This window comes from Microbacterium aurugineum (assembly GCF_023101205.1).
In the GTDB taxonomy this organism is placed as follows: Bacteria; Actinomycetota; Actinomycetes; order Actinomycetales; family Microbacteriaceae; genus Microbacterium; species Microbacterium aurugineum.
On record NZ_CP078078.1, the window covers coordinates 2,179,411 to 2,237,081 of the forward strand.

The 57,671-nt window shown below is 69.2% G+C and carries 48 protein-coding genes and 1 tRNA gene (1 of these 49 running past the window's edge); 21 read left to right on the plus strand and 28 right to left on the minus strand.

Annotated features, from left to right (window positions below):
- Positions 1–1,589: LGFP repeat-containing protein (locus tag KV397_RS10580; protein WP_407665260.1), on the minus strand; the 1,589-nt coding region annotated here is incomplete at its 3' end.
- Here KV397_RS10580 and KV397_RS10585 point away from each other — a divergent pair.
- A complete protein-coding gene (locus tag KV397_RS10585; protein ID WP_261811238.1) occupies positions 1,558–1,848 on the plus strand; it encodes a hypothetical protein in 291 nt (96 codons plus the stop codon). The two genes, KV397_RS10580 and KV397_RS10585, sit on opposite strands and share 32 nt — an antisense overlap.
- A 97-nt stretch (positions 1,849–1,945) precedes the next feature.
- Here the strand turns inward: KV397_RS10585 and KV397_RS10590 are convergent, their stop codons facing one another.
- Complete coding sequence (locus KV397_RS10590; protein ID WP_261811239.1) at positions 1,946–3,019, minus strand: glycosyltransferase; 1,074 nt, start codon at positions 3,017–3,019, stop codon at positions 1,946–1,948.
- 122 nt (positions 3,020–3,141) lie between these two features.
- Here KV397_RS10590 and KV397_RS10595 point away from each other — a divergent pair, with 122 nt between their 5' ends.
- Both KV397_RS10595 and KV397_RS10600 read left to right on the plus strand, forming a co-directional pair.
- Positions 3,142–4,905 (plus strand): DUF4012 domain-containing protein, encoded by a 1,764-nt coding sequence (locus KV397_RS10595; RefSeq protein ID WP_261811240.1) that lies wholly within the window; start codon positions 3,142–3,144, stop codon positions 4,903–4,905.
- A gap of 143 nt (positions 4,906–5,048) precedes the next feature.
- Positions 5,049–5,657 (plus strand): hypothetical protein, encoded by a 609-nt coding sequence (locus KV397_RS10600; RefSeq protein ID WP_131491938.1) that lies wholly within the window; start codon positions 5,049–5,051, stop codon positions 5,655–5,657.
- Between the two features lie 209 nt (positions 5,658–5,866).
- Here the strand turns inward: KV397_RS10600 and KV397_RS10605 are convergent, their stop codons facing one another.
- The 6 genes from KV397_RS10605 to KV397_RS10630 all read right to left on the minus strand — a co-directional run bounded on the left by KV397_RS10605 (position 5,867) and on the right by KV397_RS10630 (position 11,819).
- The gene (locus KV397_RS10605) at positions 5,867–7,321 is read right to left on the minus strand and encodes an LCP family protein (RefSeq protein ID WP_153243859.1); all 1,455 of its coding nucleotides are present in this window, start codon (positions 7,319–7,321) and stop codon (positions 5,867–5,869) included.
- Positions 7,318–7,785: a 5-(carboxyamino)imidazole ribonucleotide mutase gene (gene purE / locus KV397_RS10610; RefSeq protein WP_131491993.1), complete on the minus strand. Its 468-nt coding sequence runs from the start codon at positions 7,783–7,785 to the stop codon at positions 7,318–7,320. Before purE ends, KV397_RS10605 begins: the two co-directional genes overlap by 4 nt.
- A 143-nt stretch (positions 7,786–7,928) precedes the next feature.
- Entirely contained in the window at positions 7,929–9,053 is a 1,125-nt protein-coding gene (locus KV397_RS10615) for a 5-(carboxyamino)imidazole ribonucleotide synthase (RefSeq protein ID WP_261811241.1), read from the minus strand.
- Positions 9,054–9,154: 101 nt separating this feature from the next.
- Positions 9,155–9,673, minus strand: coding sequence for a PH domain-containing protein (locus tag KV397_RS10620; RefSeq protein ID WP_208526583.1), 519 nt, complete (start codon positions 9,671–9,673; stop codon positions 9,155–9,157).
- 86 nt (positions 9,674–9,759) lie between these two features.
- Positions 9,760–10,539, minus strand: coding sequence for a biotin--[acetyl-CoA-carboxylase] ligase (locus KV397_RS10625; RefSeq protein WP_261811242.1), 780 nt, complete (start codon positions 10,537–10,539; stop codon positions 9,760–9,762).
- Complete coding sequence (locus KV397_RS10630; RefSeq protein WP_131491933.1) at positions 10,536–11,819, minus strand: CDP-glycerol glycerophosphotransferase family protein; 1,284 nt, start codon at positions 11,817–11,819, stop codon at positions 10,536–10,538. Before KV397_RS10630 ends, KV397_RS10625 begins: the two co-directional genes overlap by 4 nt.
- A 116-nt stretch (positions 11,820–11,935) precedes the next feature.
- On the opposite strand from KV397_RS10630, the gene KV397_RS10635 reads away from it, so the two are divergent.
- The gene (locus KV397_RS10635; RefSeq protein WP_261811243.1) at positions 11,936–13,009 is read left to right on the plus strand and encodes a glycosyltransferase family 2 protein; all 1,074 of its coding nucleotides are present in this window, start codon (positions 11,936–11,938) and stop codon (positions 13,007–13,009) included.
- Positions 13,010–13,027: 18 nt separating this feature from the next.
- On the opposite strand, the gene KV397_RS10640 is transcribed toward KV397_RS10635, so the two are convergent.
- Genes KV397_RS10640 through KV397_RS10650 form a run of 3 tightly spaced genes read right to left on the minus strand, consistent with a single transcriptional unit; the run spans position 13,028 to position 17,340 of the window.
- The gene (locus KV397_RS10640) at positions 13,028–14,464 is read right to left on the minus strand and encodes a CDP-glycerol glycerophosphotransferase family protein (RefSeq protein ID WP_261811244.1); all 1,437 of its coding nucleotides are present in this window, start codon (positions 14,462–14,464) and stop codon (positions 13,028–13,030) included.
- Entirely contained in the window at positions 14,461–15,714 is a 1,254-nt protein-coding gene (locus tag KV397_RS10645) for a CDP-glycerol glycerophosphotransferase family protein (RefSeq protein WP_261811245.1), read from the minus strand. Before KV397_RS10645 ends, KV397_RS10640 begins: the two co-directional genes overlap by 4 nt.
- A gap of 48 nt (positions 15,715–15,762) precedes the next feature.
- Complete coding sequence (locus KV397_RS10650) at positions 15,763–17,340, minus strand: S1C family serine protease (RefSeq protein ID WP_131491930.1); 1,578 nt, start codon at positions 17,338–17,340, stop codon at positions 15,763–15,765.
- A gap of 98 nt (positions 17,341–17,438) precedes the next feature.
- On the opposite strand from KV397_RS10650, the gene KV397_RS10655 reads away from it, so the two are divergent.
- Positions 17,439–18,641, plus strand: coding sequence for an aminotransferase class I/II-fold pyridoxal phosphate-dependent enzyme (locus KV397_RS10655; protein ID WP_261811246.1), 1,203 nt, complete (start codon positions 17,439–17,441; stop codon positions 18,639–18,641).
- Positions 18,642–18,666: 25 nt separating this feature from the next.
- On the opposite strand, the gene KV397_RS10660 is transcribed toward KV397_RS10655, so the two are convergent.
- The gene (locus KV397_RS10660) at positions 18,667–19,476 is read right to left on the minus strand and encodes a carbon-nitrogen hydrolase family protein (protein ID WP_261811247.1); all 810 of its coding nucleotides are present in this window, start codon (positions 19,474–19,476) and stop codon (positions 18,667–18,669) included.
- A gap of 94 nt (positions 19,477–19,570) precedes the next feature.
- On the opposite strand from KV397_RS10660, the gene KV397_RS10665 reads away from it, so the two are divergent.
- Positions 19,571–19,644, plus strand: a tRNA-Met gene (locus KV397_RS10665).
- 108 nt (positions 19,645–19,752) lie between these two features.
- Here the strand turns inward: KV397_RS10665 and KV397_RS10670 are convergent.
- The 3 genes from KV397_RS10670 to KV397_RS10680 form a co-directional block, all read right to left on the minus strand.
- Positions 19,753–20,724: an arsenic resistance protein gene (locus KV397_RS10670; RefSeq protein WP_261811248.1), complete on the minus strand. Its 972-nt coding sequence runs from the start codon at positions 20,722–20,724 to the stop codon at positions 19,753–19,755.
- A gap of 109 nt (positions 20,725–20,833) precedes the next feature.
- Positions 20,834–23,743, minus strand: coding sequence for a UPF0182 family membrane protein (locus KV397_RS10675; RefSeq protein ID WP_261811249.1), 2,910 nt, complete (start codon positions 23,741–23,743; stop codon positions 20,834–20,836).
- A gap of 77 nt (positions 23,744–23,820) precedes the next feature.
- Positions 23,821–24,912 carry a YlbL family protein gene (locus tag KV397_RS10680; RefSeq protein WP_261811250.1) on the minus strand — a complete coding sequence of 364 codons (1,092 nt, stop codon included), beginning with the start codon at positions 24,910–24,912 and terminating at the stop codon, positions 23,821–23,823.
- A 117-nt stretch (positions 24,913–25,029) separates the two neighbouring features.
- Between KV397_RS10680 and KV397_RS10685 the strand changes: the two genes are divergently transcribed.
- Entirely contained in the window at positions 25,030–26,427 is a 1,398-nt protein-coding gene (locus tag KV397_RS10685) for a zinc-dependent metalloprotease (RefSeq protein WP_261811251.1), read from the plus strand.
- A gap of 830 nt (positions 26,428–27,257) precedes the next feature.
- On the opposite strand, the gene KV397_RS10690 is transcribed toward KV397_RS10685, so the two are convergent.
- Positions 27,258–28,979 (minus strand): ATP-dependent helicase, encoded by a 1,722-nt coding sequence (locus KV397_RS10690; protein ID WP_047523049.1) that lies wholly within the window; start codon positions 28,977–28,979, stop codon positions 27,258–27,260.
- Entirely contained in the window at positions 28,976–29,857 is an 882-nt protein-coding gene (nudC, locus tag KV397_RS10695) for an NAD(+) diphosphatase (RefSeq protein ID WP_261811252.1), read from the minus strand. The genes KV397_RS10690 and nudC overlap by 4 nt, the downstream gene beginning before the upstream one ends.
- A 64-nt stretch (positions 29,858–29,921) precedes the next feature.
- Between nudC and KV397_RS10700 the strand changes: the two genes are divergently transcribed.
- Entirely contained in the window at positions 29,922–31,295 is a 1,374-nt protein-coding gene (locus KV397_RS10700) for a protein kinase family protein (protein WP_261811253.1), read from the plus strand.
- Here KV397_RS10700 and KV397_RS10705 read toward each other — a convergent pair.
- Positions 31,241–34,750 (minus strand): ATP-dependent DNA helicase, encoded by a 3,510-nt coding sequence (locus KV397_RS10705; RefSeq protein ID WP_261811254.1) that lies wholly within the window; start codon positions 34,748–34,750, stop codon positions 31,241–31,243. The genes KV397_RS10700 and KV397_RS10705 overlap by 55 nt on opposite strands.
- Positions 34,747–37,968, minus strand: coding sequence for an ATP-dependent helicase (locus tag KV397_RS10710; protein ID WP_261811255.1), 3,222 nt, complete (start codon positions 37,966–37,968; stop codon positions 34,747–34,749). Before KV397_RS10710 ends, KV397_RS10705 begins: the two co-directional genes overlap by 4 nt.
- A gap of 172 nt (positions 37,969–38,140) precedes the next feature.
- Between KV397_RS10710 and KV397_RS10715 the strand changes: the two genes are divergently transcribed.
- Together KV397_RS10715 and KV397_RS10720 are read left to right on the plus strand one after the other, a co-directional pair.
- Positions 38,141–38,365 (plus strand): DUF3107 domain-containing protein, encoded by a 225-nt coding sequence (locus tag KV397_RS10715; protein WP_261811256.1) that lies wholly within the window; start codon positions 38,141–38,143, stop codon positions 38,363–38,365.
- 7 nt (positions 38,366–38,372) lie between these two features.
- Positions 38,373–38,660, plus strand: a complete 288-nt coding sequence (locus KV397_RS10720) for a hypothetical protein (RefSeq protein WP_131491919.1) — start codon at positions 38,373–38,375, stop codon at positions 38,658–38,660.
- 8 nt (positions 38,661–38,668) lie between these two features.
- On the opposite strand, the gene KV397_RS10725 is transcribed toward KV397_RS10720, so the two are convergent.
- Positions 38,669–39,382 (minus strand): ferritin-like fold-containing protein, encoded by a 714-nt coding sequence (locus KV397_RS10725; protein ID WP_047523057.1) that lies wholly within the window; start codon positions 39,380–39,382, stop codon positions 38,669–38,671.
- Between the two features lie 196 nt (positions 39,383–39,578).
- On the opposite strand from KV397_RS10725, the gene KV397_RS10730 reads away from it, so the two are divergent.
- Complete coding sequence (locus KV397_RS10730; RefSeq protein ID WP_131491918.1) at positions 39,579–41,099, plus strand: DEAD/DEAH box helicase; 1,521 nt, start codon at positions 39,579–39,581, stop codon at positions 41,097–41,099.
- A gap of 72 nt (positions 41,100–41,171) precedes the next feature.
- On the opposite strand, the gene KV397_RS10735 is transcribed toward KV397_RS10730, so the two are convergent.
- Both KV397_RS10735 and KV397_RS10740 read right to left on the minus strand, forming a co-directional pair.
- Positions 41,172–42,056 carry a DUF817 domain-containing protein gene (locus KV397_RS10735; RefSeq protein WP_261811257.1) on the minus strand — a complete coding sequence of 295 codons (885 nt, stop codon included), beginning with the start codon at positions 42,054–42,056 and terminating at the stop codon, positions 41,172–41,174.
- Positions 42,057–42,118: 62 nt separating this feature from the next.
- On the minus strand, positions 42,119–42,991 hold the full coding sequence (locus KV397_RS10740; protein WP_261811258.1) for a PHP domain-containing protein: 873 nt from the start codon (positions 42,989–42,991) through the stop codon (positions 42,119–42,121).
- 100 nt (positions 42,992–43,091) lie between these two features.
- On the opposite strand from KV397_RS10740, the gene KV397_RS10745 reads away from it, so the two are divergent.
- The 3 genes from KV397_RS10745 to KV397_RS10755 are packed head-to-tail and all read left to right on the plus strand — an operon-like array spanning position 43,092 to position 46,492.
- The gene (locus tag KV397_RS10745) at positions 43,092–44,114 is read left to right on the plus strand and encodes an endonuclease/exonuclease/phosphatase family protein (RefSeq protein ID WP_047523060.1); all 1,023 of its coding nucleotides are present in this window, start codon (positions 43,092–43,094) and stop codon (positions 44,112–44,114) included.
- 38 nt (positions 44,115–44,152) lie between these two features.
- The gene (locus KV397_RS10750) at positions 44,153–45,574 is read left to right on the plus strand and encodes an aminopeptidase P family protein (RefSeq protein ID WP_153243847.1); all 1,422 of its coding nucleotides are present in this window, start codon (positions 44,153–44,155) and stop codon (positions 45,572–45,574) included.
- Positions 45,575–45,583: 9 nt separating this feature from the next.
- Entirely contained in the window at positions 45,584–46,492 is a 909-nt protein-coding gene (locus tag KV397_RS10755) for a phosphotransferase (protein ID WP_131491913.1), read from the plus strand.
- 3 nt (positions 46,493–46,495) lie between these two features.
- On the opposite strand, the gene KV397_RS10760 is transcribed toward KV397_RS10755, so the two are convergent.
- The gene (locus KV397_RS10760; RefSeq protein WP_407665299.1) at positions 46,496–47,158 is read right to left on the minus strand and encodes an alpha/beta hydrolase family protein; all 663 of its coding nucleotides are present in this window, start codon (positions 47,156–47,158) and stop codon (positions 46,496–46,498) included.
- Positions 47,159–47,183: 25 nt separating this feature from the next.
- A complete protein-coding gene (locus KV397_RS10765) occupies positions 47,184–47,885 on the minus strand; it encodes a general stress protein (RefSeq protein ID WP_261811260.1) in 702 nt (233 codons plus the stop codon).
- An 85-nt stretch (positions 47,886–47,970) separates the two neighbouring features.
- On the opposite strand from KV397_RS10765, the gene KV397_RS10770 reads away from it, so the two are divergent.
- From KV397_RS10770 to KV397_RS10785, 4 genes are read left to right on the plus strand one after another with little or no spacing between them, the layout of a single operon-like run.
- Positions 47,971–49,239, plus strand: coding sequence for a magnesium transporter MgtE N-terminal domain-containing protein (locus KV397_RS10770; RefSeq protein ID WP_047523064.1), 1,269 nt, complete (start codon positions 47,971–47,973; stop codon positions 49,237–49,239).
- Positions 49,239–49,751, plus strand: coding sequence for a DUF1003 domain-containing protein (locus KV397_RS10775; protein WP_047523065.1), 513 nt, complete (start codon positions 49,239–49,241; stop codon positions 49,749–49,751). The genes KV397_RS10770 and KV397_RS10775 overlap by 1 nt, the downstream gene beginning before the upstream one ends.
- The gene (locus KV397_RS10780; RefSeq protein ID WP_047523066.1) at positions 49,748–50,887 is read left to right on the plus strand and encodes an Mrp/NBP35 family ATP-binding protein; all 1,140 of its coding nucleotides are present in this window, start codon (positions 49,748–49,750) and stop codon (positions 50,885–50,887) included. The genes KV397_RS10775 and KV397_RS10780 overlap by 4 nt, the downstream gene beginning before the upstream one ends.
- Before the next feature lie 3 nt (positions 50,888–50,890).
- Positions 50,891–51,385, plus strand: a complete 495-nt coding sequence (locus KV397_RS10785; RefSeq protein WP_153243844.1) for a YcxB family protein — start codon at positions 50,891–50,893, stop codon at positions 51,383–51,385.
- 21 nt (positions 51,386–51,406) lie between these two features.
- On the opposite strand, the gene KV397_RS10790 is transcribed toward KV397_RS10785, so the two are convergent.
- On the minus strand, positions 51,407–51,781 hold the full coding sequence (locus tag KV397_RS10790) for a Sec-independent protein translocase family protein (RefSeq protein ID WP_131491909.1): 375 nt from the start codon (positions 51,779–51,781) through the stop codon (positions 51,407–51,409).
- Positions 51,782–51,870: 89 nt separating this feature from the next.
- On the opposite strand from KV397_RS10790, the gene KV397_RS10795 reads away from it, so the two are divergent.
- On the plus strand, positions 51,871–52,509 hold the full coding sequence (locus tag KV397_RS10795; protein WP_131491908.1) for an O-methyltransferase: 639 nt from the start codon (positions 51,871–51,873) through the stop codon (positions 52,507–52,509).
- Positions 52,510–52,612: 103 nt separating this feature from the next.
- Here KV397_RS10795 and KV397_RS10800 read toward each other — a convergent pair whose 3' ends face one another.
- The 3 genes from KV397_RS10800 to dapE form a co-directional block, all read right to left on the minus strand.
- The gene (locus tag KV397_RS10800; protein ID WP_017203323.1) at positions 52,613–52,786 is read right to left on the minus strand and encodes a DUF3117 domain-containing protein; all 174 of its coding nucleotides are present in this window, start codon (positions 52,784–52,786) and stop codon (positions 52,613–52,615) included.
- 94 nt (positions 52,787–52,880) lie between these two features.
- Complete coding sequence (locus tag KV397_RS10805; RefSeq protein WP_134353372.1) at positions 52,881–54,098, minus strand: hypothetical protein; 1,218 nt, start codon at positions 54,096–54,098, stop codon at positions 52,881–52,883.
- On the minus strand, positions 54,080–55,153 hold the full coding sequence (gene dapE / locus KV397_RS10810) for a succinyl-diaminopimelate desuccinylase (RefSeq protein ID WP_131491906.1): 1,074 nt from the start codon (positions 55,151–55,153) through the stop codon (positions 54,080–54,082). The genes KV397_RS10805 and dapE overlap by 19 nt, the downstream gene beginning before the upstream one ends.
- Positions 55,154–55,218: 65 nt before the next feature.
- Here dapE and dapD point away from each other — a divergent pair, with 65 nt between their 5' ends.
- Together dapD and KV397_RS10820 are read left to right on the plus strand one after the other, a co-directional pair.
- Positions 55,219–56,166, plus strand: coding sequence for a 2,3,4,5-tetrahydropyridine-2,6-dicarboxylate N-succinyltransferase (dapD, locus tag KV397_RS10815; RefSeq protein ID WP_261811261.1), 948 nt, complete (start codon positions 55,219–55,221; stop codon positions 56,164–56,166).
- Between the two features lie 261 nt (positions 56,167–56,427).
- Positions 56,428–57,671 carry the 5' portion of a DEAD/DEAH box helicase gene (locus tag KV397_RS10820; RefSeq protein ID WP_261811262.1) on the plus strand. The gene runs 133 nt beyond the window's last position, so the window shows 1,244 of its 1,377 coding nt (coding positions 1–1,244); it begins with the start codon at positions 56,428–56,430; the stop codon falls past the right edge of the window.

The following is a 57,671-nucleotide window of genomic DNA, read 5'->3' on the forward strand; positions in this document are numbered from 1 at the left end:
CCATTCGTGAAAGCCTGCGCAACACCGCCACCGTTCGCCGAAACCGGAATCGTGTCACTCACCGGATAACCCAACGCACCCGCCGGACCACCATTGGACTGATAGAACGTCGCAACCGGACCCGCGACGAAGAACGCAGTGGCACCGGTCTGAACGACCGAACCCTTTTGGTATGTCTGCACGCAGGCTCCCTTCGGGAGATTGCAGACGCTGTCGCTCGTGACCCAACCGAGTTGGCCGCTCACACCGCCGGCTCTGCTATGAGCGACGCGGATCTCTCCGGTCATGGAGAACACGCCTGCAGATGTCTTGCCGATCGCGCCTCCGACAAAGGCCTGTTCCTGTCCGCCCCCGCTCGCACTGGAGGAAACGAGGTCACTCGTCGGGATCCCCAGACGCCCCTTGGGCCCCCCTTCCGCGATGTACTTGGAAAGCACCGTCGGTTCCGCAACCGCGTAGGCGTGACCCCCGACTTCGGAGATGACGGCTTTCTGAAAGCTCTGAACGCAGTAGTCGGTGTTCTTCGAGCACGTCTTCGCAGAAGTCGGCCATCCAGTGGCCTGACGCACTCCGCCGAGCTCGCCATGGGCTGTGCGGGTGAGGCCGCTGACAGCGAAGATCCCGCTCGGACCCGCGTTCACAAGCACCTTCGTGAACGACTGGGCGACACCACCGCCGTTCTCGGTGACCGAAACGGGAGCTGAATCGGGGTATCCGGTCGTGGCGACCCCCTGCGAGCGCACCCACAGTGCAATGGATCCCGTCGCCAGAATCACCCCTTTCCCGGGTTGCCAGTATGCGATCGCCTTCTCGAAAACATGACCGCACGGTACCGATCCCGAGCACGCGGGCGCGTCGAGGCGATTGCCCCACGATCCGGACTTCCCGCCAGCCGCCGCCCACGCAGCGCTGATCGCCTGAGCCCCCTCTCCGAGAGCATTCGACTGCGTGGAGCCGAACCAGTCGGTGAAGTAGTTGTAGAAGTTGCGGTTGCCGTACGCCGAGCATCCGTCGCCCTCCCCGTAGCCCGCGCGCATCGCGGCGGCATTGGGCTGGTACGGCGTGTAGTAGTAGAGCGCCGAGGTCGCCTTGTTCGCGACGTAGACCGGGGCCGACCCGCAAGACGCCTTCGGGTTGTAGAGGATGTTCCAGGTCTTGCCCGGGGCGTACCACTGGAACCACTTGCCCTCCATGTAGATCTGCATCTGACGCGCCGCGCCGTAGATCTGGTGGAAGAAGCCGATGTAGTTCGGGTCGCACGGGGCTGTATCGGGACATCCCTGCCCCAGCGCGATCCGGTAGCGCCACGCGCTCGGCCAGACGTGGGTGATAAGCCCCTGCTCCTTCTGCAGCATGACGATCAACACCTGTGGGTTGATGTTGCAGGCCTGGGAGACGCGATAGATGATGCGGGCCGCGGACTCGTTCGCGGCGCCGGAGTAGCCGGAGCAGTACGCGTCCGCAGGACGCGTGACGGTGTTCATCCGGAAGTCCTTGAGGCAGACGATCGGCTCGTTGTTCTCATCCCGACCGCCGAGGCATCGTGAGACCTTGCTGTTGAAGAAGGTCTGGATCTGCGCCTCGGTCATCGTGCTCTTGTTCGTGAACACGGCGTCGCTGATGATGTTTCCCGGCGTGAAGCCGACGAGCGTGCTCTTCGCGATTCCCGTCGTCGCCGGATCGGCGACGGCGCTCGAGACGCTGACCTTGGGCGCAGAGACGGAGGCCTGGGCAGCGGCGGCGGGGACCACCGTTCCGATCACCAGGGCGGAGACAGCGAGGAAACAGGTGAGGAGCGGGTGGGTCCTCAGGGTGTTTCGCGAGCGTGGGGCACGTCGAGACATGTGACCAGTGTGACGGAAGTTGCGCGATGATGCCACTGTTGCGCCGTTCACGACACAAGTTTTCGGCGTGTCGCCCTGATGTGCAGTTGACTCTCAGCGGATCACAGGTCGGCGTGCAGACCCCAGAGGCGCTCCCCCGAGCTGGCCCAGGAGAACGCCCTCGATCGGTCGGACGCGAGAATCCGGAGCCGCTCGGCCGCCGGCCCCGCCGCCTGCTCGATCGCACCTGCGATCTCGTCCGCCGCCACGAGCGTGCCGCCGTCCGCGACGACGTCACGATGGGAGCCGGTGTCGATAGCCACGACAGGGACTCCGAGGGCCATCGCCTCGACGGCCCGCCACGGCCAGCCCGCGAAGTCGCCAGTCGCAGCGAAGACCGACGCACCGGCGAGCACGGCCGCACGATCTTCGACTGCCAGCGCACCCCGCACATGGGCGCGACGCTCCGGGAGGCCTGCTGCGGATGCGATCTCGACGTAGCGAGGCTCCGCCCCGTCCGGAGCATCGAGCACGACGGCGTCGACCGCCGCCGCCACGGCCCCGCGGAAACCGTCCCGCAAGGACGACTCCGAGCCGGTGAGCACCACGTACTCGTCCGGCAGCGACAGCGCATTCCGGCGACGACCGGCGTCATCCGGGACGACGAACCCCCGAGGCGGCGCCCCCGCGATCACGCGCACACGATCACCCAGACGTGCGAGTTCGGAGAGCCGCGCAGCGACCGCGTGCGAGGGCACCACGACGGCATCGGCATGTTTGACCGCCCGGCGAAGCATCCCTCGCTGCCAGGAGACCTGGTTCTTCGACAGCAGCTCCGGCGCATCCCACGCGCGCAGGTCCCACAGCGTGACCGTCGTCTGGTCATCGTCGTGGACGCGATCGTGTTTCACGAGAGGAGCGAACAGGCTCGGCGAATGGATCATGCCGCCGCCGACCCCGGGAGCGATGCCGAGCTGCCAGGAGGCCGCCAGCTCACGACGCGCCAGACCGAGGGTGCGCACCTCTCCCACTCCGCGGATCGTCGCCTCGGAGCCCGCCGGAACGATGAGGTCCACCGTGCAACCGGAGGGTGCTGTCGCAATCACTCCGTGGGCCAGATCCACCGCAGCGGAGGCGAGATCGGGGTCGACGATCTGGCCGAGTTGATCCAGAACGAAACGCAGCCGAGCTCCCATGCGCTCAGGCTATCCTCGGGCTGCGACGCCCCCGTGGAGCGCACCACCCGTGGCGCACGAATATCAGCGTTCCCACAGTTTCCGGCCACCACCGGCACCACCGTTCATGCTTGAATGCTCGGGTGAGCGATGGCCGGCTTCCCGTCAGGCGCCGATGGATCGGGTGGACCATCGGCGCGTTCCTCGCGTTTCTCCTCATCGCGATCGGGTGGGTCACCGTTCGGGGGATCGGCGCGGTGAACGACCTCCAGGACGTCGCAGACGGAGCGACGCAGCTGAAGAAGACGATCGCGGCGGGAGACCTCGACGGCGCGGAGCCGGTCGCCCGGAGCGTCGCGCGCAGCGCAGCGTCGGCCGTCGACCTGACCTCGGACCCGGTGTGGCAGGCGTTCGGCCTCGTCCCCTGGCTCGGTCCGAACTTCCGTGCCGTGAGCGAGATCGCCGACATCGCCGACAGCGTCTCAACGGATGCTCTCGCCCCTCTGCTGGAGGTGGCGGACGGCCTCGATCTCGCAAGCCTCGGGTTCGTGGGCGGCACCATCGACCTCGCCCCGTTCGCCGAGATCGAGAAGCCGCTCCGCACGGCCAGCACCGCGCTCGGAGCTGCGGAGCTGCAGGCCAGACGCATCGACGCCGACGCCACCCTCCCACCGCTCGCAGAGGCCATCGATCAGATGCGGTCCGCCGTCACCGAGGCTGCCACGGCGGTCGGTGCGCTCCACGGCGCCGCCGTCCTCCTGCCGACGATGCTCGGAGGGGAAGGCCCCCGCAACTACGTGCTGGCGATGCAGAACAACGCAGAGCAGCGCTCGTCGGGCGGGATCATCGGCTCAGTCGCTCTGCTCCACGCGGAGAACGGGAAGATCACCCTCCAGAAGCAGGCTTCGACACGGGACTTCCCCGCCCTCGACACCCCCCTGCCGCTCAGCGATTCGACGGTCGCCCTGTTCGAGGATCGGCCGGGCCGCTTCCTGCAGAACATCACCAGCATCCCGGACTTCACCGAGGCCGGAGAGACCATCGCCGCGCGGTGGACGGGACGATTCGGCGGAACGGTCGATGGCGTCATCGCCGTCGACGCCATCGTCGCGGAGAACCTGATGGCCGTGACGGGAGACCTCACGTTCGGGCCGTTCACCGCGACCGCCGAGAACATCACCGGCATCCTGCTCTCGGAGATCTACGCGGCCGTCCCCGACCCCGCCGTACAGGATGAGATCTTCGCCCAAGCGGCCGGTGCGCTCTTCAGCGCAGCCTTGTCCGGTGGGGACCCGAAGGCGCTGATCGGAGCCCTGGCCGAATCCGCCGAGGAGGGCCGGATCCGCATCTGGAGTGCGCACGCGGACGAAGAGGAGTTCCTCGCCTCGTCCGCGCTGGGAGGGACGATCCCCGAGGACGATGCGGACGCCACCTACGTGGGCGTGCTGATCAACGACAGCACCGGCGGGAAGATGGACTACTACGCCCGCGGCGCCTTCTCGACTTCCGTGGGCACCTGCAACGGCGCGCCGACGACTCAGGTGCAAGTGACGTGGACCAACGCCGCGCCCGCGGACGCCGCGACGTCCCTCCCCGCCTACGTCACCGGGGACGGCTACTACGGGGTCCCGGCCGGCACGGTGCGCACACTCATCGCGGTCTACGGCCCTGCCGGCGCGACGCCCTCCCACATCGACCGGGACGGCGAAGAAGAGGGCGTGCAGACAGCCATGCTCGATGGCCGCTCCGTGGTGCAGCACGAGGTCTCGCTCGCGCCGGGCGAGTCGACGACGATCACCGTGGAGTACCAGGGAACCGGCGCCGGAGAGCGGCTCACGCAGATCCTGCACACACCGCTGGTCGACGAGCCCGATGCGACACGCAAGCCACTGACCTGCGCATCGTGACATTCCCCGCTCGATAGGGTACTGTCGACTCACTGGGGAATATCTGGGGTCTGCAAACCTGCCGTGGGGGCAGGAAGGCTCCACGCAGTCGGATGCAGGGGTGTATCCGGAGGCGATTCCGCGTGAAATTCTGGGGAGAAATCATGCTGAAGAAACTGGCTGCCATCAGCCTCACCGCTGGCGCGCTCGTACTCGCTGCGCCGGCCGTAGCGACGGCGGCGCCGACGCTCGCTCCGACCGCGTCGTCCAACGACTACCCGACGCCTCCGGGAGTCAAGGTCAGCGACCCGATCATCGACACCTGCGAGGTCTCGACCATCGTTTTCGGAGCAGGATACTTCCTGCCTTCCGAGAACGTGAGCGTCTCCATCTCCGGACTCGAGGCCGCTCGGGCCGCGGGCTCGGGCAGCACCGCTGGCGCAGACGGCGGACTGACCTACACGTTCCGACCCCCGGCCGATGGTGAGGGCTCGTACGCTGTCTCCTTCAACGGATCGCGTTCGTACACCGCCACCATCACGGTGTCGCACGGCCACGACGCGGCCACGTCCTGCGACCACGATCCTGGTGTGGCCCCCGCGGGTACCGAGCTGCCGCTCACGGGCGGAGACAACGCGGCGTCTGCCGGCGGGTTCGAACTCGCCCTCACCGGCGGCAGCGTCTCGCCATGGGTCCTCGGCGGTGGCGCCGCAGCGCTGGTCGCCGGTGGCGCCCTGGTCGCCGTCGGAGCATCTCGCCGCAAGCGCGCCTAGGTCCGGCTGCCGCCTCGCGCGGTGGTCGACTGGACGACGGTGATCCCTCCCCCTCCGATCACCGTCGTCTGGTGCGTCCGGCGGGCGCACCGCCAGCCCACGGCTCCCCCTCCTCGGAGGTGGTGACCGTGGGCTTCGTCGTGCACCTGGTGCCCGGCTCGCCCGTTCCCGCCGTGACGGAGTGCACCCGATGACTGGAAGGCACCGCGTCAGGGAGCGGGGGTCGGCGTCTCCGTCGGGGGGTGCAACGTCTGCCGGATCAGATCGTGGATGTACGCGTAGTCCGGCTGGTGCTCATCCACTCCGGAATCAGGGGTGAGCTCGATCGTCGTGACAGGCTGTTCCTTCGCCTTGAGCATCAGATCGAAGAACTCCGGCAGCTTGTCCGACGGGAGATCCGTGCTGATCAGAGCCGTCCCCGCCGCCGCCACCTCGTTGAACCTCGTGAGCACCGTCTGCGGGGTGAACTGCGCGAGGATCGCCTCCTGCAGCTCCCGCTGACGCTTCATCCGATCCCAGTCACTCGTCGTGTAGCGCGAACGGGCGTACCACTGGGCGGTGTCACCGTCCATCCGCTGCTCCCCCGGCTCGATCCAGCCGATCGCCCACTCGTTCACATCGGTGCCGGTCCAGCCCTCCGGCGGTCCGCCCTTGGGCAGACGCTCGGTGACGTTGATCTGCACTCCACCGAGCGCATCGACGAGCTCGGCGAACCCGTGCATGTCGACGAAGACGTAGTAGGGGATCTCGATTCCGAGAACACCCTCCGCCGCGTCCTTCGTCGCCTCGATACCCGGCTCGGAGCCGTTGGCCTTCGCGTCAGGATAGAGCCCGGTGCCGCCGTCTTCTCGACAGACCTCCGCGGCGTTGCGGATGTGGTTCATCCATCCGTTCCACCCGCAGGTGGAAGAGCCGTGCCCTTCGAAGCCGTTCGGGTAGAGCTCCTGCATCGGGCTCCCCTCGCTGAACGGCGCGCTCGGGAGTTCACGCGGGATGCCGGTGATCGTCACGGCCCCGGTATCGGCGTTCACCGAGACGACCGAGATGCTGTCGAAGCGCATCGAGTCACGCCCGTCGCCGCTGTCCGCACCCAGGAGCAGGATGTTGTAGTAACCGTCGCTCGGCTCGACGCTCGGTCCGCTCTGCCCGAAGATCGCCCCGATCGTGCTGCGCACCGACCCCACCGCGGTCGCGGCATACCCGACGCCACCGCTCACGAGCCCCAGCAGCACCAGCGCGACGACCGGGATGGCGAGGCGAGAGGGTCCGGGGACCTTCACGAGTCGCACCAGCCGCAGGGCATCGAAGGTCAACACGACCCAGAGCACGATGTAGCCGACGAGGAGCACCTGGATGACGGTGAGGATCGCGGCGGAGAACAGCCCGCCTCCGATCGTGAGCCACAGCAGGGCCGGGCGGGCGAAGAGCGCGAGGCCGAGCGCCACCACCGCGAGGAGCCACGCCAGCAGAGTCGCGCCGAGCCCGAAGCGGCCGAGCCTGCGGTTGCCCGCGAGCACCTGCGCAGATCCGGGGACCAGGAGATTGAGGGCGACGAGCCACCACCCGCGCTTGGCCATCATCCCCGAGTCAGCCACATCGGGGTGCCGCAGAGGGCGTGTCTCGATGAGCGGGCGCTGTGTTGCGCGCGGAGGCGCAAGGGTCACAGCGACCCCTTCAACCGTTCGTTCTTCTCCTCGACCTGTGCCTCGAGATCGCGGGCGTACGCGTCCACCCGGTCGGCGAGATCCGTGTCCGCCGTCCCCAGGATGCGGGCCGCCAGGAGCCCCGCGTTGCGGGCGCCGCCGATGGACACGGTCGCGACGGGGATGCCGGCGGGCATCTGCACGATCGAGAGCAGGGAGTCCATGCCGTCGAGGTAGGCGAGCGGCACGGGAACGCCGACCACGGGAAGCGGCGTCATCGAGGCGAGCATGCCCGGAAGGTGGGCCGCTCCCCCGGCGCCGGCGATGATCACGCGGATACCGCGGGAGCGTGCCTCCCGCGCATACGACATGAGCTTGTCCGGTGTGCGGTGGGCCGAGACGACCTCGACCTCATGCGGGATGCCGAAGTCGGTGAGCGCCTGAGACGCATCGCTCATCACGCGCCAATCGGAATCGGATCCCATCACGACGCCGACCAGAGGGACAGCGGAGGAGTGCAGTGGCTCAGTCACCAGATCAGGCTACGGTCTACCGCTGTGAGAAACCCCGAACGGCGCGCGTCTTGTCCCGCATGTCCGACCGTGAGAGGTGCGCCGGCGTGCAGGATTCAGACGAAATGTGCGGCGGCCGCACGCGCGACGTACACGGCATCGTCGAGATCGTCATCCGCGACGTTCACGTGACCGACCTTGCGACCGGGTCGTGGCGCTTTGCCGTACGTGTGGATCTTCGCCTGCGGGTGCTCGACCATCGCCGCGGGGAAGCGCTCCTCGAGCGTGCCCTCCGCCGGACCGCCGAGGATGTTCACCATCACCGACCAGGCTGCACGAGGAGCCGTGCTCCCCAACGGCAGATCGACGACCGCGCGCAGATGCTGCTCGAACTGTCCGGTGACGGCGCCGTCCTGGCTCCAGTGACCGCTGTTGTGCGGTCGCATGGCCAGCTCGTTGACGAGGATCCGCTCATCGTCGGTCTCGAACAGCTCCACGGCGAGCATGCCCGTCACACCGAGTCCCTCCGCGATGGTGCGTCCGATCTCCTCAGCGACCTGCACGAGGCGCTCGGCTGCCGCGGGTGCCGGGGCGATGACCTCTGCGCACACGCCGTCGCGCTGCACCGTCTCCACCACGGGGTACGCGACAGTGTCGCCGCTGGGGCGACGCGCCACCTGCTGGGCGAGCTCGCGGACGAAGGGGACGAGCTCCTCCACGAGGAGTGCATCGCCCTCGGCCAGCGCATCGAGCCAGTCCTGTGCCTCTTCCGCCGCGCGGACGACGCGCACACCCTTGCCGTCGTAGCCGCCCCGAGGCGTCTTCACGACACCGGCGCCCGCGTGGGCATCGAGGAACGCCTGCAGCTCAGCGACGTCGCGCACCGCGGCCCAGTCCGGCTGAGGGACGCCGAGCTCGGCGAGGCGGGCGCGCATGACGAGCTTGTCCTGGGCGAACTGGAGGGCGTCGGGGCCCGGGTGCACGACCACACCATCGGCGACGAGGGCACGCAGCACGGACTGCGGCACGTGCTCGTGGTCGAACGTGACGACGTCGACTCCTGCGGCGAACGCACGCACCACGTCGATATCGCGATAGTCGCCGACCGCCGTCGCGGCGAGTCCGGCGGACATCCCTTCGTCTTCGGCGAGCACCCGGATCTCCAGCCCGAGTTCGACCGCCGGAGCGATCATCATCCGGGCCAGCTGCCCTCCACCGATCACGCCAACACGCAAAGCCATGTGCCGTCTCCCTTCGTCCGACCCCATTCTCCCGCACGTGCACAGGAGGATCGGACACGTCTCACCTACGCGATCGTCGATCGCCGGCAGGACGGGTCTGGTCACGCCGTGTCGAACTCGTCTCCGCCCGCCTGCGCGTCGCGATGCGCCAGGATCTGCCCGACCTCGATCTGGTCGGCGAGAGTCTCATGGACCAGCGTCACGTTCGGTACGTTCGCGAGACGCATCGGCGCGTCGACGCCGTTCGACAGGGTGATCGTGCCCGCACCCCACACGCGCTGCAGCGGCCCGCGTCGGACGGCGATCGTGTAGCCGCGAGCGTGGGACATCTCCCGGCGTCGACGGGCACCGACGCCGTGGTGGGCGATGACACGTCGCGTGGTGACCGTCGTGCTCCGCGAGTACCAGACGATGAACGGCAGCACCACGGCGAGAAGCACCAGCGCGCCCGCCGCGGAGAGCAGCATCCAGTCCTCATACCCCGCCGGGAGGTTGCCGTAGAAGTAGGCCGTCGCGCCGAATGTCGCGATGAGGACGAGTGCAGACCAGAACAGTCGACGGGCATGGCCCCGGAAGCGTGCGATCAGCAACTCCTCCGAAGGCGTGCCGGGCGGCGGCATCAGAGGCCGTCCGCCGAGCGTCACAGGCTGGGTCACCCCACCATTGTGCCTGTGATCCCCGACAAGCCCGTGTGTGCCTCGGCGTGTCAGTTTCCCGCAGGACGCACGTGCACGACGTCACCGGCGGATATCGCGTGCTCCACGCCCTCGGAGACGACCAGCAGCCGTCCTTCCGCATCGAGGCCGATGGCCGTGCCTTCCTGCGTGCGATCGCCCGGCATCGACACCCGGATCGCCTGCCCGACAGTCGCGCATCGTTCGGTGACGGCACCGTGGGCGCCGCTCGCGACGGCGTCTCCGGCGGCGGCGACGAGGTCCGTGAGCCGGGTGTCGAGCGCCGTCACGTAGGTGGCGAGCAGCCGATCCTCGTCGACGTCGACGCCCTGCGCCGCGAACGATGTCGCCGTGGCGACGGGAAGCTGCTCCACCGTCATCGCCGTGTTCACTCCGGCGCCGACGATGATGGCGTCCGACGCCGCCTCAGCGAGGATTCCGCAGATCTTCCGGCCGTCGACGAGCACGTCGTTCGGCCACTTCACCGCGACCTCCTCGTCCGGGAGCTGCGCGGCCACGGCCTCCGCCATCGCCAGTCCCGCGAGCAGCGGTATCCAGCCCCGCGACGCCGGTTCCGCCGGAAGAGCGCGCAACAGCACGGAAACCGCAAGGGCTGAACCATGCGGCGCCACCCAGGTCCGATCGAGCCGCCCGCGACCCGCGGTCTGGTCGTGCGTCGCCAGGACCGAGAGGTGCGGCCAGCCGTCCGCGTCGTGCGCATGCCCGCGAAGGTCGGCGTTGGTCGACCCCGTTCGCGCCACCAGTTCCAGGCGCGGCACGATCGCGGTGGAGCGCGGGAACCCGATGCTCATGCGTCCTCTTCGTCGGCTTCTTCGTCGTCGTCATCCTCGTCTTCGCGGACCGCCCCCACCTCGTGGGCCTGCCACCGTTCCCACTCCTGCATCAGCCCGTCCACGGCGGCATGGAACTTCGCGGTCGCCACCCCCTGTGTGGTGTCGCCGAAGTAGTGCTGCACCCACATCCGCAGTCGGGCGATCGCCGCCTCATCGACCCGCACGCGCTCGATCTCGGCGACGACGTCCGCCGCCGACTCGGCGGTCAGCCACTCGCAGTCGGACAGATAGCCCTGCGTGTCGACAGAGGCCTGGTCGTCCGTGGGGCGCGTGATCATCAGCGGCTTCCCCGCCGCGAGCCGGTCGTAGACCATGGCGGAGATGTCGACGATCGCGACGTCCGCGGCGGTGAGCTGCCATCCGAGCTCGGGGCCGTCGTCGTAGACGTGCTGGGCGCGCGGGTCCGCGGCGTTCGCTGCAGCGATAGCCGCGATGATCCGTCGATGCGCGGCGCCGTAGGCCTCATCGACGACGCCACTGCGGGGATGCGGACGATAGATCACCCGGTGCTGTCCGGTGGCGAGCAGGCGGGCCACGAGGGTTTCGCCGTGCGATGCGATCGATCCGTAGTGCGCGCTGGGCCGGTCGCCCTCCCACGTGGGGGCGTACAGCACGACCGTACGGTCATCGGGGACGAAGGGCAGCGTGCCGGAGTAGTGATCGGCCTGAGGGCGCCCGATCTCGATCGTGCGGCGATCAACGTCGTAGTCCCAGAGCGTCCGCGAGAGGCGGTCCCGCGCGGCCTGACCGGCCACGAACGCATAGTCGTACGCCTTGTACTGGTTCGTGGTCATGTACATCTTGTCGGACTCGCCGTGGTTGATGAACACGTGCCACCGCCGCCCGTAACGGAACATCTGGAAGTTGCGGGTGTTCTGGTTGACGTACAGCACGATGCGGATGTCCTGCGTCGCGATGAAGCGCTCGAGATCGCGGACCTTCGGCACGAACGCGACCGGAGGCGAGGCCTCGTCCAGGAGCTTCTCGGTGCCCGTCGCCTGCCGCGAGAGCACGACGACCGGCCAGCGGCGGGCGAGCTCCGCGAGCGGACGATACCACTGCCGCATCTGGTACATGTTGACCGCACCGTCGGCGAAGTACACCGCCACTTTGAAGTGCCCCGCCGGATACGGCTCGGTTTCGGCGAGGCGACGACGCACCCGCTGGACGGCGGTCCGGGATGCGAGCGCCCGCTTCAGCAGACGGTACGCCTTCTTCGCGTCAGACAGTGCACCCATCCCTCCAGAGTAGTTCGTCCACGCGGGGTGCCCCGGCCTGTGGACGATCCGGGATGCGACGCGCATGACGGCTTCCCCTCAGGCAAAGCCGGAAGCCGCCGTGACATGATCGTCATGTGCCAGCCGATGAGTCAGCCGCTCCCCTGCCCGGGGTGTCCTTCGTGATGCCGGTGCTCAACGAACACGCCTACCTGGAGCACGCGGTCGAGTCCGTGCTCGCTCAAGACGTCGATGTGCCCACGGAGCTCGTGCTGGCTCTCGGTCCCTCCACCGATGGGACGACGGAGCTGGCCCAGCGGCTCGCAGAGACGGACGAGCGCATCCGGCTCGTCGGCAACCCGGCTGCGCACATCCCCGTGGGGCTGAACGCCGCCATCCGCGCCAGCCGCTACGCGACGATCGTCCGCGTCGACGCGCACTCCGAACTCTCCCCCGGCTACGCCGCCCGAGCGCTGGCCACGCTGGAACGCACGGCGTCGGCCAACGTCGGCGGTGTCATGCACGCCGAAGGGCGTACGCCGTTCCAGAAATCCGTCGCACGCCTCTACAACTCCCCCGTCGGACTCGGCGGAGGCGCCTACCACGGAAGCTCGCAGGAGGGCGAGGCCGAGTCGGCCTACCTCGGCGTCATGCGCCGTCAGGTTCTCGATGAGGTGGGTCTCTTCGACGAGACGATCCGGCGCGGCGAGGACTGGGAGCTCAACCTCCGCATCCGACAGGCCGGTCACCGCGTCTGGTTCGATCCCGACCTGTCCGTCACCTACTGGCCCCGGGAGAGCTGGACGCGGCTGGCGCGGCAGTTCCGCGCGACGGGCGCCTGGCGGGGTGAGCTTGTGCGACGCTTCGGGCGACGCAACGGCCTCCGCTATTTCGCTCCCCCCGCGCTCGTGCTCGTGGCCGCGCTCGCCCTCGTCCTGGGGGCGCTCCAGCTGGCAGGAGTCATCACCGTCACGGTCTCCTGGGTCGCCTCGATCCTCGTCTACGGGCCACTCGCCCTGTACGTGTTGCTGGTGATGGGCGTCGCTCTCGCGCCCGGCGGCGGCGGTGCGCGCCAACGGCTGTGGACTCTGCTCGTCCTGCCCACGATGCACCTCTCGTGGGGCATCGGGTTCCTCGGCGGCGTGCTCCGAGGCGCTCGGGACACCGTGGATGCTTCGCGCTTAGGCACCCGGAACACGCCACTCCCCTGAGACGGGTGAGCGGCCGGATCAGGGTGTGACGAAACCGAGGTCCAGGATGCGATCGACCACCCGCTCGGCGGCACGGCCGTCGTCGCGGGAGTTGAACTGTCGTCGCCACGCCGTATAGCGCTCGGCGAACGCGGCTTCGTGTTCCGGGTCTTCGAGCGCCGCGGCCAGTTCCTCCTGGGTACGCACCAGCGGACCCGGGGCCCGCTCCGCGAGGTCGAAGTAGAAACCTCGCAACTGACCGCGATAGTGATCGAGATCCGGTACCAGGAAGTACATCGGCTTGCCCGTGACGCTGAAGTCGAACATCACCGAGGAGTAGTCGGTGATCAGCGCGTCCGCAGCGAGCAGCAGACGCGCGGTCTCCGGGTAGCCCGTCACGTCGATCACGCGCGCTCCGGCACGGTCTCGTCCTTGTTCCAGCGTCCGCGAGTGCCCACGCACGAGCACCACGGCATTCACCTCCCGGGCGAGACGCTCCGCATCCACGAAATCGACCATCTCCGCGCGATCGTCACGCCAGGTCGGGGCATACAGAAGCACCCGCTCCTCGGGCTCGATGCCCAGATCCTTGCGGATCGCGGCGGGATCCCCCGTGATCAGCGCGTCGTTCCGGGGATACCCCTCCACCCAGATCGGTCGTCCGAAGAACGCATATGCCTTGCGGAGTATGCGTTCGGAGTACGTGTTCTGAGCCAGCAGCACGTCCCATCGACGCGATTCCTTCACGACGGCGGCCATCCGACGCGGATCGAAACCGGGACGGTGCAGCGCGAGGCGCTTCAACGGCGTCCCGTGCCAGGTCTGCACGACCTTCTGTCCGGGTTTGCGCGCGAAACGACGGCGCAGCCAGTCGTTCACGACGAGGAGCCGGGCAGCGCCCCGCGCGTGCCACCACTGCGGGCTTCCTTCGACGACCGCGATCGCCCCGTCCGGCACCTCGACGGAGAGGTCGACGACGCTCCAGTAGCGCCGCACACCGGGCGCCCTCGCTGCGAGCTCCCGGTCGATCGCCCGCGGATTGCAGCCCACGCTGCGGCCGTAGAAGCTCTCGAAGAAGACCGCGTTCTCGGTGCCGCCGGACTGCGCGACGTACCGCTCCTCGAGGGTCGATCGTCCCTCGGCGGTCTCGTACACGGGGTCGATCGGCGGTGCGATGCGGACAGCGCTCCCGGTGACGGCGACGCGTACACCGCGGAGGACGACGGGATCGATGTGCAGAGCGTCGAGGTCGGCGTCCGCGATCTGCAGTTCATACGCGCCGGAGGGAAGCGGAAGCGAAGGCCCGCCCCACCGCGAGGCCTCCAAGGCGAACGTGGCCTTCCAGGTCTTGCCTCCTCCGCTGACGCGAGCCTCCACCCGCGCCCGCGGTCCGACGAGCGCCGCCGTGGCCGGACACTGACCGGTCCCTGCGATGACCAGCGTCTCTGCCACGTCATCGATGCGGGCCGTTGTCATACTGCTCCCTTCGGCGCGGGGATCCCCCGTGCGCGGATCACGCGGTACACGCGCTCCGTGTTGCGACCGTCCCGATGCGCATGCATCGTCGCGCTGAGCGTAGCGGAACGTGCCGACGCCGCGTCGTACGAGTCGGCATCGGACAGGAGGTGCTCGAGCTGCGTGAGAAGCGACGGCCAGTCCGCGGCCGTCGCGGAGCCGGCGACCTCCTCGAACCGACCGTAGAAGCCTCGAGTGCGCGCATACTCCGCCGCGTCCGGGGCCAGGAAGAGCACCGGCATCCTCAGCAGTCCGACGTCGTACGCGAGCGAAGAGTAGTCGGTGACCAGCACATCCACGGCGGCGAGCGCAGGCGTCACATCGGCCAGGACGGACGCGCCGAGCGCGCGGACCCTCCGGCTCGGCAGCGGTGGCACATAGCCCCCCGCTCCCAGAGGGTGCGACCTCACGAGCAGCACCACGTTCTGCTCTTCGAGGAGGCGGAGGATCAAGACCCACTCCGTGGCGGACGGCACCGCCGGATCGGGCGCTCCGTCACGCCAGGTCGGCGCATACAGGATCGTCCGCGCCCCCTCCGGGATCTCCCCGACGACGCGGTGGACAAGCCCGGAGGCCGCGTTCCGACGCTCCTCACCCGAGCCGGCGGAGAGCACATCGACGCGCGGCTCACCGGTCACGACCACCCGATCGTCCCCGAGACCGAATGCCGATTCCAATCGCCCCCTGGCACGGGTCGAAGCCGCCGGCAGCACGCGGATCCGCTGGGCGGTCGCACGGTACAGGAGGGCGATCACCCGGCGTAGAAGGGGTGCTCCGGGAACCTTCGGCACCTGCGTCGTGGCCGGCGAATCCAGTCCGATCCTTTTCAGCGGGATCCCGTGCCAGAGCTGGACGACGAAAGCGCCGCCGACGGCGTAGCGGTTGACGTCGCCGAGGCCGTGCGTCACGACGAGGACACCCGCTCCGGCTGTCGCCCACCAGCCGCGCAGACCGTTCTTCCGGACGAAGCGGATGCCGAGAGCGGTCGCCTCCCGCTCCTCGCGCGCGGACCCGGTGAGCCACAGGGTCTCGTGGCCGAGCGAAGAAGCGTAGTGGTACAGGGCGAGGGCTCCGTCGCCGATGCCTGCGCCGCAGCCGAACACCCAGCGTCGCCCTCGCGGGACGAGGAAGGTGCCGAGGCGCCCGACGGCGTACAACGGGATCCGGAGCAGCTTGGCCGCGTTGCCGGAGCCGAAAGAGAAGGACGCCACCTCGCGAGCCTATCGCGGGGCGGCGTCCTTCTCTGTGAGACCGGGGACTCAGCCGGCGAGTTCGCCGAGCGTCACCTCGATGTCGTAGGACTTGCCGCCACGGACGTAGGTGACCTGGGCATCGCTGCCGGCCGCCGCCGCGCGGACCTGCGCCGTGAGGTCGGTCGCGCTGGTGATCGGAACCCCGTTGAACGAGGTGACGATGTCACCCTTCTCGATGCCGGCTGCCGCCGCAGCGCCGCCGTCGCTCGCCTCGGCGATGTACGCGCCGGCGACGGTCGCACCCTCGACGTTCGAGGCGTCCTGGACGGAGGCGCCGAGGAGGCCGTGCGTCGCTGCGCCATCGGCGATGATCTCGTCGGAGACCCGCTTCGCGATGTTCGACGGGATGGCGAAGCCGATGCCGATGGAACCGGAGTCCTCGGAGTTGCCCGAACTCGCGATCGCCACGTTGATGCCGATCAACTCGCCCTTGCTGTTGACGAGCGCACCACCGGAGTTGCCGTGGTTGATGGCGGCGTCGGTCTGGATCACGGCGATCGAGATGGAGTCGGATGTCTGCTGACCGGAGTTTCCGGGGATGTCGAACTGGAAGGGCCCCTGGCCCTGATCGGGAGACTGCTGCTCAGGAGCATCCTCGGAGGACGAGTCCGGCAGTGCCGACGACGCGATCTGGATGCTCCGGTTCAGTGCGCTGACGATGCCGGTGGTGACCGAGTTCGCCAGGCCGAGCGGGGCGCCGAGCGCGACCGTGGTGTCGCCGACGTTGAGCTTCGACGAATCGGCGAACTTCATGGGCGTGAGCCCCTTGGCGTCCTTCAGCTTGATCACGGCGAGGTCGTAGATCGGGTCGGTGCCCACGACCGTGGCTTCGTAGAGCTTCCCATCCGAGGCGGTCACCCGGATCGCGGGATCGGCGACGGCTCCGCCCAGCGTCACCACGTGAGTGTTCGTGAGCACGTAGCCGTCGTCGCTGATGATGACACCGGAGCCGCTTCCGGCCTCCTGGGAGCCCGCGACCTCGATGGTGACCACGGAGGGGAGGGCCGACGTCGCGACGGCGGTGGTCTCGTTGACCGACCCGGGGTTGTTGACCGTGACGGTCTGCGGCCCCGAGGCCGTGCCGGAGGACGGCGGGTTCTGAAGACCGTTCAGCAAGGCGCCGCCACCGAACCCGGCGACACCGCCGACGAGCGCGGCCGCGACGATGAATGCCGCGATCTTCGCGCCGCCTCGGGACTTCTGGTCTTTGGCCTTCGCCTCGCCGGGAAGCGTGTCCGCACCGAGGGGCTGCGTGGGCTGCGTGTAGGACGCGGCGGTGGGGATGCCGAACGCGGCACCCGGGGCCGTTGCCGTCGCGGAGTTCGCGGGGGCGGCGAAGACGTGCGGCACGGGCTCGACCACGGGCACCGCCGGCACCTGCGAGGTGAAGGTCGGCGGTACGACGTGTCCCTGGACGGGGGCGACGGGAGCCGGCGCGGAGGGACCCGGCGAAACGGCGGACGGCGCGGTGGTGTCAGCGGCGGCCTCCGTCGCCGGCTGAGCGGCGACCTCTGCTGCCTCGGTGGACGGCACGGCGTCGTTCGACGCGGGTACCGAGTGGTCCTGTGTGTTGTCTTCGTTCATGGTGTGTGCTCCTTCAACGACCACTTCAGAATGACGCCTGTGTCTGTGCGTTCCTTATGTCGAAGATGAGTTTCAGCTATGGCCTTAGCCTGTTCTTCATGAGTGTCATCCCCGGCGCATGGCGTCGCACGGCGGCGGGCGCCGGTCTGCTCGCCGCAGACGGAACCGTCGCGCCCACCATCTTCGCAGAGATGTCCGCTGCCGCGGCCCGAACCGGGGCGATCAATCTCGGACAGGGATTCCCCGACGAGGACGGCCCTCCGGAGGTGCTCGAAGCCGCTCGGGCCGCGATCGCCCACGGGGCGAACCAGTACCCGCCGGGTCGCGGCGTACGCGACCTGCTCCAGGCGATCAGCGAGCATCAACGCCGGTTCTACGGGCTCGATGTCGACCCCGGTACCGAGGTGATCGTGACGGCAGGGGCGACCGAGGCGCTCACGGCTACGCTGCTCGCACTGATCGACGGTCCCGACGACGAGGTGGTCGTCTTCGAGCCCTACTACGACTCCTACGCCGCAGCGGTCGCTCTGACGGGAGCGCACCTGCGCACGGTTCCGCTCCGCGCGCCCGACTTCCAGCCCGATCTGGACCAGCTCGCGGCCACCGTGAACGATCGCACGCGGATCATCCTCGTCAACGACCCGCACAATCCGACGGGTGCGGTCTTCGGACACGACGTCCTCACCGCGGTGGTGCGGCTCGCTGCGCGGCACGACGCCGTCATCGTGACTGACGAGGTGTACGAGCACCTCTCCTTCGAGGCACCCCACACGCCGATCGCGACGCTGCCCGGCGCCGCCGAGCGCACCCTGACGATCTCTTCGGCCGGCAAGACCTTCTCGGTCACCGGATGGAAGATCGGCTGGGTGCACGGACCCGCCGCTCTCATCACGGCGGTGCTCACGGTGAAGCAGTACCTCACGTACGTGAACGGATCCCCCTTCCAGCCCGCCGTCGCCACGGGGCTCCGACTCTCCGACTCCACCTTCGCCGATGCCTCATCCGCGCTCGCCCACAAGCACGGGATCCTCGGCGACGGACTGCGCGCGGCCGGGTTCACGGTGCACACCCCACAGGGCGGTTACTTCACGGTGGCCGATGCGACCGCGCTGGGCGGCAGGGACGCCGCGGCGTTCTGCCGAGCACTGCCGGAACGTGTCGGGGTCGTCGCCATCCCGTTGACCGCGTTCGTGTCGGAACCGCATCGACAGGAGTACGCGGGACTGGTGCGCTTCGCCGCGTGCAAGCGAGTGGATGTCCTGGAGGAGGCGGCGTCCCGCCTGGCCGATTTCACCGCCTGAGCGTTCGAGGGACCGGATCGTTCCCTCAGCGCGGCACGACGGCGTACCGCCGCACACGGAGCGAGGGGTTCACGGCGCGCACCCGGTCGATCGCAGAGCGTTCCACGACCGCCACCGCGATTCCGGGCGCGGTACCGACCCCGGCGAGGACGACACCCTGCGGATCGATGATCTGCGAATGCCCGACGCCGATCGGCGTGGGGTGGTCCGCCGCGACCACGTACACGGTGTTCTCGATCGCACGCGCGGCGAGCAGCGTGGTCCAGTGGTGCTCCTTGAGCGGACCTCGCACCCACTCCGCAGGCACGACCAGCGCATCGGTCCCCGCGTCGACCAGCGACCTGGCGACCTCCGGGAAACGCAGGTCGTAACAGGTCATGAGCCCGAACCGCAGACCGGCGAGCTCGAACGTCGATGCCTCCCCCACCTCGCCGGCCTCGATCCAGTCGGACTCGGTCTGTCCGAACGCGTCGTAGAGGTGCTGCTTGCGATAGACCGCGAGGATGCCGTCACCCCGCACCGCGACGAGCGTGTTCCGCACGCGGCGGTCGTCCGACGCGCGCTCCACCAGCCCTGCGACGATCACGACCGCATGATCGGCGGCGAGCGCGGAGAGCGTCGTGACGAAGTCCCCGTCGAGGTCTTCCGCGTTCGCCGCGAGGCTCTCGTCCATCGGGTCGACGAAGTAGCTCGAGTACTCGGGGAAGACGATCAGCCTGGCCCCGCGAGCCGCTGCCTCCGCCGTCAACTCCGCGATCTTCTCGCGGTTCTCCGAACGGGAAGCGGTCGGCGCGAACTGACACACGGCGACGGGGACGGCTGCTGTCTCGGACATACATCCATCCTCCCGCATCGACACGCCCGGGGCGTCATCCCCGGGCGCCTCGATTCGCCGAGGTCCGCATTCCGTGATAAGTTACTTCTTGTGCCGCGGGGTGGAGCAGTTCGGTAGCTCGCCGGGCTCATAACCCGGAGGTCGCAGGTTCAAATCCTGTCCCCGCAACAAATGAAAGGCCCTCTGATCTAGAGAAATCCAGATCAGAGGGCCTTTCGCCTTTCCTGCAAGAGCACGTGCGCGTGGACGTCGCCCGCGGGCGCGAAGCCGGCCGGATCACGAGATCTCCCCGGTTCGGATGAGTCGTGGAACGAGCCGGACGAACGCCACCATCACGATCAGCTCGACGATCGTCTGCGTCACCACCACCAACGGTGCGAGAGCGAAGGATGCCGGAAGCGCGAGCGCCAGCGGAAGGACGACGAGCGAGTTGCGTGTCGCGCCGGAGAAGACGATCGCACGTCGAGCGGGGACGCCGAGCTTCGAGACACGACCGGCGACTGCGCCGAGAGGGAGCATCAGGGCGGCGAACCCGAGGAAGATCGGCACGGCGACCCAGAGGTCCGCCAGGCGCGCACTCACGCCGTGCACTTGGGAGGCGACGACGACGGCGAGCGTCAGCATCATCAGCGGCACCATCGCATCGGCCGCCACCGCCTCGACGCTCCGCCCCCACCGCGACCGAGACGCCGCGTACTGCACCGCCCCCGCGGCCGCGAGGGGCAGGAGGATCACCCAGACGAAGGCCTCGATGAACGGGGTGAGCTCGACGGTTCGAACCAGCTCCACGCCGACGAACCACCACAGAAAGAGCGGGAGCAGCAGCATCTGTCCGAGCATCAGGATCGGTGCGGCCGCGAGCAGCCGTTCCTTCGCCCCTCCCCCGAGCCCGGTGAACACGATCACATAGTCGACGCAGGGGGTGAGCAGCACCAGGAGGACGCCGGCCAGCAGCGCCGCGTCCTGCGCCACGAAACGCGAAAGCCCGAACACCACCACGGGCACGATCACGAAGTTCACCGCGAGGAGGACGGCGAGGAACCGCCCGTCGCGGAACGCCCGGCCGATCGCCGGAAAGGGCACTCCGAGGAAGGTGGCGAAGAGGAGTACAGCGAGCACCGGGGTGATCGCGATTTCGAGCGGACGTGCAGCAGAGGGCACCCGCAGGCCCAGCACGCCACCCGCGGAGATCGCCGCGAGGTAGAGAGCGACCTGGTGACGCTCACCCCAGACGATCACGCTTCGCATGCCACCAGCATGTCCTGCGGCACGACCACTCGCGAATCGGAGCCGCGCCGCCGGAACAGGAATGGGCGCCCCCTCACGGGGGCGCCCATTCACTGCGGTGCAGGGCGACTCACTTCTCGGCGGCGGCGTCCAGCTCCAGGAGCTTCTCGACGGCCGCGGTGAGGCGCTCATCGGCCTCCGCGAACTTCGTGAGGTCACCCGACTGCAGCGCCGTCTCACGGTCGACCAGTGCCTGCTGCGCGGCAGCCAAGGCGTCGGCCTGCGCATCCGTCGGCTGCGTGGGCTCGGTCGGCGTCTCGCCGGCGTCCGGGTTCTCCGTGTCCGGGTCACTCGGCTCGACCGTGTCGTCACCACCGGCGGCACCGGAATCCCCGCCGAAGAGCGTGTCCAGAGCCTCGGTCAGCGTGTTCTCGAAAGCGACGCGATCACCGAACGCGACCAGCACCTTCTGCAGACGCGGCAACTGCGTGCCCTCGGAGGACTGCACATACACCGGCTGCACATAGAGCAGACCGCCACCGACCGGCAACGTCAGCAGGTTGCCGTAGATGACCTCCGACTCTCCCTGTTGCAGCAGGTTGAGCTGAGGCACGACGGACGTGTCGGAGTTGTAGGTGTTCTGCACCTGGCCGGGGCCCGGCACCGTCGTGTCCGTGTCGATCTCGAGCATCCGCAGCTGGCCGTAGCCCTCTGCCTTCACGCCCTTCTCCGAACCGGCGTCCGAGTCCACCGCGAGGTAGCCCATGAGCACGTCGCGGCTGCCGCCCGAGCCCTGCGAGTTCGGGATGAACGTCGAGAACATCGAGAACCGCGGGGAATCCTGGCCGGGCATCTGCATCGTCAGGTAGTACGGCGGCTGCAGCATCGACTCGCTGCGCGGGTCGTTCGGCGTCTGCCAGCGGTTGTCCTGCTGTGCGAAGGAGCCGGCCTTGTCGACGTGGTAGACGCCGAGGATGTCGCGCTGCACCTTGAACAGGTCCGTCGGGTAGCGCACATGGCTCATCAACTCACCCGACATGTCGCTGATCGGCTTCAACGTCGACGGGTAGATCTTCTGCCAGGTCTTGAGGACCGGGTCCTCATCGTCCCAGGCGTACAGCGTCACGGAGCCGTCGTAGGCGTCGACCGTGGCCTTGACCGAGTTGCGGATGTAGTTGATGTCGTCGATGGCCAGCGTCGGCGACGTGACGTTGGAGTCGGCGATCGCGTCCGACAGGCTCACGCTCGTCGAGTACGGGTAGGTCTGGCTCGTGGTGTAGCCGTCGACGATCCAGACGATACGACCGTCCACCACACTCGGGTACGGATCGCTGTCGAGCTCGAGGTAGGGCGCGACCTTCTGCACACGGGTCGTCGGATCGCGGTCGTAGAGGATCTGCGACTCCTCGTTCACGAGGTTCGAGAACAGGATCTGCTCGGACTGGAACTTCAGCGCGTACAGCAGCTTCGTGAACGTGTCGCCGATCTTGGGTCCGCCGTCCCCGGAGAACGTCGTCTTGGTCTCGCTGGAGCCGTCCTTGCCCCGCGGGTAGTCGATCTCGGCCGGCTCGGCGCCTTCGGGCGCTCCGACGATCGAGTACTCGGGCGACTTCTCGCCGAAGTAGACGCGAGGCTCGAAGTTCTCCCGGTCCGTCAGGAACCCGGAGGACGGGATGCCGCGCTCGAGGAACACCGGCTCGCCGTCCGAGGTCCGCTGGTTGCCCGCGGCGGCCACGAGACCGTAGCCGTGCGTGTAGACCGCCACACGGTTGTTCCAGTTGTCGCCGTCGCCGAGACCGGACATGTCGAGGTCACGCACGGACACCACGGTGTCCTGCATCTGGCCGTCGATCTCGTAGCGGTCGACGTCCATGGTCGTCTGGAACTGGTAGTAGCCGCGGTACTGCTCGAGCTGACGCACCGTGGGCGGGATGACCTTGGGGTCCATGATGCGGGTCGACGCCGTGGTCTCGGCATCGGCGCGCAGCTGACCGGCCTCGGCGTCCGTCTTGGCGGCGAACGGCGTGGTCTCGAGGTCTGCGACGCCGTAGGCCTCCTTCGTGCCGTCGATGTTCCGCTGGTAGTACTCCGCCTGGTAGGCGTTCTGGTTCGGCTTCACCTGGAAGGTGGTGACCACCCAGGGGTAGCCGACCCCGACGACGAGCGCGGCGACGATCAGGAGCGCCGTGGCCGCGAGCGGGAAGCGCCAGCGGCCGATGACCGCGGTGACGAAGAACAGGATCGCCACGACGGCGGCGATGATGGCGAGGATCGCGAGGCCCGGGATCGTCGCGTTGACACCCGTGTACGCCGCACCCGTGATGCGGTCGTCGGGCTCGACGAGGGTCTTGTACTGGTCGAGCCACAGGCTCGCCGCCTGCACGAGCAGGTAGAGACCCGCGATGACCGCGAGCTGGATACGCGCAGGCTTGGAGATGCGCAGCTCTCCCTGGCCCACACGAACCGATCCGTACAGGTAGGAGACGAGCGCGGTGACCAGCAGCGCGAGGAGCAGGACCGCCGACACGAACGCGAGCAGGATCGAGTAGAACGGCATCGCGAACATGTAGAACCCGGTGTCGATGCCGAACTGCGGGTCGACACTGGACGTGGCGACACCGTTGGCCCAGAGCCACACCGTCTTCCACTGCCCCGCGGCGGCGAATCCGGCGAAGAGTCCGAAGAAGATCGGCATGCCCCACATCGCGAGTCGACGCAGCGGCTCGATGACCTCCTGGTAGCGGTCCAGCTGAGAGCTGAGCCGCACGTACACCGGGCGCAGCCGGTACGCGAGCTGGATGGCGACGAACAGCGGCACCGCCATTCCGAGGAAGCCCACCACGAACATCACCGCCGTGGCGATCCACTGCGTGGTGAGGACACCGGTGAAGCCCAGCTGGTCGAACCAGAGGAATTCGGTGTAGAGGGAGGCGAACACGAAGAACACCGCGATCAGGGCGGCGATGATCACCAGAGAGATGCCGAGAATACGTCGGGACGTTCGAGGCGTGGCCGGAGTCGGAGCTGAGGTCGAGGTCACCCCTCCATCCTAGGCATCGCTCACTGTGCGCAGGCTGTCATCCCGGTCACGGCGAGGTCACGGTGCCCGGTCGGGGATCAGCTGCCGGCGGTCTCGCACGTCGGCAGCGCGGCGACGTCGCCGTCGTCGGCGATCACCTCGAGCGCGGCGAGCGACTCGTCGAGCGTCGCGGTGCGGATCACCTGGAGTCCGTCAGGGACGTGCCCGACGACCTCGTCGCAGTTCGCCGCGGGCGCGAGGAAGAACTCCGCGCCGGCGTCGCGCGCACCGTACAGCTTCTGCCGGATCCCGCCGATCGGACCGACGGTGCCCGCGGCATCGATGGTCCCGGTACCGGCGATATTCTCCCCACCGTTGAGCTCCCCCTCGGTGAGGGTGTCGATGATCCCCAGCGCGAACATCATCCCTGCACTGGGCCCGCCGACGTTGTCCAACTGGATGGTGACATCGATCTCGAAGTCGTAGTCCGTGCGGAGCGTGACGCCGATGAGCCAGGTCGTGACCCCGCCCTCCACGTGCTCCACCGGTGTCACCTCGACCGTCTGCTCCTCGTCATCACGCAGCACGGTGAGCGTCACGGGGTCGCCCGCCGCCACCTGGATCGCCTCTCGCAGCTGCGTCGCCGAGGCCACTGGTGCGTCGTCGATCGCGGTGATCACGTCGTCGGCCTCGAGCACGCCCTGTGCCGGTGAGTCGGGGACGGCGTCGACCACCACGACCTGCGCGCCGGTGTCGTACCCGAGCTCGTTCAACGCGGCTGCGGTGGCCTCGTGCTGTGAGTCGATCATCAGCGTGGCGTTGCGCTCGTCGCGCTGCTCGGTCGTCACGCCTTCAGGGAAGACGGAGTCCAGCGGCACGACGGCGCGCGAGGAGTCCATCCAGGCCAGGGCCAGCTCGAACCAGCTCGGGGTTCGCTCACGGTTCCCCACGACCTGCACGGTGGTCAGATCCAGCGTGCCGGCCGTCTCGAACGTCTCGGCGCCGTCGACCTTGATCAGCGGAACCTCGTCGCCGTCCTTGTCGGTCGCGGTGCCGAGCGTGTCGTAGACCGGACCGGGCCGCTGGATCACATAGGGGGACGGCAGGAACGTCAGTACGACGAGGGCGACGAGCGCGACGATCAGCGCCCAGACTCCGAGTCCAGGCTTTCCAGACCGCGTTCGATCCACAGCATTCCTCCGTCGTTCGCGAGCGGCGTACACCGATCTGCCCGCATCGGGGTCGCGCGCAGAAACCTGTGACTAGCGTAGATGCCACGGCAAGAGATGTGCTGAGAGGCGAGCGACATGGCAGACAACGACCCGACCCCCGAGGACTTCCAGGAGTTCCTCCGACGGATGCTCGCGAACCAGGGCGGTGGCGACATCGACCCCGAGGCGCTGCGCGGCGCGTTCGAAGGCATGGACGGCTTCAGCCTCGACCCCGCGATGATGCAGACGATCATGTCGCAGCTCCAGGGCGCGTTCGGCGGCGATCCCTGGGAGAACGCCCTGCGTCAGGCCCTGTTCATCGCCAACCGCGACGGGCAGGGCATCAGCGACGGATCACGCACCTCACTCGCCGATTCCTTCTCCCTCGCCAACCTGTGGCTGGGCGAGGCGACCACGATCTCGGAGCTCGCCGAATCCCCGATCGCGATGACGCGCGGCGAGTGGGTCGAGAAGACCCTTCCGGTGTGGAAGGAGATCGCCGATCCGGTGTCGACCAGCATCGCCGATGCACTGACCTCCGCACTGGACACGCAGGTCCCCGAGGAGATGCGCGACGTCGTCCAGGGCGCCGGAAAGCTGATGCGGGGTCTGGGCGGATCCGTGTTCGCGGCGCAGTTCGGGCAGGTGCTCGGGAACCTCTCGCTCGAGGTCGTCTCCGGTGGCGACGTGGGAATCCCCGTGCTCCCCGCCGGCACGGCGGCCGTGATCCCGCAGAACCTCACCGCTTTCGGCGAGGGCCTCGAGATCCCGGAAGACCAGATCGCGCTCTACCTCGCCACCCGGGAGCTCGCGTATGCGCGTCTCTACCGGCACGCGAAATGGCTGCACCTGCACGTGATGGCGCAGATCACGGACTTCGCCCGCGGCGTCACGGTCGACGTGGATGCTCTGGAAGACGTCGCGAGCCGGCTCGACCCCTCCGACCCGGAGGAGTTGCGTGCGGCCATCGAGGGCGGCGCACTGCTCCCCGTGCAGAGCGAGGCCCAGCGCGAGGCGCTGACCCGGCTGGAGAACCTCATCGCGACGATCGACGGGTGGGTGGACGTGGTGACCGCACAGGCGACCTCGCGGCTCCCCGACGGTGCGCGCATCGCGGAAGCAGCCCGCCGGAGGCGCGCGGTGGGCGGCCCCGCGGAGGACGCGCTCGGCGCACTCGTCGGGCTCAAGCTTCGTCCGCGGCGGATGCGGGAGGCGTCGGCGATGTGGCAGGCCGTGACGGACGCCGTGGGTATCGGTGCACGGGACTCGCTGTGGGACTACCCCGACCTGATGCCGACCGCCGACGACATCGACGACCCCCGGGCGCTCGTGGCGCGACTGCAGGCCGCAGAGCGCGGTGAGCAGCCGGTCGCCGACGAGTTCGACGAGGCGCTGGCGCGGCTGCTCGACGGCGACGACTTCGCGGAGGACAAGCCCGAAGATGGCGACGACGACGACGACGACGCTGCCCCGGAAGGCGACCGACCCGTCTGACCGACGCGGCGCGGACGGAACCGAGAAGTCGCACTTCTCCTCCCCCGTCATGCGAATCGCGGGGAGTTCTCCACCGAAGCGGCGGAGTGGCGATCGCTGTGCGCGTGCCCCCTCCAGAATCGGAGGGATGCCGCTCACTCCCCCGATCCTCACGCGCGTGGACCCGAACGCGCCACTGCTGTGGCGCGACGAATGCACGCTCCAGCTCGGCTACGACAGTGCCCTGAGCTTCGATGCGGTCGCCCCCTGGGTGGAGCGCCTCCTCAGCCGCCTGCGCTCGTCCTTCCGCCGGGGATCGTTCGACGTGATCGCCCATGCCGCCGGCGCCCCGCGCGAAGAGGCTCGCGCCCTGCTCGCCCGGGTGGAGCCGCTCCTGGTCGATGAGCCAGCCGCGGCCCGCCCCGCCTGGGTCGAGAGCATCGGCATCTCCGACGGCAGGTGCGAATACCGCGTGCGGGAGTCGCTCGTGGACGAGGGCATCACCCTCGTCGATCCTGCTCAGCCACCCGCTGTCGCCGTCGTGCTCGTGCGAGGTGCCGCCGCCGCTCTGCCGTTCGCCCGCTTCCTCCGTGACGACATCCCGCACCTTCCCGTGTCGTTCGAACCGGGACGCGTGACCGTCGGCCCCCTCGTCATCCCCGGAGCGTCCGCGTGCCTCGCCTGCCGGGACGCACACGCCACGGATCTCGACCCGGCCTGGCCCCTGCTGCACGCACAGCTGATCGGTCGCGATCCCGGGCCGATCCGCGCGGTGCAGGTCGCCGAGGCCGGACGGATCGCCGCAGTGCTCCTGGGGGAACATCCGGCTTCGGAGAGCCGTATCGCGCAGGTCAGCGCCGACGGCTCGATCGGGTGGCATTCGGTGAGGTTTCACGAAGAATGCCGGTGCCGCGAGCCGTGGTCCCCATCTCAGCGAGGAACCTCGACGGAGACCGCTCTCCCCGCCCCGCCGTTCTCGCCCACGACAGCGACAGCGTCCTCGCGGCGCGCGTGACACCGACGTAGGCCAGGCGCCGCTCCTCATCGACCGATTCGAAGCTCGTCGCGTAGGAGATCGGCAACGACCCCTCGGCCCACCCGGCGAGGTGCACGTGGGGCCACTCGAGGCCCTTCGCCGCATGCAGGGTAGATAGGGTCACCGTGCGCATCGTGGGCTCGTGCTGGTCTTTCGCGCGGGCCATGAGCGCGTCGCTGAAGCTGCGCAGATCCGCCTCGGGACCGGCATCCTCCGCGAGGCGCAGGATGGCACGACGCGCCTCCCATCCGCCGCGCTGCGCACCGCCCGCAGCCGGCGGCTCCTCCGTGAGACCGAGCTCGCGCAGGACCCGCTGGACCGCGGGGAGGAACCCGTGCTCGGAGGGAGCCACGGCGGCCGCCCGCAGCGCCAGGATGGCCTGACGCACCTCCGGCATCGCGAAGAAACGAGTACCCCCCAGCACCGTCGTCGCGATGCCCTCGGCCGCGAGCGCCTGCTGCAGGACCGCGGACTGGGCGTGCGCGCGGTAGAGGACCGCGATCTCCGAGGGCGATGCCCCTGCGGCGAGCTGAGCCGAGATCGAGGCCGCTATCCCCGCGGCCTCCTCGCTCTCGGAGTCGTACGCGGTCACGGTGGGTGCATCGGCCGTGAACTGCTCGCGCGCGGGCACGAGCTCGAGCGCACCGGGACGTCCGTGCATCAGCGCGTTCGCCACGGTCAGGATCGGCGCCTGGGAACGATAGTTCGTCTCCAACCGCACCACCGTGGCGTCGGGGTGACGACGCTCGAACTCGAGCAGGAAGCGCTGGTCGGCGCCGGCGAAGGAATAGATCGTCTGGCTGGCGTCTCCGACCACACAGATGTCGTGCCGATCTCCCAGCCAGAGTTCGAGCAGCCGGTTCTGCAGCGGTGAGACGTCTTGGAACTCGTCGACCGTGAAGTGCCGGTACTGCTCGTGGACGGATGCGGCGACCCGTGGCTCCGTCTCCAGCATCCCCGCGCAGGCGAGGAGCACGTCTTCGAAATCGAGCTGACGGCGGTCGTCCTTCAATGCCTCGTACCCGCGCATCAGTTCGATGAGCTGACCGGTGTCCACTCCGCTGATCGGACGGTCGAGCGCCGCATACTGGTCGATCGAGAGCATCGAGACCTTGCGCCACTCGATCTCGGAGGCGATGTCGCGGAGAGTCGCGGTGCTGGGCCGCAACCGGATCGCATCGGCCGCCTGCCCCAGCATCCGTACCTTGTTGTCGATGATCGACGGAGCGGGCGAACCCGCGAGCGTCGGCCAGAAGAAATTCAGTTGCGCGAGCGCGGTCGCGTGAAACGTCCGAGCGGCGACTCCCTCGACGCCGAGCGCCCGCAGACGCCCTCTCAGCTCGCCGGCGGCCTTGGCCGTGAACGTGACCGCCATGACGCGGGAGGGCGAATAGGCCCCGGTATCGACGCCGTGGGCGATGCGATGCGTGATGACGCGCGTCTTCCCCGTACCTGCGCCCGCGAGCACGGCCACGGGTCCGCGCAGGACCGATGCTGCCGCTCGCTGCCGCTCGTCGAGGGCATCGAGTGCGCTCACGCGCGCTCCTCGTACCAGTCGACGATCAACGCGCGGGCGATCGACGCGGGCCCGGGGAGGCCCACCGGTCCCCGCCCTGCCAGCGCGGAGCCGATCTCCGCGCGGGAGAACCAGCGCACGTCGATGATCTCCTCACCATCGGCGAGCGCAGCGGACTCCTCGTCCACGACGGCCCGGAAGCCGACCATGAGGGAACGCGGGAACGGCCAGGCCTGCGAGGAGACGTACCGCAGCGACGACAGCCGCACGCCCGACTCCTCCTCGATCTCCCGGTGCACGGTCGACTCGAGCGACTCCCCTGCCTCGGTGAACCCGGCGAAACAGGAGTACATGCGACCGCCCCAGTTCGCGTTCGCTCCGAGCAGCAGCCGCTCGCCGTCACGGCTCTCGACCACGACGATCACCGCCGGGTCGGTGCGGGGGAAGTGCTCGCGAGCGCACACCATGCACCGTCGTGACCACCCCGCCTGCCGCAGCTCCGTCCCACCCCCGCATGTCGGGCAGAACGGCGCATCGCGGAGCCAGCCGGCGAGGGCGATGGCGCCGATGAGGAGTTCGGACTCCTGATCGTCGATACGGCCGCCGAGGTCGCGGAGCCCGAGCCAGATCTCATCCGGCGCCGCGTCGAGGGAATCGGTCTCCGGAGGGGCTGCGGCGAGGAGCACCACTGCACCATCGGAATCCCGTCCGAGCAGAGCCCAGGTGGCTTCGACGACGGCCGAGGGAGGAACCCGCAGCAACGTCGAATCGACCACCCGGACGCGCCCTTCACGGACGACGATCACGCGGGTGGCGGGGTCTTCTCGGAGGCGTTCGAGGACGTCCGCCTCATCGCGGAGTTCGGCTGCACGGTCGAGAGACGGGCGCTGACTGGTCATCGACTCCCTCTTTCACGGGCGTGGCGGAGGCGGGACCGCCCCTGAGCCGACCTACCCTGGGGGCATGGGACGCTCTCCTTTCACTCTAGCCGCGGCAGTGACCGCTGCACTGCCCGGGGCGGAGGTCACGGGGGCGCGCCGTCTGAGCGCCGATGGCGATGGACGGTTCGACTCGGCGATCGCCACTCTCACCGATGGCCGTGAGCTCGCGATCCGCGTCGCCGACGATGACGAGACAGCGCGGGAACTGGCTGCCGAAGCGCTCGCCCTGCGCGCGCTGACCGACGGGGCACGCGCCATGCTCCCCTTCCGTGCCCCGGCCTACATCGGCGAGACTCGGCTCGGCGAAGGACGTGCTCTCGTCACCGAACTCCTCCCCGGATTCCAGATCGAGGCGGCCATGGTGCCCGCCGGTCGCGGCGCCGCGGAGTCCATGGGCGCCTCGATCGCCGCCGTCCATGGTCTACCCACCTCGGTCGTGCGCGGTGCCGGTCTCGCCACGCGCAGCGCCGAGGAGAGCCGCGCAGAGCTGGAGCGCCTGGTCGACACCGCGGCCGCCACCGGCCGCGTCCCCGCGCGCCTCACCGTGCGGTGGCGTGACGCCGTGGCCGACGATGAGCTGTGGCGCTTCGAATCCACCGTCGTCCTGGGCGGCGTGCAGGCGACCTCCTTCCTGTTCGACGATCACCCCGAGCGCGGCCCCGAGGTGGTCGGCGTGGTCGGCTGGCACGGCCTCTCGGTAGGAGACCCTGCCCTCGACCTCTCCTGGTTGTCCGCTGCACCGGACGCCGCCGAAGACGTCCAGCGCGCGTATTCTCGCGCGATCGACCGGGCGCCGGACGCCGGCCTCGAGGTGCGCGCCCGCCTTCTCGCCGAGCTGGAGTTCGCCCGCTGGCTCGTGCACGGCGACGCGATGCATCGGCCCGACATCGTCGACGATGCGGCGTCCCTGCTGGAGGCACTCGCCGAGGGACTGCGCACCGACGACCTCGCCATCATCGACGCCCGAGGTGTCGGCGTCGACTCCGCACTCGATGCTCTCGACCGCGTGCCGAAGGACGCCGTCGCCGAGGTCGACACGTCGATGCACACCGATGCGTACAACCCCGAGGAGCTGTGGGCGGACTCGGCGGACTCGGCGGACGGGGAAGACACGGTGACCGCGTCCTCCGCCGAACCGACCGCGACCGTGCCCGGCGAGCGCATCGACGACGCCGACCGTCGTGCCGGAATGCTGGATATCGAGACCGAAGACCTCTCCGGGGTCGCGAGCCTGTTCGCCGGGACGAGCGGTCCGGCCGGCGCGCGCGAGGACTCCCACCCGCGTCCCCCGCGATCCGACGACGAGTACGGCGATTTCGACGAGAACGACTCGGACGAGGCTCAGCGGGCGGCGCGCGCGGCGCTCCAGCGCTGGAAGAGCTCTTCCTCGGAGTAGACCCGGTCGCCGCGGATGATCAGGTCATCCGCCACGTAGTACAGCGCGACGTCGATCGCCTCCAGCGGCACGTCGTACCGCCGGTGGTATGCGAGTCGATAGAGCGCGAGCTGCAGCATCCGCTCGTCGCGCTCCTTCGCCGTGCGCGGAGCCCTGCCCGTCTTCCAGTCCACGATCTCGATGCGATCACCGCGATCGGCACGCCGGTATACGGCATCGAGCTTGCAGATGACGATGTGTGCCGCTCCCGCATCGACGTCCGGCAACCCGGCGCCGAGGGCGAAGTCGATCTCGATCTCCACCGCGATCGGCTGCAGCGGGCCCCACTCACTGCGCTCGAACGTCGCCTGGAGGACCGCGAGATCCGCGGCATCCGCCGATGCCCCCGGCGCGTCGATCGCCGCCGTCGCTCCGACCGCAAGCTCCGGGGCGACCTCGTCTTCGTCCACCTCCCAAAGCGCCTCGTCCACACGCGTGCCGACGCCGACGAGTTCGGATCTCTGTTCCACCCACGCATGGAAGAGGGTGCCGAGGCGGGTCTGTCGGTACGGTCTCTCCGGCATCGGCCGGACGATCGACGACAGCGTGCCGGAGAAATCCGTCACGTAGTCCTTGAACCGCGATGCCGGCACACGGGTCGGGGCCTCGGCGTCGTTCCCGCGTTGCCGGGCGGCACGTTCGGCCAACAATCGCGTGAGCTCGATCGACGGCTCGGCGGCACCGACACGGACCGCCTCGTCGACGGCCCTCGCTGCCGCCGAGACGGTCGCGCGCCGGGCACCCAGCGGGTCGAGCGGCCAATGCAGGGTCGATCCGGGACCGTCGTAAGGGTTGTCGTCGGGATCCACTGGGGCGATCGGCTCGACTCCCACCACTTCCATCGCCTCGACCAGGTACGGGCTCGGCGTCCGTGGCGCCTTCTGGCCCGCCCAATGTGCGCCGCTGAGCAGGAGATCGGTCCGCGCACGTGTCACTGCGACGTAGGCGAGACGCCGCTCCTCCTGCTGCTGATACGCCCGGTACGCGTCCTTGAAGCGCTTGAGCGCGCCGCCCAGCGGATTCGCCTTCGTCGCGCCGCCTGACAATGAGGCCTGTGCGAGCTTCTGCCTCTTCTGCGGATCGGTCTCCTCCCCCATCGCCTCGACGGGGTCCCACTCGAAGCGAGGGAGCGCATCCCGATCACCGCGGAGGGCGAACGGAACCACACCGAAGCCGAACCACCCCGAAGTGTCGGAGACACGGCTGGGGAGCTCGTCGACCACGAGACGCACGACGGCGACCGCATCCCATTCCAGGCCTTTCGAGCCGTGGATGGTCAGCAGCTGCACGACACCCGGCTCCGGAGGCTCAGGGCGCGGCATCAGCTCGTCGGTGCTCTCGGCCTTGTCGAGCCACGCCAACAGGCTCCCGATGCTCCCTCGCTCGTCGGCCGCGAGGAAGGCCCGCACCTCGTCCGTGAACGCCCGCAGTTGCGTGGCGGCGATCCGGGCCGGGCCTCGTGTCTCGTTGGCGGCCAGTTCGATGTCGAGTCGGAGCTCGAGTTCGATGAGACGGATCAGTTCCGGGATCGGTTGCGACGCCGCCCGCCGGAGCCGTTCCAGCATCTCCCCCGCGGCACGGACGCGTGCACGTCCGTCCGGGCTGATCGTCTCGAGCAGACGGTAGTCATCACGCACCGCGCGCACCACGTCGACCGCGTCGACGATGGACACCGCCTCATCGGCACCGCGCGAGGAACGCAACCGCGCGCGCACCTCTTCCGGCAGCGGTGCCAACGCGGTGTCTCGCTCCGAGAGCGCGCGACCGAGGTCGTAGAGGGCGGCCATGTCGGCGACCCCCACCCCGAAGCGGGGTCCCGTGAGGAGGCGGATGAGGGCGGACCCCGCCGTGGGGTCGTGCACGACCCGGAGTGTCGAGACGACATCGACCACCTCGGGAGTCGCGAGCAGCCCGCCCAGGCCGAGGATGCGGTGCGGGATGCCCCGCGCGGCGAGTGCAGCCGCGAAAGTCTGCATGTGACGCTTCGACCGGAACAGGATCGCACCGGTGTGCGGACGCAGACTCTGCGCAGCACCGACCCCGCGCGCCTCATGCTCCTCCCTCCGCGCGGCGAACCAATCCGCGACGGCGGAGGCCTCGTCATCGACCGTGAACGCGTACTCGACGGACACCGAGCCGTCCCCCGCTCCGGGACGCGGCTCGAGGGGCGGCACGTCGAGTCCCGGCCGCTGCAGGGGCTCGAGCACACGGTTGGCGATGCCGAGGATGCCGCGGTCGTTGCGCCAGCTCGTCATGAGGCTGTAGGTCTGCGCCGTTCCGGTGCCCGAGAACGTCCGCGAGAAGGCGTAGAGGTTGTCGGCGCTCGCACCGCGCCAGCCGTAGATGGACTGGTGGGGGTCGCCGACCGCCATCACCGCGGAGTCCCGGAAGAGTTCGGCGAGGAAGCGGGTCTGGATGACCGACGTGTCCTGGTACTCGTCGAGCAGCACGACACGATGCTGCTCCCGAAGCTCGTCGCGCACGTCGGGCGCGGACTCGACGATGTCGTATGCACCACCCACCTGATCGGCGAAGTCGAGCACGCCGCGGCGCTCCTTCTCGGCGATGTAGTCACGCACCAGACGGGAGAGCGTCGGCAGGCTGAGCAGGTTCACGGCCGCCTTCTCCACGTCGGCATTGCCCCGGTAGGGCGCGAAGGCGAGTGCCTGGTCCCGCACGATCCGTTCTGCCGCCTCCAGGTCGACTCGATGGTCGAGGGCGTCGCCGGCGAGGCGCTGGACCGCGTCGATGATCGTGCCGAGCGCGAAGTCGATGTTCTCCAGCTCAGGAAGATCGCTGCGGAGCACGACCTCACGGGCCAGCATCCAGGAGGCGGCCTGGCTGAGCATGGCCACGTCGGGATCACGGCCGATGCGCGCAGCATGTTCGCGGACGATCCCGTCGGCGAAGGCGTTGTAGGTCGACACCCGCGGACGGATCATCACGTCTTCCGCCGCGCGGGGAATCGCAGGGTCCCACCCGGTGCCGTGATGAGCGGCGAGCTCGTCGAGGACATGCGTGCGCACCACCTCGCGCTGCCGCCCCTCGGCGGACTCCTCGACCCGGCGAAGGGAGCCGTCGGCCACGATCTGCGCCAGATGGGGCAGCAGGCCCCGGTGGCCGTACTCGTCGATGACCGCCAAGCGGTGGCCTATCCGTTCCGCGAGTTCTCCCGCGGCCTTGCGGGTGAACGTGAGTCCGAGGATCTCGTCACGTCGTACGTGTCCGTTCGCGACGAGCCACACCACTCGCCCGGACATGGTCTCGGTCTTGCCGCTGCCTGCTCCGGCGACGACGAGCGCCGGCTCCAGGGGCGCCTCGATCACCCGCTGCTGCGCGGGTGTGGGCGGAGGCTGTCCGAGCGCGGCCGCGATGTCGGTCGCAGAGATCCCCTCGCCGCCGCTCCACCCGGTCATGCGCTCACCGCCGGGACGGTGTGGATGCGGCACGGATGCACGCGGCGCTGGGTGTCGGCGCAGTGCGACTCGACCTGCGCCGTGAAGCTCGACGCCGACATGCCGCGGGCGGCATCCGAGACGCGACGCAGGAAGGCCGCCCGCGATTCGTCGCTGAGCGTGTGCTGATGCGCGATGCGGTACTCGCTCTTGGCAAGCGTCTTGGAGACGATCACGAGACGCGCCCCGGCCAACGAACCCGGTGGAGCGTCTTCCACCAGGCCCTGCTGGACGGCGACCTGATAGGCCGCGAGCTGCGCGTGCTCGCGCACACCGGGATCTGACTCGGGGTCGTTCTTCCCGGTCTTCAGATCGACCACCACGATGCGGCCGTCCGGGCCGCCAGACATCCGTTCCCAGCCGCGTCCGCGTGCGGCGCCGTGCTCGCCCGCATCCGGCGGATACGCCTCGACGCGATCGATGTACCCGTGGATGATCGCCTGGTTCGCGCGGTCCTCCCCGACGGGATGCACGGCGGGCACCGCGTGCGCATCGCCCTCAGCCACCACGTCGACGGCGAAACGGAACTCCACCTCGCTGCCGAGGACACGCCCGCCTTCGCGGCGCACCTCGCCGAGATACGTGTGCAGGCGCCCGACGAGCAGATCGGCGCGTCGACGCTCCTTGCGGCCGATCCACTCGGTCTCGAAGTCGAGTTCCGGCCAACGCTCCGCGACGATCGCACGCATCTGCTCGACATCGCCGTCGGGCACCCGCTCCATCGCCTCGTGCACGATCGTGCCGATCCCCGCCGTCGGCGGCATCACCGTGTCTCCGCCGAGAGCCGAGACGACCCAGTTGAGTCCGCACTCCTCGAAGGACTCCATCTTCGAGGGCGAGACCCGCGCGCCGTCGACGGCGAGATCGCGCAGTGGCGCCTGCGTGGAAGGGGCCGTGACGCCGTACCACTCGGCGGGGTCGGCGCCCGGCACGCCTTCTCGGGCGAGGACGGCGAGCTGGCCTGCCGCGTCACGTCTGAGCGAATCCGAGTGCGCCGTGGTCAGCGTCCGTCGGTACCGGGCGACCAGCCCCCGCAAAGTGAGCGGATGCTCGGCCGATGCGTGGCGCTCCGGCGGGTGCGGGGCGGGCAGGAAGGCGAAGAACGGGCTCGGGGTGAGGTCGTCGTCATCGACCGCGGTGATCAGGAGTCGCTTCCGTGCCCGCGATACGGCTCGCACGAACAGGCGGAGCTCGTCATGCAACGCTGCCCGCCGGCGGTCCAGCACCCCGGGCGGTTCGATGCTCACGCCGGTGCGAGCGGCTTCGAGCGCATCGGCCAGACGCCAGGTCTGCAGCAGACCGCCGCGGAGACGGACGTTGGGCCAGACGCCGTCCTGCACCCCGGCGACGACGACGGCGTCGAACTCCGTGCCGAGCGCCGTGGCCGGAGTCAGCAGCGTGACCTTGCCAGGACGGTCCGGGGTCGACAGGGAATCCTCGGGGACCTCGCTGTCGAGGACGTCGCGCACGAAGGCCTCGGGCTTCTCGTTCGGAGTGCGCTCGACGAAGCGCTTCGCCGCGTCGAAGAGCGAGACGAGCGCGTCGAGCGAACGGGCCGTCTCCGCTCCGGTGGGCAGCAGGGAGATCTCGCGCCACGCCACCTGCAGACGCCGACCGTCGACGGCACGAGCCTGCTCCCACACCCGCCACAGCAGATCGTGGATCGTCTCGCCCTGGTCGGCGGCACGCGCCACCGCCTCGATCGTCTCCGCGAAGCGCTCGGCGGAGCGGGATTCCGGCGAGTCGATGAGCGTCAGGTGGCTGGGGTTCGCCATCGCCTGGCGCAGCAGCTCGCGCGCAGGCGTCGACCCGCCCTGTGCGAGTTCGATGTGCCGGAGGCGGGCGCGGAGACGGCGGAGCCCGATCGCGTCCATCCCCCCGAACGGAGTGCGCAGCGCCTCCTCCAGCGTCTCCAGGGTGCGTTCCTCGACCGGCGTCAACGCGAGGCGCACGATGCCGACGATGTCACGCACGATCCCTTCGCTCCCGAGCGGACGCTGCACACCGGCGGCGCGCGTGGGGACCTCCCTGGCCGCGAGCTCGGTCTCCAGCATGGTCACCTGACGCGTGTCGTGAGCGATGACGGCCATCCGATCCCAGCGGATTCCCTCGGACAGATGCCAGTCGCGCATCACACCGGCGATGCGGTCCAGCTCTTCGTAGGGAGACGGGGCGACGAAGGTCGACACATGCGCATCGACCTCCTCCGGGTCGACGGGCACCGGCGCCCGACGATGCTCGACGCGTCCGGAGACTCCGATCGCCTGTGTGACGGTGCGAGTCAAGGCGGTGAGCGCCGGATGCTGCCGGTGCGCGCCGTCGAGCACATGCACCTCGCCGACGGCACCGGCGAGCTGCGCGAAGAGCTCCGGGCTCGCGCCACGGAACGACCCGGATGAGATATCGGGATCGCCGAACGCCAGCACCGCGATGCCCCGCCCCCGCAGCGCTCTGACGACATCGATCCCTCCGCGGGTGAGCTCCTGTGCGTCATCGATCAGCACGACGCGCAACGGCGCGAGCGGGCCGAGCGTCGCCGCCTCGGCCGAGCGCAGGATGGCAGCTGCCTCGCTGAGCAGGTCCGCGGCGTCGCGGTGCGCGGAACGCAGAGCGTCGAGTACCGTCCGGTACTCGACGAGGAACTCCGCGGCTGCCACCCACACATCGTTCCCCGAGGCGCGGAGCTCGTCCGGCCGGGCCCCGATCTCGGTACACTCCGCGAGGAACGCGCGGAGCTCCGAACGGAATCCCTTCGACGCGCGCACCGAGCCGCTGAGCGCGTCCGGCCAGGGGATGCGACCGTCTTCGGTGTCACCGGCGAGCAGATCCGCGATGATGCGGTCCTGGTCGGCTCCGGTGAGCAGCGCAGGCGGCTCCGATCCCTCGCGCACCATCGCCCCCCGGACCAGCTGGAAGGCGAAGGAGCCGAGCGACCGCGCCAACGGCCCCGGGGTCGCCTGCCCGATGCGGACACCGATCCGGTCACGCAGTGCGGTCGCGGCCTGGCGGCTCGGCGTGAGTGCCAGCACCTGCTCGGGTCGCAGATCGGCCGCATCGAGCAGGTGCACGACGCGGTCGACGAGCGTTCGCGTCTTCCCTGTTCCCGGCGCCCCGATGATGACACCGGAGGCGAACGGCTCGGCGGCGATCACAGCTCGCTGCGCGGCATCCGGTGTCATGCCCTCCACGCTATCCGGACGCGGGGACATCGTCGTGCGCGCCTGCACTCGACACCCTCGCGACCCGCCACCGCCGACCTGTGCGCTCACGGCGAAACCGACGCGGGGTGCCGATCCCGCCCGATGCCCGCGGGGTAGAGTTGGGCCAGTCCCCGAACTTCAAGGAGCACGCGTGGAAATCCGCATCGGCATCATCAACACCGGCCGCGAACTGAGCTTCGACACCGGCGTGAGCGCAGACGAGGTCCGCACCCAGGTCACCAAGGCGCTGGAGCAGAACGCCACGCACGTGAGCTTCGCCGACGTGAAGGGCAACTCCTACATCGTCCCCACGGCGAACCTCGCCTACATCGAACTGGGCACCGAGGAATCGCGTCGCGTCGGCTTCGTCGCCTGAGCAGACGATGTACATCCTGCTCGCACTGATCGGCGCGTGCGCCCTGGGCATCGCGGTGCATTTCCTGATCTCCGGGCGCGAGCTGCGCGGAGTGGCGCTCGCGCCCGCCGTGGCCACAGCGGTCTCGGCGATCACCTACACGGGTCTGCAGTGGGCCGGCGTCGGTGAGGACAGCATCTGGCTGTGGCTCGCGAGCGTGCTCGGCGCTCCCGTCGTCGCCGCGCTGGTGACGGTGGCGATCACCGGCATGCGCAAGCGGTCCGATGCCGATGCCAAGGCGGCACTCGGCATCTGACGGGCAACCTAGGACGCGAGGCCCATCGCATCCATCCGGCGCGCGTGCGCGCCCATGAGTTCGGTGTAGACCGGCTCGACGCGCTCGTCGTCGACCTGGAGCAGCTCCGGCCGCAGTGCGGAACGGCAGACCAGGATGGTGTCACCGACGAGGCGCCGCGCCCACATCGACAGCAGGGACCGCCACTCCTCATCGCTCTCGATCGTCTCCTGGATGATCGCGACGATCTCATGGCCGGCATCGTCTTCGCGGAGGATCTCCGCCACCCGACGACCGGTCTCGCCGTAGCTCGACGCGAGCGCGAGGTAGAAGTCGTCGAGCATCCCGGCGGTGATGTACACGGCGAGGAGCGTCTCCCGCGGTCGCGCACCGATGGTCTTGCGTCGGAAAGCGTCGAGGTTCTCGCGGAACGGCAGCATCACCTGCGTGGGGTCGCCACCGCGCTCGGCGATGACCTCCACGATCCCGCGATGCTTCGTCAACGCCGCCCCGGCCGCACGCGACAGGGACTCCTTCTCGGAAAGCTCGGGGGTCGCCCGGATGAGCCTGGTGAGCGTCTCGAAGTAGCCCAGCTGCAGGTACGCGGCCTGACCGAGGAACCGATCGAGCTCGGGGGCGAGTTCAGCGAAGTCGACCCTCGTCGCATCGCTCTGCTCGCCTCGGCTGCGCAGGGTGAGGATTCGCCGTGGCGCGTCATCGCGCTGCCAGAACCACTTAACCACGAGGTCTTCCTCCCGAGTCCACCACGAGATTCACAATACCCGCGCGGGGCCCTCCTTCCTGGTCCGCACCACCCCTCCGGTAGGCTGGGCGTGTCCCCGCCGTCGGAGCGGGGCCCCGCGCCTGTGGCACAAGAGACGGCGTGGATCCGTTTACGTGGCGATCCCCCAGGGTCGCCGGACAGGCAATCTGAATAAAGTGACAACTTTCGCCGATCTCGGCATCGATCAGGACATCGTCGACGCACTCGCGGCCAAGGGCATCATCGATGCCTTCCCGATCCAGGAGCAGACCATCCCTCTCGGCCTTCCGGGGCAGGACATCATCGGCCAGGCGAAGACCGGCACGGGAAAGACCTTCGGGTTCGGCATCCCCGTCGTGCAGCGCCTCGGCAAGGACCCGGAGCACGGCGTCAAAGCACTCATCGTCGTCCCCACCCGCGAGCTCGCCGTGCAGGTCTACGAAGACATCGATCTGCTCACCAGCAACCGCTCCACCAGCGTCGTCGCCATCTACGGAGGCAAGGCGTACGAGGGTCAGATCGACCAGCTCAAGGCGGGCGCGCAGATCGTGGTCGGCACTCCCGGCCGCCTGATCGACCTCGCGGGCCAGCGCCTGCTCGACCTCTCCAACGCGACGGAGGTCGTGCTCGACGAGGCCGACAAGATGCTCGACCTCGGCTTCCTCGCCGACATCGAGAAGATCTTCCAGAAGGTCCCGGCCGTCCGCCACACGCAGCTGTTCTCGGCGACCATGCCCGGCCCGATCGTGGCCCTCGCCCGCCGCTTCATGTCGAACCCGATCCACATCCGCGCCAACGACCCCGACGAGGGCCTCACCCAGGCCAACATCAAGCACCTCGTCTACCGCGCGCACTCGATGGACAAGGACGAGATCATCGCTCGCATCCTGCAGGCCGAGGGCCGCGGCAAGACCGTGATCTTCACCCGCACCAAGCGCGCGGCGCAGCGCCTCGTCGACGAGCTCAACGACCGCGGCTTCAACGTCGGCGGCGTGCACGGCGACATGGGGCAGGACCAGCGCGAGCGCTCGATGGCCGCGTTCAAGGCAGGCAAGCGTGACGTTCTCGTCGCGACCGACGTGGCCGCCCGCGGCATCGACGTCGACGACGTGACGCACGTCATCAACCACACCATCCCCGACGAGGACAAGACGTACCTGCACCGCGCCGGCCGCACGGGGCGTGCGGGCAAGACCGGCATCGCCGTCACTTTCGTCGACTGGGAGGACCTGCACAAGTGGGCCCTCATCAACCGGGCGCTCGAGTTCGGTCAGCCGGAGCCTGTCGAGACCTACTCGTCGAGCCCCCACCTGTACGAAGACCTGGACATCCCGCAGGGCACGAAGGGCCGCCTGGTGTCGGCGCCGAAGACCGAATCCGTCAAGACCGAGCGCACCCGTCGGCCCGCGCGTGCCGCGGACGCCGCCGCGGAAGGCACCGACGAGACCGGGACGCGTCGCCGTCGCCGCCGTCGCAACAGCGCGACTCCGGTCGGCTCGACCTTCACCGAAGGCGCGTCGGGGGCCACCACCGGCGAAGGACAGTCCGCTCCGGCCGCAGACCGCAGCGCCGAGGGCGCCGGTACCCACGACGGGGCGGGCAAGGAGCACCACGACGGCAAGCCCGCGCCGGCGCGCCGTCGCCGTCGTCGCCGTGGAGGTTCCGGCGCAGGCGCAGCGCCGGTCACCGGAGCCTGACACCTCGACCTCTCAGAAGGGCGCGTGCCGCGGACGAACTCCGCAGCACGCGCCCTTCGTCGTCGCCGCCGCTCAGCGAAGAGACGCCGCCCGCTCCCCGTGGAGGATCGCCGCAGGAACCTGCGGCGGATAGACCCACGCGACTAGGACGACCGAGATGATCATGAGCAGGAACCACGAACTCAGCTTGCTCGGCGAGACCGGCTGCCATCCCGCCGCCTGATCGGGGTATGCCCATGCTCCCGCCCAGGTGCCGATGTTCTCCGCCAGGTAGATGAAGACGGCGACTCCGACGAACACGACGAGCAGCGGGATCCGGATCGTCCGACGCCAGATACGCGCGTGCATCACCGTCGGCAGCCACAGCACGATGACCGCAGCCAGCAGGATCCACCGCGCATCCCACCACCAATGGTGCGCGAAGAAGTTCACGTAGATCGCGATCGCGAGGATCGCCGTCATCCACCGCTGCGGGTATCGCGTGAAGCCGAGGTCGAAGAGCCGGTAGACGCGCACCATGTAGGAGCCGACAGCGGCATACATGAACCCGCTGAACAGCGGCACTCCGCCGATGCGCAGGAAACCGTCCGCGGCATACGCCCAGGAGCCGACATCGGTCTTGAACAGCTCCATCACGGTTCCGGTGAGGTGGAACAGGACGATCACCCACAGTTCTCGTCCGCTCTCCCAGCGGAACACGAGCATGGCCACCTGGATGAGCACGGCAGCGATGGTGAGGGCATCGTTGCGCGCGAGCGCCGCGTCCGGCGGGTACCAGAACCGTGCCGCGACAATCACGAGCAACAGCGTGGCCCCGAACACGCACGCCCATGCCTGCTTGACCACGAACACCGCGAACTCGATCAGGCCGGCGCGGAAACCGCTCGTCGGGGCGCCGAGGAGCAGGCGGTGGGCCCACGCATCGACACGGCGTTCCAGGGACGTCGCTCGTTGCATGCTCGGAATGTAGCCCTCCCGGTCGACAGGTCACCGGGAGTATCCCGACAGTATCCCGACCGTCAGGGGAAGCGCGGGGCGATGCCGGTGCCCTGCGCCAGGAGGCGGGCGACCATCGCGTCGGATGTCGTGTTCTCCCCCGGACGGTTCGGCTTGCCGCTGCCGTGATAGTCGCTGGATCCCGTGACGATGAGGTCGTGCTTCTGCGCCAGCTCGCGCAGCATCCGCTTGCCCGCTTCGGTGTTCTCGCGGTGATCGACCTCGAAGCCGCCGAGTCCGGCCGCGATCAGCCGCTCGATGTACGGGATGGGCATCATCCGGTCGCGACCCGTGGTGACAGGGTGGGCGATGATCGCCACTCCCCCGGCTTGCGTGATCAGTCGCACCGCGGTCAGCGGATCCGGGGCGTAGTGCGGCTCGTAGTATCCCTCGCGCGGATGCAGGATCCCGTCGAACGCCTCCGTGCGATCGCGCACGATGCCCCTCGCCACGAGAGCGTCCGCGATGTGCGGGCGCCCGACCGTCGCATCCAGAGCCGTCTGCGCGACCACGTCATCCCAGTGCAGGTCGTAGTCCCGTCCGATGTTGCGCACGATCCGCTCCGCGCGCCCGATCCGATCCCCGCGGATGCGATCGGTCTCGGCCCGCAGAGCCGGGTCTCCGGGATCGAAGAGGTAGCCGAGCACGTGCACGCTGCGCCACTCGTGCTTCGCCGACAGCTCCATCCCGGGGATGAACGTCATGCCGAGCGCGACGGCGGCGTCACCGGCCTCATCCCACCCGGTGGAGCGATCGTGATCAGTGAGCGCCACGGTGCGGATCCCGTGCGCGTGTGCCTGCCTGATGACCTCGGCCGGCGCCTCCGTCCCGTCGGACTGGTTGGAGTGCAGGTGCAGGTCGGCGGGACCGGCGAACCCGGCGGACGGAGAGGCCATCCTCCGAGCGTACCGAGGGCGACGGCCGGTGGGCGCGGAGGCACACGGAAGCGGATGTCGGGGCAGGGACTTCACAGGCGGCGCTCCTAGGCTTGAGGGGATGTTTCGACTACTGGGGATCCTCTTCACCGTCCTGCTCGCGATCGCGACGGCGATCGTCGTGTGGCCGCAGTTCTTCCGTCTCGAGCAGACCTATCCGTTCGCGCAGCTGGTGTCCGCGCGCGGCCTGGTCCTCGGCGGATTCCTGGTGATCGCTGTGCTCGCGCTCCTGCTGCTCTTCGCTCGTCCTCTGCGCGGATTCGCCGCGTCGGTCCTCATCGTCGCGCTGCTGGGTGCGGGGGCGACCGGCGTCATCGGAGCGACCCGCGGCTTCGGCACCACTGAGCTCCCCCAGAAGACGGAGAGCAGCATCCGGGTACTGACCTGGAACACAGCGGGCGAAGCCGTGTCCGCCGAGGTGATCGCCCAGCAGATCCTCGCTCAGGGCGCCGATGTCGTGGCCCTGCCGGAGACGACCGAGGACGTCGGCGAGCGCATCGCGATCATGTTGCGCGAGCAGGGGCATCCGATGTGGGTGCACCACGTGCAGTTCCGCCCCGATGTCCCCAACGGCCCCCAGTCCTGGCACACCACGGTGCTGGTGGCTCCCGACCTCGGCGAGTACTCGGTGATCGAATCCTCGAAGGACGGCAGCAGCAACACGGGCTCCGTGCCGAGTGTCGTGCTGATGCCGGTCGACGGCTCCGGACCCACGATCGTCGCCGTGCACGCCGTCGCTCCCCGTGTGGAAGAGATGCAGCAGTGGCAGAGCGATCTGCAGTGGATCGCCGATCAGTGTCCGCAGGGCGACTTCATCCTGGCCGGAGACTTCAATGCGACGATCGATCACATGGCGCCCCTCGGAGTGGACGGTGGTGACATCGGATACTGCCGCGATGTCGCGTCGCGCACCGGCAACGGTCTCGCGGGAACGTGGCCGAGTTCGCTCCCGCCCCTCGCCGGGGCGCCGATCGATCACGTGATGGCCTCGCCGAACTGGACACCGACGGGCTCGGTCGTCCTCGGCGATGCCGGGGGCAGCGACCACCGCGCGCTCGTCGTCCAGCTGGAGCCGGCCGGCTGAACTCCCGAAACACGCCCTGCAGGTGACAGACTGGAGGGATGAGCACCGGAGAACGCGACACGATCGCAGAGCCCACCGTCGAAGCGTCTGTCGAGAACAGCAACACGAACCGCAAGCAGCCCTTCCCGCAGGGGTTCCTCGACACCATCTCGACGGGATGGGCCGAGCGTCCGGAAACCCTTCCCGCTCCGCGTGCGCAGGCACCGTACGCCGCCGCCCGTCGAGCCGCGGTCTCTGCCGCCTTCCCCGGGAAGCGTCTCGTCATCCCCGCAGGATCGCTCAAGCAGCGCAGCAACGACACTGACTACGTCTTCCGGGCCCACTCCGCCTTCGCCCACCTCACGGGGTGGGCCGCGGATGCCGAGCCCGACTCGGTCCTGGTCTTCGCGCCGACCGACACGGGTCACGACGTCACCCTCTTCTTCCGCGAGCGCGCCGACCGCACCACGACGGAGTTCTACGCCGACGCCACGATCGGTGAGTTCTGGATCGGCCCACGCCCGTCCCTGGACGGTGTCGCGGCCGACCTGGAGATCGCGACCGCCCATCTCCACGAGCTCGAGGCCGTGGAGGGAGAGCTCGTACTCGACGAGGACGAGACCCTCACCCGTTTCGTGTCCGAGCTGCGCCTCATCAAGGACGAGTTCGAGATCGCCGAGATGCGCCGTGCCGTCGAGATCACCGCGAACGGCTTCGACGACATCGTCCGCGAGCTTCCGTCCGCCGTCGCGCACGCCCGCGGCGAACGTGTCGTGGAGGGTGTCTTCCACCGCCGCGCCCGTGAAGACGGCAACGGCGAGGGCTACGACACGATCGCGGCGTCCGGTCCGCACGCCTGCTACCTGCACTGGACCCGCAACGACGGCACCGTGGCCCCGGGCGATCTGATCCTCGTCGACGCCGGTGTCGAAGCCGACAGCCTGTACACGGCGGACATCACCCGCACGCTGCCCGTCTCGGGAACCTTCACCGAGGTGCAGCGCCGAGTGTACGAGACCGTGCGCGAGGCCGCCGACGCCGCGTTCGCCGCTGCACGGGTGGGCGTCCGTTTCCGCGACGTGCATGCGGCCGCCATGAAGGTCATCGCCGCACGCACCGCGGAGTGGGGCCTGCTGCCGGTGACCGCCGACGAGGCGATCGACGCGGACAAGGGCGGCCAGCACCGTCGGTACATGGTGCACGGCACCTCCCACCACCTCGGCATCGACGTGCATGACTGCGCCCAGGCGCGCCGCGAGATGTACTACGACGGCGTCCTGACACCCGGCATGGTGTTCACGATCGAGCCCGGGCTGTACTTCCAGATCGATGACCTGACGGTGCCCGCAGAGCTCCGTGGCATCGGCGTGCGGATCGAGGACGACATCCTGATGACCGAGGACGGCCCCGTGAACCTCTCGGCCGACATCCCCCGCACGGCCGACGAGGTCGAAGCATGGATCGCCCGGCTCCAGAGCTGACCTCGGCGGATGCACGACGGTGAGCTCGCGCTCGAGACCGAGGTCGCGGCACGGCTGATCACGCGCCGCTTCCCCGAGCTGCGCCGAGAGGAGCTGCGACCGGTCTCGTCCACCGGGACGGTCAACAGGATCATCCGGGTGGGCGACGGCCTTGTCGCCCGCTTCCCGCGCCTCGCGGCATCGGAGCCCACTCTCGCGCGTGAGGCCGCGGCGCTCGATGAGTTGGCCGCAGCGAGTCCGTTCCCCGCCCCGCGCTCCTATGGGATCGCTGCCGCGTCGGAAGAGTTCGACTCGGCCTGGGCCGTCCAGTCCTGGATCGACGGCGAGCCGCCGGGCCCCGTGCGTGCTGCCGCGTCGGAAGCCTTCGCTCACGATCTGGTCGTCCTCATCCGTGCACTGCGCTCGGTCGACGTGCGCGGACGGGTGTTCGACGGGAACGGCCGCGGCGGAAGACTCGGCGACCACGATGAGTGGGTCTCGGAGTGTCTGTCGCGGAGCGCACACCTGATCGACGTGGCACGCACCGCGAAGCTCTGGGCGGCCCTGTGCGCGCTTCCGCCCGCCGACGCTCCGCTGATGTGCCACCGCGACCTCACGCCGTTCAACCTCCTGGTCATCGAGCGCGACGACGAGGTCCGGCTGGCGGGCGTGCTCGACGGCGGGGACTTCGGACCTGCGGACCCTGCGCTCGACCTCGTCGCCGCCTGGCACCTCCTCGATGCCCCGACCCGACGCCTCGTCCGCGACGGTGTCTCCGCCGGCGAGGCCGAGTGGCAGCGGGGTGCCGGGTGGGCCCTGCAACAGGCGCTGGGCCTCGGGTGGTACTACGAGAAGTCGAACCCGCAGATGAGCGCGCTGGGGATCTCCACCGTCCGCCGCGTGCTCGCGGACCCCGAGCTGTCGATGCTCGTCGGCTGAAAGTCAGGCGACAGCACCTCCGAGGGCGAAGTCGGCCACGATCGGGGCGAGCGACGCACCGATCTGCTCCGCGGGGAGTTTGCGGCCCTTCACCTCGAATGTGTGCCCGCCGCCCTCGATCCAGACGATCCGGGCTTCTCGACAGGTCGCGACAGCCTGTTCGAACTGCGAGATCGGCTGGATGAAGGGATCGTTCGTCCCCTCCACGAAGAGCTGTGGCACGGTGATCGCCGGCAGGTGCTCGACCCGCGGCTTCTCCGGCCGACCTGGCGGATGAAGGGGATAGCCGAGATAGACGAGTCCGTCCACCCGTAAGCCCTCCGCGACCGCCATCGATGCCATGCGTCCGCCGTAGGACTTCCCCGTCGCCCAGACGGTCGCCGCGGGGTCTGCTGTGCGCGCGAACGTCGTGACCGCGTTCCAGGTGGCGATCGCATGCGCGGCCGGCCCCGGCATCCGCCGCCCCTGCTGCACGTACGGGAAGTTGAAGCGCAGTGTCGAGAAGCCGATCGCGCGGAGTGCCTCGACGTACCCGGTGAGGAAGGGATGGTCCTTTCCCGTTCCCGCACCGTGGGCGACGATCACCGTCGCCCCGTTGTCGCCGCGCGTCCAGTCGGCCGACACGACGGTGGTTCCCTTCGGCAGCGCGACCTGGATCTCGACCATCAGGAGGAACGTCCGGGGATCGTCGTCACGCCCGCTCGCCCGGGGCGCCTTCTGCACCCGGCGTCGCGTCGGGCTCGATCGGTGCGGGCATCCCGGGCTCGGGCGTACCCGGCTCCGGATCGGCGGCCGGTTCGGCAACGGGGTCTGCCGGCCGCGGGGGGATCACGGGCTCCTCGGGTGCCGGCGCCGTCGCGCCAGGCGTGATCCGTTCTCCGTATCGCGGCGGCTCGTCGAGGTTCACGGGAGGCCGGACCGGAGCGACGCGCGTCGCTCCGAGAACGTCGCGAGCCTTGGCGAGCGAGGCGGCCTGGACGGTGACCTCGTAGTGATCCGCCGCGAACTGCGTGACGCTCGCGAAGTCGCGACGACGCCGGACGATCGCGTAGGTCACGAGACTCAGGAGCATCCCGACCGCGACGCCGATGAGGACGAAGCCGACGAAGAGCTGGATCGGGACCTCCGGGTTGCCGAGCACGAGGATCGCGGAGAGGAACAGGCCGATCAGGACTCCGTTGATGGCTCCGGAGCGGGCGGCAGCGGCGTATCCGAGCTTGCCGGTCACGCGCTCGACCGTCCGCACGCTCTGCCCGACGATCGCGATGTCCCGTGCTGGGACCTCCCCGGCGATCAGCTTCGAGACGGTCTTCTGTGCGTTCTCGTAGTCGCGCGTGGAAGCGACGATCTCGCCGGTCTCCGAGCTGTTCGCGGGGCGGTTCAGCATACTCATCCGACTATTCTTCCACGCGCACCGTCAGACCGCCCGAGGCGCGGCCATCCCGCCGATGACCGGGCCCGCCGACTACTCTGGAGGGGTGAGCACACAACGGGTTTTCGCCGCGCGCCTGGCCGGGTGCGCCGTCTTCGATCCCGTCGGCGACCGGCTCGGCAAGGTCCGGGACGTCGTCGTGGTGTACCGAAGTACCGCGGCACCCCGCGTGATCGGTCTCGTGGTCGAGATCCCCGGACGACGACACGTGTTCCTCTCGATCGGCCGCGTCACATCGATCCGCTCCGGTCAGGTCATCACCACCGGACTCATCAACGTGCGACGCTTCTCTCCGCGGGCCGGCGAGGTGCGGGTGCTCGCGGAGCTGCTCGGAAGACGCGTCAGCTTCTCCGACGGCAGCGGTACCGCCGTGATCGAGGATGTGGCGATCGAGCCCAATCGCCTCGGGGAATGGGCCATCAGTCAGCTCTTCCTGCGTCGGCCGAAGACCAGCGCCTCTCCCTTCGCGAAGGGGCCCACGACGTTCGCCGCGTGGAACGAGGTCGCCGAGGAACGCGCGCCGGGCGAATCCCAGTCCGCCGAACAGCTCGTCGCTTCGTACTCCGAGCTGCATGCCGCCGACCTCGCGAACACTCTTCTCGATCTGCCGCAGCAGCGGATGATCGAGGTCGCCGAGGAGCTCTCGGACGACCGCCTCGCCGATGCCCTCGAGGAGATGCCCGAGGACGAGCAGGTGCACATCCTCGACCGGCTCGGCGACGAGCGCGCGGCCGACATCCTCGACCAGATGGAGCCGGATGATGCCGCCGACCTGCTCGCCCAGCTCACCCCGGACCGCCTGGAGCAGCTCCTCGAACTGATGGAGCCCGAGGAGGCCGAGGACGTCAGGATGCTGCTGCGCTACGGCCCGGACACCGCCGGCGGTCTGATGACCCCGGAACCCATCATCCTGTCGGCCGATGCGACCGTCGCCGAGGCCCTGGCTCTGATCCGGCGCCACGAGCTGCACCCGGCGCTGGCCGCAGCCGTGTTCGTGACACTCCCCCCGTTCGAGACGCCCACCGGTCGCCTGCTCGGGCTCGTGCACTTCCAGCGGATGCTGCGCTATCCCCCGCATGAACGACTCGGAGCGATCCTCGATGACAGCCTCGAGCCCGTTCCCGTCACCGCGTCGGCGGCCGAGGTGGCGCGTCTGCTGGCGAGCTACGACCTCGTCTCGTTGCCGGTGATCGACGCAGCCCATCGGCTCGTCGGCGCCATCAGCATCGACGACGTGCTCGACTATCTCCTCCCCGATGACTGGCGTTCACAGGACAGCGACGACATCGCCGCCGCTGCGAAGGAGACGAGCTGATGGCCCGCGAGTCGCGTCTGGACGCGCCGGGACGCAGCACGGCCCGCCCGCGCACCACCTCTCGCGACCGCTTCGGACGGTTCACCGAGTGGGTCGCGCGGGCGATGGGGACGCCGGCGTTCCTCGTGATCCTCAGCCTGTTCTGCGTCGTCTGGATCGTCTGGAACACCCTGATGCCCGAGCATCTGCGTTTCGATGATGCGGCGCTCGGGTTCACGGCCCTGACACTCATGCTCTCGTTGCAGGCCTCCTATGCCGCACCGTTGATCCTGCTCGCGCAGAACCGCCAGGACGACCGCGACCGGGTGCAGATCGAGCAGGACCGCCAGCGCGCCGAGCGCAACCTCGCCGACACCGAATACCTGGCCCGCGAGATCGTGGCACTGCGCATGGCGCTCGAGGAGCGCAACTCGCAGACCGTGACCCGAGACGTGCTGCGCCAGGAGTTGAAGACCCTGCTCGCCGAACTCGAGGACACCGACGACAGGGCATCGGGGGGCGCCGCATCGTGACCGAGGCCGACCTCGTCCGCACCGCGGTCTCCGCCGTGACGGACCCGGAGTTGCGTCGACCGATCGGCGAGCTCGACATGGTGCGCGACATCTCCGTCGACGGTGCCCACGCCCAGGTCGGCATCGTGCTGACGATCGTGGGCTGCCCCGCCGCGGCCCGAATCGAAGCCGACGTGCGACAGGCCGCGGCGTCCGTCCCCGGCATCGCTGACGTCGACGTCGAGGTGGGCGTGATGACCCCCGCCGAACGCAAGGCGCTGACCGAGAAGCTGCGCGACGGTCGCCCGGCACGGCACATGCCGTTCGGCCCCGACTCCCTCACCCGCGTGATCCTCGTCTCGAGCGGCAAGGGCGGAGTGGGCAAGTCGACGGTCACCGCCAACCTCGCGGTCGCCCTCGCCGACCAGGGGCTCTCGGTCGGACTCGTCGATGCCGACGTGCACGGCTTCTCCATCCCCGGTCTCCTCGGGATCCCGGCCGGGACGCAGCCGACCCGCATCGACGACCTGATGCTGCCACCGGTGGCCCACGGCGTGAAGACGATCTCGATCGGGATGTTCCTGCGCGACGGCGAGTCTGTCGTGGCCTGGCGGGGGCCGATGCTGCATCGCACCGTGTCCCAGTTCCTCACCGACGTCTTCTTCGGCGACCTCGATGTGCTCCTCATCGACATGCCGCCCGGCACGGGCGACATCGCCATCTCGATCGGACAGCTGCTCCCGCACGCCGAAGTCCTGGTCGTGACGACTCCGCAGACCGCTGCCTCCGACGTGGCGATCCGCAGCGGTCTGGTGGCACGGCAGACCGGTCAACAGGTGATCGGCGTGGTCGAGAACATGGCCGCGTACACGCTCCCCGACGGAACCGTGCTGGACCTGTTCGGGTCGGGCGGAGGAGCGGCCGTCGCCGATGCGCTCTCCGAACCGGACGAGGTCGTCCCGCTGCTGGCCTCGATCCCCCTGAGCCCTGCGCTGCGCCAGAGCGGAGACGCCGGCGCGCCCCTCGTCTCGGGGGCAGCCACGGATGCCGCCGCCACCGCGATCCACGACCTCGCTCGCGCGCTCACCCGGCGAGGACGCGGCCTCTCCGGCCGTTCGCTGCCGATGACCGTCGGCGGACCACGCAAGGAAGAGTGACCGATGCCTCCCCGCTCCCTGATGATCGACGAGGGGCTGCTGCAGCGGATGGCTCGCGATGCGGCGATCTACTCGCTGACCCGGCCGGCCGCCATCGTCATGTGGGTCGCACTCGCCGGCGCGCTGACGCTCAGCATCCTGAATCTGAGCACCCCCCTGCCCGCGGGCGCAGAACCGCCGTTCGGCGCGGGCTGGATGCCGCTGCTGATCATCGGTCTCGCGGTGTTCGCCGTCGTGATGTCGGTGTCGTCGGCCCGCCAGGCTGTGCGGACGGCGATGCCCGTCGAGACCGTGGTGTGGGCACAGCTCGAAGACGACGTGCTGAGGCTGGGCAGCGGCAGGAGACAGTCGGAGATCGCCTACGGGACGTTCCAGAGCATGCGCGTGGGCAGGGATGCGGTGCTGCTCAAGGTGCGTGGGACGAGCGCGGCGACCGCCATCCCCCGTGCCCTGCTCAGCGACGCGGACATCGCGACCCTGCGCTCACGGATCTCCTGAGAGCCCCTTCGCGCCTGAAGGTCAGGTGGCCTCGGGATCGAACGGGGGGCGGTTCGTCGCGCTGAACTCCTGCGGGGCGGCGCGGGGGGCGATGGGCTCGGCGATCGTCTCCTTGGCCTGTACCGGCGTCGCCGGCTGCGGCTCCTCGAACAGGGCGTCGCGGATGATCCGACGCGGGTCGTACTGACGGGGGTCGAGCTTTCGCCAGTCGACGTCGTCGATCTCGGGCCCCATCTCCTGGCGCATCCGACTCTTGGTGTCGCGAAGGTATTCGCCGGCCTTGCGGACCATGCGGGAGAAGCTCTCGGCGGCCCGCGGAAGACGCTCAGGACCGATGATCAGCACCGCGATGAGGCCGATCAGCAGCATCTTCTCGAAGGTGAGCCCGAACGTCATCTCTACAGGCTACCGCCGCGCCTGCGGTCCCCGCGCGCGACGAGCGAATACGCTGGAGGGAATCACCGGGCAGGCAGGGAGAACAGGCCATGAGCGAGCACGACGCGAACGCGCGTTTCCTTCGCGAGTCCATCGTGGAGCCAGACTCCATCGCCCGCGCTCGGGCACATGCGGTCGAGCTGGGCGCGATGCCGGTCAGCACGGTCGTCGGCTCCCAGATCGCCGTGCTCGCCGCCGCGACGGGTGCGCGGTCGATCGTCGAGATCGGCACCGGTGCCGGTGTCTCCGGCCTCTGGCTCCTGCGCGGTGCCCCCCACGCCGTGCTCACCACGATCGACAACGAGCCCGAGCACCTCGCAGCCGCACGTCAGGCGTTCGCCGATGCGAGGGTCCCCTCCACGAGGGTCCGTTTCATCACGGGACGCGCCATCGACGTGCTGCCTCGGATGAACGAGGCGTCCTACGACATCGTGCTGGTCGACGCCGACCCCGAGCACATCATCGAGTACGTCGAACACGGGCTTCGTCTCGCCCGCACCGGCGGCCTGGTACTGGTCCCTCGCGTCCTCGCCGGCGGCCGCGTCGCCGATCCCGTCCAGCGCGACGAGATCACGTCCGCCTACCGTTCCCTGGTGCAGGAGACGCAGGAATCGTCGGCAGTGCTCGCGACCGTATCCCCTGCCGCCGAAGGCCTGCTGCAGCTCATCAGCCTCCCCGAGCGCGACTGAGCCCTCCGCACGGATCGCTCCCGAAGAGCCCGGAATCGACGAAGGGCGGTGGATCCGAGGATCCACCGCCCTTCCGGATCCGCGGACGCGGATCCGAGATCGATCAGGCCGGTGCCACGACGGCGGCCAGCACGTCGTGAAGCTCCTTGGCCTCTGCGTCGTTCACGGAGACGACCAGTCGGCCGCCGCCTTCGAGTGGAACACGCACGATGATGAGTCGTCCTTCTTTCACGGCCTCCATGGGTCCGTCTCCGGTCCTCGGCTTCATCGCTGCCATCGTGGCTCCCTTTCCTCCGGTGGTATGGGATGAGTTTATCGGGTGTCACCGGGACCTGGAGGTCACCGAGCAACAATTGGGTCGAGCTTCACGATCACGGCACCTGCCAGAACGTGTTCCCGAGCGCATACATGTGGTAGATCCAGAACCACTGACCGACGAGACACAGCGCGAGGATCCCGAGCCTCCAACGCCGTGAGCGCGGGACGGCGACCGCACCCCACATCGGGCTGAGCGGCAGGAGCAGACGGAAGGTGCTCGACTGGGGGAAGAACACCGCGAGCAGGTAGAGCAGGTAGCTCGCGCTCCACAGCCGCAGGTCTCCGCCCAGGGCGCGGACCTGCGGGGAGTACAGCAACGTGGCCGCGAGCCCGACGACCAGCAGCGCCAGTGCGATCGGCCCCCACCACTGCGGAAGCCCCCAGAAACCGAACCAGAACTGCGCTGCCTGGACCCAGCCTTCGAACGGGACGAAACCGTCGACACCACCGACGATCCAGTGGCGACGCCATGCGAGTTCGGTGGCGAGGTACGCGCCGGGGTCGCCCGTGACGATGCCGGCGATCACCTGCCAGGCGAAGCCGGTCACGCTCGCCAGCGCACCCAGCGCGAGGATGTGCGCGATCTCGCGACCGGACAGCGGATCCTCCTTCCGACGAACCCATCGCATGATCCCGTGCAGCCCCAGGTAGAGGGCGAAGGCGAGTACACCGGGGCGGGTGAAGGCCATCACCGGGATGAGCACGTAGAGCCAGGAGTAGCGGTGCGCGGCGGTCGCGTCGAGTGCGAGGAACAGCAGCAGGAGGAAAAGGGTCTCGGCGTAGCCGACCTGGAACATGGCCGCGATGGGCCCGGCGGCGAAGAAGACGACCGCCCAGGTCGCCGCGCCGTTTCCGATGCGGTCACGGAGCAGGCGGTGCAGGGCGAGGCAGGCGAGGTACCCGGCGACGAACGAGATCACGAGAGCGCCGACGCCCCACGAGCCGAACAGGAACCCGACCGTCTTGGCCGCATAGGCGAACACCGGCATGAACGCCCAGGCGTTCTCGGCGACCTCCCCGGAGTCGGTCAGGGGGAGGTCGGTCGGATACCCGTTCTCGGCGACGAGCCAATACCACTGGGCGTCCCAACCGAGGATGAAGTCGACGACGCCCGCGTCTGCACCGAACCGAGAGGCCCCGGTCGACAGGGAGCCCGCCACGAGGAAGAAGGCGGTGGTGACCACCCGCGCACCGAGATAGATGAAGGCGATGCGCAGTGCGAGCGGTGTCTGCGCCCACCGGCGAGCCGCACTCAGTGCGAAGCGAGCCATACGCGCAGGCCCCGCTCCACGGCGTCGATCTGCGCGAGCGGCACGCGCTCCTCGTCGTGGTGCGCGAGGTGCGGGTCGCCCGGGCCGTAGTTCACCGCGGGGATGCCGAGGGCCGAGAACCGGGCGACATCCGTCCATCCGTACTTCGGTCGCGGCTCCGCGCCGACAGCAGCCACGAACTGCTTCGCGATCTCGGCGTCGAGCCCGGGGCGCGCACCCTCGGCGGCGTCCGTGATCTCGATGTCGAAGCCCGCGAGAACCCCGCGGAGATGGGACTCGGCGTCCGCAGCCGACTTGTTGGGAGCGAAACGGTAGTTGACCTCGACCTCGCAGGCATCGGGGATGACGTTCCCCGCGACGCCACCCGCGATGCGCACGGCGCTCAGGCTCTCACGGTAGAGCAACCCTTCGACCAGCACCTCCTTGGCGCGATACTCCGCCAGCCGGGTGAGGATGGGCGCGGCACTGTGGATCGCGTTCTCGCCGATCCAGGCGCGGGCACTGTGTGCTCGCACGCCGGTCGTCCGGACGAGCGCTCGGAGGGTGCCGTTGCAGCCCCCCTCCACCTCACCGTTGGACGGCTCGCCGAGGATCGCGAAGTCCGCCTGGAACAGATCGGGACGAACGGCCGCGAGCAGCCCGAGACCGTTCTTGGAGGCTTCGATCTCCTCGTTGTCGTACCACATCCAGGTGATGTCGACGGCGGGAGCGGTGAGCTCGGCCGCGAGTTTCAGCTGCACGGCGGTGCCGGCCTTCATGTCGACGGTGCCGCGTCCCCACAGGTAGGGCACTCCGTCGATCTCGATGTCCCGCGTCGGGAGGTTCGCATTGATCGGCACGGTGTCGATGTGACCGGCGATCGCGACGCGCTGCGCACGGCCGAGGTCGGTGCGGGCGACGATCGTGTTCCCGTGCCGGAAGACCTCGAGATGGGCCAACGGCGAGATCGCGGCCTCGATCGCATCGGCCAGGGTCTTCTCGTCGCCGGAGACGCTCGGGATGTCGCAGATCGCACGAGTGAGTTCGACGGAGGACGCGGTCAGATCGAGCACCATGCGTCCAGCCTACTTTCCCCGTCATGCGTGAAGTCGTCGCCGGCCGGGCGCGATAGCGTGGAGGGATGAGCGACGCACGCACGGTATGGGGTATCGGACTGACTACGATCGCCGGGGACGGCACGGTTCTCGATGCCTGGTACCCGGAGGTGCGACGCGGTGAGCTCGTCGCGGATGAGGCGGCCGTCGCCGCACTCGAACCCCTCGTCGGACGCGACGAGCGACGAGACGTCACGGTCGAGGTCGTGCAGCTGCAGATCGACCTCGACGAGGCTCCCGCCTCCACCGCCGACGCGTATCTGCGTCTGCATGCGCTCTCGCACCTCGTGGCGCGTCCCAACGAGCTGAACCTCGACGGCATCTTCGGACACCTGCCCAACGTCGCCTGGACGAACGCCGGACCGGTGCACCCCGACGTCGCGGCGCGTCGTCGTCCGCACCTCCAGCGCGCGGGCATCCAGGTGCAGGGGCTGGACAAGTTCCCCCGTCTGACCGACTATGTCCAGCCGTCCGGCGTGCGCATCGCCGACGCGTCCCGCGTGCGCCTCGGCGCCTACCTCTCCCCCGGCACGACGGTGATGCACGAGGGCTTCGTCAACTTCAACGCCGGCACTCTCGGTGCCTCGATGGTTGAGGGGCGCATCTCGCAGGGCGTCGTCGTCGGGGACGGCAGCGACATCGGCGGTGGCTCCTCCATCATGGGCACCCTCTCGGGCGGCGGCACGCACCGGGTGTCGATCGGGGCGCGCACGCTCCTCGGCGCCAACGCCGGCATCGGCATCTCGCTCGGCGATGACTGCATCGTCGAAGCGGGCCTCTACGTGACAGCCGGCACCAAGGTCGTGCTCGCCGACGGTCCCGCGACGCCGGATGGCGGGCGGCGGACGGTGAAGGGTGCGGAACTCTCGGGCCAGGACGGACTGCTGTTCCGCCGCAACTCGCTCAGCGGGGCGGTCGAGGCTGTGCGACGGGCGGGCGTCGGAGTGACGCTGAACGAGGCGCTGCACGCCTGATCCGCCGTCGACGACTCGCGCACGCAGCGGGCATGCAGCTGACGGCATGCCCGCGCTGATAGACTGACCTCGTTGCACGGACCGCCGGTCCCACAACATCGTCGTCGTCACGGGGTCTCCGAGGACCGAAGCGAGCGGAACTGCTCCCATCACCAGCATCAGCTGGCCTTTCGAACGGCGAATCGATGCGCAATTCCTGCGCCGTCGCCCACCTCACCCCTTATCTCGCGCCGTTCACTCGTGCGCTGACGGAGTTTCTGCATGTCTACTTTCCTTGAACTCGGCGTTCCCGCCGAGCTCGCCGCCGTTCTCGCCGACTCCGGCAAGACCGAAGCGTTCGCCATCCAGCGCGACACGCTCCCCGACTCCCTTGCCGGACGCGACCTCCTGGGCCGCGGACGCACGGGCAGCGGCAAGACCATCGCCTTCGCGCTCCCGCTCGTCGCTCGACTCGCCGCGTCCGGGGGGCAGCGCCGCGCAGGCCTGCCGCGCGGACTCGTCCTCGCTCCGACCCGAGAGCTCGCAACCCAGATCGCTGCGACGATCGCTCCTCTCGCCGAGGCCGCGGGCCTGCGCGTCACGACCGTCTTCGGCGGCGTCAGCCAGCGTCCGCAGGAGCAGGCGCTGCGCGGCGGCGTCGACATCGTGGTCGCCTGCCCCGGTCGACTCGAAGACCTCATGAAGCAGCAGGTCGTACGCCTGAGCGCGATCGAGGTCACCGTGCTGGACGAGGCCGACCACATGGCCGACCTCGGCTTCCTCCCCGGTGTCACCCGTATCCTCACGGCGACCCCGGCCGGCGGTCAGCGCCTGCTGTTCAGCGCGACGCTCGACCGCGGCATCGACACCCTGGCCCGCCGCTTCCTCTCGAACGCGGTCAGCCACGAGGTCGATGAGGAGAGCGTGCCCGTCGGCGAGATGACCCACCGTGTGCTCGTGGTCGACTCGACCGACAACAAGACCGCGCTCGTGCGCGACCTCGCATCGGGCACCGGGCGCCGCATCCTCTTCACCCGCACCAAGCACCAGGCGAAGAAGCTCGCGAAGCAGCTCACCGCTGCAGGCATCCCCGCGGTCGATCTGCACGGAAACCTCTCGCAGAACGCTCGCGAGCGCAACCTCGGCGCATTCTCCGCGGCGCCGGAGGACGGCGGCGTGCGCGTGCTCGTCGCGACCGACGTCGCTGCGCGCGGGGTGCACGTGGACAACGTGGACCTCGTGGTGCACGTCGACCCGCCCGTGGAGCACAAGGCGTACCTGCACCGTTCCGGTCGCACGGCGCGCGCCGGAGCCGCCGGTACGGTCGTGACCGTCGTGCTGCCCGAGCAGCGTCGTGACGTCAAGGATCTACTGCGCAAGGCCGCCATCAGCGCTCCGCTGGAGGACGTGACCACGGCGGCCGTCACCGCTCTCGTCCCCGAGCGCGCACCGCACGTGCGCCCGGCCCCGGTGCAGGCGCCGCAGCAGCAGCGTCAGTCTTCGAAGCAGCGTCCCGCGGGCGGCGA

Excerpts from the sequence above, each read along its gene's own strand:
- KV397_RS10805 (WP_134353372.1), bottom strand. The coding sequence starts at position 54,098 with ATGGCTCGCTTCGCACTGAGTGCGGCTCGCCGGTGGGCGCAGACACCG.
- KV397_RS10640 (WP_261811244.1), bottom strand. The coding sequence starts at position 14,464 with ATGACAACGGCCCGCATCGATGACGTGGCAGAGACGCTGGTCATCGCA.
- KV397_RS10590 (WP_261811239.1), bottom strand. The coding sequence starts at position 3,019 with ATGGGAGCTCGGCTGCGTTTCGTTCTGGATCAACTCGGCCAGATCGTC.
- KV397_RS10785 (WP_153243844.1), top strand. The coding sequence starts at position 50,891 with ATGCCTCCCCGCTCCCTGATGATCGACGAGGGGCTGCTGCAGCGGATG.
- KV397_RS10755 (WP_131491913.1), top strand. The coding sequence starts at position 45,584 with ATGCACGACGGTGAGCTCGCGCTCGAGACCGAGGTCGCGGCACGGCTG.
- KV397_RS10600 (WP_131491938.1), top strand. The coding sequence starts at position 5,049 with ATGCTGAAGAAACTGGCTGCCATCAGCCTCACCGCTGGCGCGCTCGTA.
- KV397_RS10670 (WP_261811248.1), bottom strand. The coding sequence starts at position 20,724 with ATGCGAAGCGTGATCGTCTGGGGTGAGCGTCACCAGGTCGCTCTCTAC.
- KV397_RS10790 (WP_131491909.1), bottom strand. The coding sequence starts at position 51,781 with ATGACGTTCGGGCTCACCTTCGAGAAGATGCTGCTGATCGGCCTCATC.
- KV397_RS10760 (WP_407665299.1), bottom strand. The coding sequence starts at position 47,158 with ATGGTCGAGATCCAGGTCGCGCTGCCGAAGGGAACCACCGTCGTGTCG.
- KV397_RS10765 (WP_261811260.1), bottom strand. The coding sequence starts at position 47,885 with ATGAGTATGCTGAACCGCCCCGCGAACAGCTCGGAGACCGGCGAGATC.
- KV397_RS10700 (WP_261811253.1), top strand. The coding sequence starts at position 29,922 with ATGGGACGCTCTCCTTTCACTCTAGCCGCGGCAGTGACCGCTGCACTG.
- KV397_RS10650 (WP_131491930.1), bottom strand. The coding sequence starts at position 17,340 with ATGAACGAAGACAACACACAGGACCACTCGGTACCCGCGTCGAACGAC.
- KV397_RS10705 (WP_261811254.1), bottom strand. The coding sequence starts at position 34,750 with ATGACCGGGTGGAGCGGCGGCGAGGGGATCTCTGCGACCGACATCGCG.
- KV397_RS10735 (WP_261811257.1), bottom strand. The coding sequence starts at position 42,056 with ATGCAACGAGCGACGTCCCTGGAACGCCGTGTCGATGCGTGGGCCCAC.
- KV397_RS10775 (WP_047523065.1), top strand. The coding sequence starts at position 49,239 with ATGGCCCGCGAGTCGCGTCTGGACGCGCCGGGACGCAGCACGGCCCGC.
- KV397_RS10625 (WP_261811242.1), bottom strand. The coding sequence starts at position 10,539 with ATGAGCATCGGGTTCCCGCGCTCCACCGCGATCGTGCCGCGCCTGGAA.
- nudC (WP_261811252.1), bottom strand. The coding sequence starts at position 29,857 with ATGACCAGTCAGCGCCCGTCTCTCGACCGTGCAGCCGAACTCCGCGAT.
- KV397_RS10615 (WP_261811241.1), bottom strand. The coding sequence starts at position 9,053 with ATGGCTTTGCGTGTTGGCGTGATCGGTGGAGGGCAGCTGGCCCGGATG.
- purE (WP_131491993.1), bottom strand. The coding sequence starts at position 7,785 with ATGGGATCCGATTCCGATTGGCGCGTGATGAGCGATGCGTCTCAGGCG.
- KV397_RS10655 (WP_261811246.1), top strand. The coding sequence starts at position 17,439 with ATGAGTGTCATCCCCGGCGCATGGCGTCGCACGGCGGCGGGCGCCGGT.
- KV397_RS10710 (WP_261811255.1), bottom strand. The coding sequence starts at position 37,968 with ATGACACCGGATGCCGCGCAGCGAGCTGTGATCGCCGCCGAGCCGTTC.
- KV397_RS10750 (WP_153243847.1), top strand. The coding sequence starts at position 44,153 with ATGAGCACCGGAGAACGCGACACGATCGCAGAGCCCACCGTCGAAGCG.
- dapD (WP_261811261.1), top strand. The coding sequence starts at position 55,219 with ATGAGCGACGCACGCACGGTATGGGGTATCGGACTGACTACGATCGCC.
- KV397_RS10660 (WP_261811247.1), bottom strand. The coding sequence starts at position 19,476 with ATGTCCGAGACAGCAGCCGTCCCCGTCGCCGTGTGTCAGTTCGCGCCG.
- KV397_RS10720 (WP_131491919.1), top strand. The coding sequence starts at position 38,373 with ATGTACATCCTGCTCGCACTGATCGGCGCGTGCGCCCTGGGCATCGCG.
- KV397_RS10795 (WP_131491908.1), top strand. The coding sequence starts at position 51,871 with ATGAGCGAGCACGACGCGAACGCGCGTTTCCTTCGCGAGTCCATCGTG.
- KV397_RS10630 (WP_131491933.1), bottom strand. The coding sequence starts at position 11,819 with ATGGGTGCACTGTCTGACGCGAAGAAGGCGTACCGTCTGCTGAAGCGG.
- KV397_RS10685 (WP_261811251.1), top strand. The coding sequence starts at position 25,030 with ATGGCAGACAACGACCCGACCCCCGAGGACTTCCAGGAGTTCCTCCGA.
- KV397_RS10740 (WP_261811258.1), bottom strand. The coding sequence starts at position 42,991 with ATGGCCTCTCCGTCCGCCGGGTTCGCCGGTCCCGCCGACCTGCACCTG.
- KV397_RS10745 (WP_047523060.1), top strand. The coding sequence starts at position 43,092 with ATGTTTCGACTACTGGGGATCCTCTTCACCGTCCTGCTCGCGATCGCG.
- dapE (WP_131491906.1), bottom strand. The coding sequence starts at position 55,153 with ATGGTGCTCGATCTGACCGCGTCCTCCGTCGAACTCACTCGTGCGATC.
- KV397_RS10620 (WP_208526583.1), bottom strand. The coding sequence starts at position 9,673 with ATGCCGCCGCCCGGCACGCCTTCGGAGGAGTTGCTGATCGCACGCTTC.
- KV397_RS10800 (WP_017203323.1), bottom strand. The coding sequence starts at position 52,786 with ATGGCAGCGATGAAGCCGAGGACCGGAGACGGACCCATGGAGGCCGTG.